This window comes from Arthrobacter sp. ov118 (genome assembly GCF_900116495.1).
Taxonomy (GTDB): Bacteria; Actinomycetota; Actinomycetes; order Actinomycetales; family Micrococcaceae; genus Arthrobacter.
Genome location: NZ_FPAY01000003.1, coordinates 1 through 57,671, shown reverse-complemented (window position 1 = coordinate 57,671; position 57,671 = coordinate 1). Strand labels below are relative to the sequence as shown.

General features: G+C 66.8%; 47 protein-coding genes, 3 tRNA genes and 1 rRNA gene (1 of these 51 running past the window's edge). 27 read left to right on the top strand and 24 right to left on the bottom strand.

Annotation, left to right across the window (positions count from 1 at the left end):
* The 3 genes from BM372_RS07790 to BM372_RS07780 form a co-directional block, all read right to left on the bottom strand.
* Positions 1-702, bottom strand: the 5' portion of a protein-coding gene (locus BM372_RS07790; RefSeq protein ID WP_090953883.1) for a phytoene desaturase family protein. 909 nt of this gene lie to the left of the window's left edge; only the first 702 of its 1,611 coding nucleotides appear in the window; its start codon is at positions 700-702; its stop codon lies beyond the left edge, outside the window.
* Between the two features lie 134 nt (positions 703-836).
* Positions 837-924: transfer RNA gene (locus BM372_RS07785), tRNA-Ser, on the bottom strand.
* 167 nt (positions 925-1,091) lie between these two features.
* Complete coding sequence (locus tag BM372_RS07780) at positions 1,092-3,398, bottom strand: prolyl oligopeptidase family serine peptidase (protein ID WP_090953881.1); 2,307 nt, start codon at positions 3,396-3,398, stop codon at positions 1,092-1,094.
* An 83-nt stretch (positions 3,399-3,481) separates the two neighbouring features.
* Between BM372_RS07780 and BM372_RS07775 the strand changes: the two genes are divergently transcribed.
* Entirely contained in the window at positions 3,482-5,521 is a 2,040-nt protein-coding gene (locus BM372_RS07775) for an FAD/NAD(P)-binding protein (RefSeq protein ID WP_090954525.1), read from the top strand.
* A gap of 550 nt (positions 5,522-6,071) precedes the next feature.
* On the opposite strand, the gene BM372_RS07770 is transcribed toward BM372_RS07775, so the two are convergent.
* The 4 genes from BM372_RS07770 to BM372_RS07755 form a co-directional block, all read right to left on the bottom strand.
* Complete coding sequence (locus BM372_RS07770) at positions 6,072-10,631, bottom strand: ExeM/NucH family extracellular endonuclease (RefSeq protein WP_090953879.1); 4,560 nt, start codon at positions 10,629-10,631, stop codon at positions 6,072-6,074.
* A 434-nt stretch (positions 10,632-11,065) separates the two neighbouring features.
* Complete coding sequence (locus BM372_RS07765) at positions 11,066-11,866, bottom strand: VOC family protein (protein WP_090953877.1); 801 nt, start codon at positions 11,864-11,866, stop codon at positions 11,066-11,068.
* Between the two features lie 172 nt (positions 11,867-12,038).
* Entirely contained in the window at positions 12,039-12,452 is a 414-nt protein-coding gene (locus tag BM372_RS07760; RefSeq protein ID WP_090953875.1) for an SRPBCC family protein, read from the bottom strand.
* Positions 12,449-12,763, bottom strand: coding sequence for an ArsR/SmtB family transcription factor (locus BM372_RS07755; RefSeq protein ID WP_218160856.1), 315 nt, complete (start codon positions 12,761-12,763; stop codon positions 12,449-12,451). Before BM372_RS07755 ends, BM372_RS07760 begins: the two co-directional genes overlap by 4 nt.
* A gap of 85 nt (positions 12,764-12,848) precedes the next feature.
* Between BM372_RS07755 and BM372_RS07750 the strand changes: the two genes are divergently transcribed.
* On the top strand, positions 12,849-14,312 hold the full coding sequence (locus BM372_RS07750) for a protein adenylyltransferase SelO (RefSeq protein ID WP_090953871.1): 1,464 nt from the start codon (positions 12,849-12,851) through the stop codon (positions 14,310-14,312).
* 37 nt (positions 14,313-14,349) lie between these two features.
* On the opposite strand, the gene BM372_RS07745 is transcribed toward BM372_RS07750, so the two are convergent.
* The 3 genes from BM372_RS07745 to BM372_RS07735 form a co-directional block, all read right to left on the bottom strand.
* Positions 14,350-15,549, bottom strand: coding sequence for an NAD(P)/FAD-dependent oxidoreductase (locus BM372_RS07745; protein WP_090953869.1), 1,200 nt, complete (start codon positions 15,547-15,549; stop codon positions 14,350-14,352).
* Positions 15,550-15,553: 4 nt separating this feature from the next.
* Positions 15,554-15,760: a hypervirulence associated TUDOR domain-containing protein gene (locus BM372_RS07740; RefSeq protein WP_090953867.1), complete on the bottom strand. Its 207-nt coding sequence runs from the start codon at positions 15,758-15,760 to the stop codon at positions 15,554-15,556.
* Positions 15,761-15,941: 181 nt separating this feature from the next.
* A tRNA-Ser gene (locus tag BM372_RS07735) sits at positions 15,942-16,029 on the bottom strand.
* A 155-nt stretch (positions 16,030-16,184) separates the two neighbouring features.
* On the opposite strand from BM372_RS07735, the gene BM372_RS07730 reads away from it, so the two are divergent.
* From BM372_RS07730 to BM372_RS07700, 7 genes are all read left to right on the top strand, one after another.
* Positions 16,185-17,168 (top strand): NAD(P)H-quinone oxidoreductase, encoded by a 984-nt coding sequence (locus tag BM372_RS07730; protein ID WP_090953865.1) that lies wholly within the window; start codon positions 16,185-16,187, stop codon positions 17,166-17,168.
* Between the two features lie 176 nt (positions 17,169-17,344).
* Complete coding sequence (locus BM372_RS07725) at positions 17,345-17,881, top strand: PadR family transcriptional regulator (RefSeq protein ID WP_090953863.1); 537 nt, start codon at positions 17,345-17,347, stop codon at positions 17,879-17,881.
* Positions 17,882-17,983: 102 nt separating this feature from the next.
* The gene (locus tag BM372_RS07720) at positions 17,984-20,311 is read left to right on the top strand and encodes a carbon starvation CstA family protein (protein WP_090953861.1); all 2,328 of its coding nucleotides are present in this window, start codon (positions 17,984-17,986) and stop codon (positions 20,309-20,311) included.
* A 13-nt stretch (positions 20,312-20,324) separates the two neighbouring features.
* On the top strand, positions 20,325-20,516 hold the full coding sequence (locus tag BM372_RS07715) for a YbdD/YjiX family protein (RefSeq protein WP_090953859.1): 192 nt from the start codon (positions 20,325-20,327) through the stop codon (positions 20,514-20,516).
* Positions 20,517-20,645: 129 nt separating this feature from the next.
* On the top strand, positions 20,646-21,323 hold the full coding sequence (locus BM372_RS07710; protein ID WP_090953857.1) for a bacterial proteasome activator family protein: 678 nt from the start codon (positions 20,646-20,648) through the stop codon (positions 21,321-21,323).
* Positions 21,324-21,330: 7 nt separating this feature from the next.
* A complete protein-coding gene (locus BM372_RS07705) occupies positions 21,331-21,798 on the top strand; it encodes a hypothetical protein (RefSeq protein WP_090953855.1) in 468 nt (155 codons plus the stop codon).
* A 138-nt stretch (positions 21,799-21,936) separates the two neighbouring features.
* Positions 21,937-22,782: an aldo/keto reductase gene (locus tag BM372_RS07700; RefSeq protein ID WP_090953853.1), complete on the top strand. Its 846-nt coding sequence runs from the start codon at positions 21,937-21,939 to the stop codon at positions 22,780-22,782.
* Between the two features lie 128 nt (positions 22,783-22,910).
* Here BM372_RS07700 and BM372_RS07695 read toward each other — a convergent pair whose 3' ends face one another.
* Genes BM372_RS07695 through BM372_RS07685 form a run of 3 tightly spaced genes read right to left on the bottom strand, consistent with a single transcriptional unit; the run spans position 22,911 to position 25,117 of the window.
* Complete coding sequence (locus tag BM372_RS07695) at positions 22,911-23,135, bottom strand: hypothetical protein (RefSeq protein WP_256214110.1); 225 nt, start codon at positions 23,133-23,135, stop codon at positions 22,911-22,913.
* A 36-nt stretch (positions 23,136-23,171) separates the two neighbouring features.
* Positions 23,172-24,194, bottom strand: coding sequence for a hypothetical protein (locus tag BM372_RS07690; RefSeq protein WP_090953851.1), 1,023 nt, complete (start codon positions 24,192-24,194; stop codon positions 23,172-23,174).
* 32 nt (positions 24,195-24,226) lie between these two features.
* The gene (locus tag BM372_RS07685) at positions 24,227-25,117 is read right to left on the bottom strand and encodes a biosynthetic peptidoglycan transglycosylase (protein WP_256214109.1); all 891 of its coding nucleotides are present in this window, start codon (positions 25,115-25,117) and stop codon (positions 24,227-24,229) included.
* A gap of 342 nt (positions 25,118-25,459) precedes the next feature.
* On the opposite strand from BM372_RS07685, the gene BM372_RS07680 reads away from it, so the two are divergent.
* The gene (locus BM372_RS07680) at positions 25,460-25,762 is read left to right on the top strand and encodes a DUF4193 domain-containing protein (RefSeq protein ID WP_090953847.1); all 303 of its coding nucleotides are present in this window, start codon (positions 25,460-25,462) and stop codon (positions 25,760-25,762) included.
* A gap of 93 nt (positions 25,763-25,855) precedes the next feature.
* On the opposite strand, the gene BM372_RS07675 is transcribed toward BM372_RS07680, so the two are convergent.
* The 6 genes from BM372_RS07675 to tmk all read right to left on the bottom strand — a co-directional run bounded on the left by BM372_RS07675 (position 25,856) and on the right by tmk (position 30,819).
* On the bottom strand, positions 25,856-26,263 hold the full coding sequence (locus tag BM372_RS07675; protein ID WP_143111446.1) for a hypothetical protein: 408 nt from the start codon (positions 26,261-26,263) through the stop codon (positions 25,856-25,858).
* Between the two features lie 96 nt (positions 26,264-26,359).
* Entirely contained in the window at positions 26,360-27,055 is a 696-nt protein-coding gene (locus BM372_RS07670) for a maleylpyruvate isomerase family mycothiol-dependent enzyme (protein WP_090953843.1), read from the bottom strand.
* Between the two features lie 89 nt (positions 27,056-27,144).
* Positions 27,145-27,217 (bottom strand) — tRNA-Thr (locus BM372_RS07665).
* Between the two features lie 113 nt (positions 27,218-27,330).
* Positions 27,331-28,911, bottom strand: coding sequence for an alpha/beta hydrolase (locus tag BM372_RS07660; RefSeq protein ID WP_177235932.1), 1,581 nt, complete (start codon positions 28,909-28,911; stop codon positions 27,331-27,333).
* Between the two features lie 58 nt (positions 28,912-28,969).
* The gene (locus tag BM372_RS07655; RefSeq protein ID WP_090953839.1) at positions 28,970-30,112 is read right to left on the bottom strand and encodes a DNA polymerase III subunit delta'; all 1,143 of its coding nucleotides are present in this window, start codon (positions 30,110-30,112) and stop codon (positions 28,970-28,972) included.
* Complete coding sequence (gene tmk / locus BM372_RS07650; protein ID WP_256214108.1) at positions 30,109-30,819, bottom strand: dTMP kinase; 711 nt, start codon at positions 30,817-30,819, stop codon at positions 30,109-30,111. Before tmk ends, BM372_RS07655 begins: the two co-directional genes overlap by 4 nt.
* A 99-nt stretch (positions 30,820-30,918) precedes the next feature.
* Here tmk and BM372_RS07645 point away from each other — a divergent pair, with 99 nt between their 5' ends.
* The gene (locus BM372_RS07645; protein WP_090953837.1) at positions 30,919-32,115 is read left to right on the top strand and encodes a trans-sulfuration enzyme family protein; all 1,197 of its coding nucleotides are present in this window, start codon (positions 30,919-30,921) and stop codon (positions 32,113-32,115) included.
* A gap of 9 nt (positions 32,116-32,124) precedes the next feature.
* Positions 32,125-32,478 carry a DUF2516 family protein gene (locus BM372_RS07640; RefSeq protein ID WP_090953835.1) on the top strand — a complete coding sequence of 118 codons (354 nt, stop codon included), beginning with the start codon at positions 32,125-32,127 and terminating at the stop codon, positions 32,476-32,478.
* A 37-nt stretch (positions 32,479-32,515) separates the two neighbouring features.
* Here the strand turns inward: BM372_RS07640 and BM372_RS07635 are convergent, their stop codons facing one another.
* A complete protein-coding gene (locus BM372_RS07635) occupies positions 32,516-33,352 on the bottom strand; it encodes a class I SAM-dependent methyltransferase (RefSeq protein WP_177235931.1) in 837 nt (278 codons plus the stop codon).
* Between the two features lie 91 nt (positions 33,353-33,443).
* Here BM372_RS07635 and BM372_RS07630 point away from each other — a divergent pair, with 91 nt between their 5' ends.
* Positions 33,444-34,190: a phosphoglyceromutase gene (locus BM372_RS07630; RefSeq protein ID WP_090953833.1), complete on the top strand. Its 747-nt coding sequence runs from the start codon at positions 33,444-33,446 to the stop codon at positions 34,188-34,190.
* Between the two features lie 111 nt (positions 34,191-34,301).
* Here BM372_RS07630 and phoU read toward each other — a convergent pair whose 3' ends face one another.
* Positions 34,302-34,964, bottom strand: a complete 663-nt coding sequence (gene phoU / locus BM372_RS07625) for a phosphate signaling complex protein PhoU (RefSeq protein ID WP_090953831.1) — start codon at positions 34,962-34,964, stop codon at positions 34,302-34,304.
* 207 nt (positions 34,965-35,171) lie between these two features.
* Between phoU and BM372_RS07620 the strand changes: the two genes are divergently transcribed.
* Positions 35,172-36,404, top strand: a complete 1,233-nt coding sequence (locus tag BM372_RS07620) for a sensor histidine kinase (protein WP_090953829.1) — start codon at positions 35,172-35,174, stop codon at positions 36,402-36,404.
* On the top strand, positions 36,401-37,081 hold the full coding sequence (locus BM372_RS07615) for a response regulator transcription factor (RefSeq protein WP_090953827.1): 681 nt from the start codon (positions 36,401-36,403) through the stop codon (positions 37,079-37,081). Before BM372_RS07620 ends, BM372_RS07615 begins: the two co-directional genes overlap by 4 nt.
* A 73-nt stretch (positions 37,082-37,154) precedes the next feature.
* Here the strand turns inward: BM372_RS07615 and BM372_RS07610 are convergent, their stop codons facing one another.
* Entirely contained in the window at positions 37,155-37,730 is a 576-nt protein-coding gene (locus BM372_RS07610; protein ID WP_090953825.1) for a hypothetical protein, read from the bottom strand.
* A 337-nt stretch (positions 37,731-38,067) separates the two neighbouring features.
* Between BM372_RS07610 and BM372_RS07605 the strand changes: the two genes are divergently transcribed.
* The 6 genes from BM372_RS07605 (at position 38,068) to rlmB (ending at position 43,170) form a co-directional block, all read left to right on the top strand.
* Positions 38,068-38,550 (top strand): CarD family transcriptional regulator, encoded by a 483-nt coding sequence (locus BM372_RS07605; RefSeq protein WP_026266570.1) that lies wholly within the window; start codon positions 38,068-38,070, stop codon positions 38,548-38,550.
* 211 nt (positions 38,551-38,761) lie between these two features.
* Complete coding sequence (gene ispD, locus BM372_RS07600) at positions 38,762-39,589, top strand: 2-C-methyl-D-erythritol 4-phosphate cytidylyltransferase (protein WP_090953823.1); 828 nt, start codon at positions 38,762-38,764, stop codon at positions 39,587-39,589.
* A gap of 2 nt (positions 39,590-39,591) precedes the next feature.
* Positions 39,592-40,092 carry a 2-C-methyl-D-erythritol 2,4-cyclodiphosphate synthase gene (gene ispF / locus BM372_RS07595; RefSeq protein ID WP_371261714.1) on the top strand — a complete coding sequence of 167 codons (501 nt, stop codon included), beginning with the start codon at positions 39,592-39,594 and terminating at the stop codon, positions 40,090-40,092.
* 76 nt (positions 40,093-40,168) lie between these two features.
* The gene (locus tag BM372_RS07590) at positions 40,169-40,519 is read left to right on the top strand and encodes a YajG family lipoprotein (protein ID WP_090953819.1); all 351 of its coding nucleotides are present in this window, start codon (positions 40,169-40,171) and stop codon (positions 40,517-40,519) included.
* A gap of 63 nt (positions 40,520-40,582) precedes the next feature.
* Positions 40,583-42,046: a cysteine--tRNA ligase gene (cysS, locus tag BM372_RS07585; RefSeq protein ID WP_090953817.1), complete on the top strand. Its 1,464-nt coding sequence runs from the start codon at positions 40,583-40,585 to the stop codon at positions 42,044-42,046.
* A 122-nt stretch (positions 42,047-42,168) separates the two neighbouring features.
* Positions 42,169-43,170 carry a 23S rRNA (guanosine(2251)-2'-O)-methyltransferase RlmB gene (gene rlmB, locus BM372_RS07580; protein WP_090954516.1) on the top strand — a complete coding sequence of 334 codons (1,002 nt, stop codon included), beginning with the start codon at positions 42,169-42,171 and terminating at the stop codon, positions 43,168-43,170.
* 154 nt (positions 43,171-43,324) lie between these two features.
* On the opposite strand, the gene BM372_RS07575 is transcribed toward rlmB, so the two are convergent.
* Positions 43,325-44,128: a carbon-nitrogen hydrolase family protein gene (locus BM372_RS07575; protein WP_090954514.1), complete on the bottom strand. Its 804-nt coding sequence runs from the start codon at positions 44,126-44,128 to the stop codon at positions 43,325-43,327.
* Positions 44,129-44,242: 114 nt separating this feature from the next.
* Here BM372_RS07575 and glgX point away from each other — a divergent pair, with 114 nt between their 5' ends.
* Together glgX and BM372_RS07565 are read left to right on the top strand one after the other, a co-directional pair.
* Positions 44,243-46,414, top strand: coding sequence for a glycogen debranching protein GlgX (gene glgX, locus BM372_RS07570; protein WP_090953815.1), 2,172 nt, complete (start codon positions 44,243-44,245; stop codon positions 46,412-46,414).
* Between the two features lie 7 nt (positions 46,415-46,421).
* Entirely contained in the window at positions 46,422-46,778 is a 357-nt protein-coding gene (locus tag BM372_RS07565) for a barstar family protein (protein ID WP_090953813.1), read from the top strand.
* Positions 46,779-46,801: 23 nt separating this feature from the next.
* On the opposite strand, the gene glgP is transcribed toward BM372_RS07565, so the two are convergent.
* Positions 46,802-49,420 carry an alpha-glucan family phosphorylase gene (gene glgP / locus BM372_RS07560; protein ID WP_218160855.1) on the bottom strand — a complete coding sequence of 873 codons (2,619 nt, stop codon included), beginning with the start codon at positions 49,418-49,420 and terminating at the stop codon, positions 46,802-46,804.
* 151 nt (positions 49,421-49,571) lie between these two features.
* Between glgP and BM372_RS07555 the strand changes: the two genes are divergently transcribed.
* From BM372_RS07555 to BM372_RS07540, 4 genes are all read left to right on the top strand, one after another.
* Positions 49,572-51,644, top strand: coding sequence for an alpha-1,4-glucan--maltose-1-phosphate maltosyltransferase (locus BM372_RS07555; protein WP_305728172.1), 2,073 nt, complete (start codon positions 49,572-49,574; stop codon positions 51,642-51,644).
* A 5-nt stretch (positions 51,645-51,649) separates the two neighbouring features.
* Positions 51,650-53,446: a maltose alpha-D-glucosyltransferase gene (gene treS / locus BM372_RS07550; RefSeq protein WP_090954512.1), complete on the top strand. Its 1,797-nt coding sequence runs from the start codon at positions 51,650-51,652 to the stop codon at positions 53,444-53,446.
* A gap of 1 nt (position 53,447) precedes the next feature.
* The gene (locus BM372_RS07545) at positions 53,448-57,134 is read left to right on the top strand and encodes a 1,4-alpha-glucan branching enzyme (RefSeq protein WP_090953807.1); all 3,687 of its coding nucleotides are present in this window, start codon (positions 53,448-53,450) and stop codon (positions 57,132-57,134) included.
* Positions 57,135-57,584: 450 nt separating this feature from the next.
* Positions 57,585-57,671 (top strand): 16S ribosomal RNA (locus BM372_RS07540); the annotation flags it as partial.

Genomic DNA, 57,671 nt, shown 5'->3' with positions numbered 1-57,671 from the left:
GCCGACCGGCACGTCCCAGTCCCCGGTCCCGCCGCCGAGCAGGTGGTAGAGGAAGCAGATGTTCTGCTGCAGGTCTTCATCGTCAGCCCGGGCGAAGGTCCCGATCAGCGCGTCCGTCAGGACCATGCCGCGGACCAGGTCGCTTTGCAGTTCCTTGCTGATGGTGTGCCCGATGGGGTGCTCGATCATGGCGTCCCACGCCTCGGCGGCGCCGGTCCGGGCGGCGAGGGAGCGTGCGGCGGACCTCGGCAGCAGCGGCGCGGTCAGCGTGGGCCAGAGGGTCTCCGTGAGTTGCCGGCAGGCGGCGTAGAACGCGGTGAAGGCGCGGAACTCGCCGTCGGGAGCGCCGACGGCGGCGAAGGACGCCGCGGTGGCGGCCTCGTCCCCGTTATCCACGAGCAGGGCGCGGCTGCCGTCCGTGGGGTCCGGGGTGTATGAGGAATAGCGCCGCCGGGCCAGGGTGATGCGCAGGCCGAGGTCGTCGATGATCTGCTGCGGCAGGAGGCTGACGAGGTACGAGTAGCGCGAGAGGCGGGCGTCGACGCCGTCGAACGCCTGCGCGGAGACCGCTGCCCCGCCGGGGTGCTCCAGTTTTTCCAGGACCAGAACGTCCCGCCCGGCCTTGGCCAGGTACGCTGCCGCAGCGAGGCCGTTGTGGCCGCCGCCGACGATGATCGCGTCAAAATCCGTGTTGCTCGCCATGGGCTTATCCTGCCATCCGCATCGGCGGGCGGGCGCGGGACGTCCGGCCACCGGACCTTATCGCCGCCGGACCAGGGAGATTCTGGTCGGGCCGGGAACGCAAAAGGCCCCGGTCCGAGGACCGGGGCCAAACGCGGAGACGGGGGGATTTGAACCCCCGGTGGAGTTGTGCCCCACACTTCATTAGCAGTGAAGCCCATTCGGCCGCTCTGGCACGTCTCCAATTGCTATTAACTAGCCAACCAAGGATACGCAGAAGGTGCCACGCAGTGCAAAACGGCCAGTCCAGAACAACGCGGGGTCACCTACGGTCCCTTGAGGGCCCTCGGATGGGCCGGAAGTGACCCCGCGTTGCTGTCGGGGTTTGGAGCCCGACGCCGGGACCCGGACTAAGCTTCCCGGCCGGCCAGGGCGCGCCACAGGAAATGCTGGCTGCGGCTTTGCAGGGCGGCGGCCTGCCGGTTGTCGGAGGCCCCCGCGTGTCCGCCCTCGAGCGCCTCGTGGAACCAGACGTTGGGAATGCCCATGGCCTGCATGCGGGCCGCCATCTTCCGGGCCTGCACCGGGCCGACGCGGTCATCCGACGTCGCGGTCCAGATGAACGTCTCCGGGTAGTCCACGCCGTCCTTGAGCAGGTGGTACGGGGAGAACGTCTTGATGGACTCCCACTGTTCGGGGTCGTCCGGGTCGCCGTATTCGCCAATCCAGGAGTAGCCGGCGGACAGTTTCGTGTACCGGCGCATGTCCAGGAGCGGGACGCCGCAGGAGACGGCGCCGAACAGTTCCGGGTACTGCGTGAGCATGTTGCCCACCAGCAGCCCGCCGTTGGAGCCTCCCACGCAGCCGAGCCGCTCGCGGGAGGTGACACCGCGGGAGATCAGGTCTTTGGCGACGGCGGCGAAGTCCTCATAGGCGCGGTGCCGGTTCCCCTGCAGCCCGGCGCGGTGCCAGGACGGCCCGTATTCACCCCCGCCGCGGATGTTCGCCACCACGTAGACGCCGCCGCGGCGGTGCGGGGCCGCCCCTTCGGCGCTGGTCGATTCCTCGGTGCGCCGCTCCAGCCACGCCCGGCCGATCGCGCCGCTGTAGGCCGGGGTCCGGGAGATCTCGAAGCCCCCGTAACCGGAGAGCTGCGTCGGGTTCTGCCCGTCCAGGACCAGGTCCTTGGCGCCGACCTGGAAGTACGGAATCCGGGTGCCGTCCTTGGACACGGCGAAGTGCTGCTGCACTTCGTAGGCCACCTCGTTGAAGAACGACGGCGAGGTCCGGATCATCTCGTGTGTGCTGGCGACGCTGGCGGGAGTCCCGGGGGTACGGTCTGAGGCGCTGTCGCGGGTGAGCGTTCCCCGGGTCAGGGTGGTGGGTGTCGTGAAACCCGTGGCGACGAGCCAGAAGTCGTTCCCGGCACCGGGCGCCGTGCCCTCGGAGACGGCGGCGGTGCCGCCCGTGCCGTCGTCGTCCGAGCCTTCGGCGTCATCTTCATCGTCCACCGCGAAGGCGTTGACGTCGTGCAGGGGCGGGCAGGCGTCCAGCACGGTGACGGCCCACGCCGAGTCCGTGCCCGGGCTGCGCGGATCCAGAACATGGATTTCCGAGGACACGTCACGGAGCAGATTCAGCAGCAGGAAGTCCCGCGTCCAGCTCCAGGACTGCAGTGAGGTGTGCGGGTCGGGCGTGAAGAGCACGGCCAGGTCCCGGCCGCCGGCCAGGAAGTCCTCGAACCCGGCCGCGAGGAGCGAACCCGCCGGGTGCGTGGTGCCGTTGACGGTCCAGTCGCGCTGCGGGCGGAACAGCAGCCAGTCACGGTGCGAGCTCAGGTTCACGTCGGCGGGCACATCAATCTGCACCCACTCGCCGTCCCGCAGCACGGAGGTGGTCTTCTCAAAGAAGCTGATCCAGTCGAGCGCGAACGTGCGTTCGAAGCCCGGCGTGGAGTCGTGGGCCACGATCGCCATCATGTGGTCCTCGGGGATGTCGAACAGCCTCTCCGCCTGCGTCAGGGATTCGCCGCGGCGCAGCCTCACCCCGGTCCGTGCGTAGGACGACGTGGTCTTAGGCAGGCCATCGGCGGTGGTGGCGACCAGCAGCGTGTCCCCGTCCAGCCAGGAGGCGTTGCCTTTACCGGTCGGCAGGTCAAAGCCGCCGTCGGCCGGGTCCACGAAGCCGCGGGCCTCGACGTCGAACTCGCGGTAGCGGTTTGCGTCCCCGCCGTCGGGGGAGAACGCCAGCAGGGCCCGCCGGTGCGGTTCGCCCGCGGCGGGGCGCAGGAAGTTGGCGCCGTGGAAGACCCAGTCCTGGCCCTCGGCGGCGGCAAGGGCATCGACGTCCAGGAGGACGTCCCACGCGGGGCTCCCGGCGCGGTAGCTGTCCCAGCTGGTCCGGCGCCACAGGCCCCTGGGGTTCTCCCGGTCCTTCCAGAAGTTGTAGTACCACTCGCCGTGCTTGCCCACCATGGGGATCCGGTCGGTGGAGTCGAGGACCTCCAGGATCCTGCCCTCCAGATCCGTGTACTCGGCGTCCTCGAGGAGTTCCTCGGTGCGGGCGTTCTGCTCACGGACCCAAGCCAACTGCTCCTGGCCGTAGATGTCCTCCAGCCAGATGTTCTCGTCGACGGGTTCCGGCGCAGCCCCCGCTGCCGGGATGGTACCGGCGGCTTGGTCGGGCGCGGGCGGGGGAACAGCTGCTGTGGTGGTCATTTTTCCATCCAAGGACATCGGTGCGGCAGTGGCAAGTCCGGCGGCGGTCAATCCGCGGCCGGGTTGCCGATACGCTGGATGCCGTGGTTACATCGCGAAGCATCCGCACGGCAGTAATAGGCGCCGGTCCCCGGGGCACGAGCGTGCTGGAGCGGCTTCTGGCCAACCGGGCGGCCGCCGGTCCGGCCGGAACCCTGCACATTGACGTGGTTGACCCTTACCCGGCGGGCCCCGGGCATGTCTGGCAGCCGGGACAGTCGCGGCTGTATCTGATGAACACACAGTCCTTCTACCCCACGATCGTCCCTGAGGATCCGGAGCTGGCCCCGCCGCTGGCCGGGGACACGTTTGACCGGTGGCGCGAACTCCAGCAACGCCAGCCGCATCCTTCCCTGACTGACGAGGAACGCGCCGAAATCTCCGGCCTCGGGCAGACGGACTTTCCCAGCCGGGCGCTGTATGGCCGGTACCTGCGGTGCACCCTGGAGGAGCTGCTGACCCGGCTGCCGGACGGCGTCACCGTGAGCTTCCACGCGGCGACGGCGACGTCCGTCCGCCACGCGCCCGCGGCGCCGGGTGATCCGGCAGACGCAGCCCCGGCCCGGTTCGACGTCGTCCTCGACGACGGCACGGCGCTCACCGTCGACTCCGTGGTGCTGGCCTTGGGCCATCTCGACGCGCGGTTGAACGCCGAGCAGAGGGAGTTGCTGTCAGCAGCGGAGGAACTGGGTCTGCTGTACGTGCCGCCGGCGGCGCCCGCCGACGTCGACTGGTCCCAGGTGCCGGCCGGCCGACCGGTCCTGGTGCGCGGCATGGGCCTGAACTTCTTCGACGTCATGGGACAGCTGACCGAGGGGCGCGGCGGCCGGTTCGTGGCAGCGGAGGATGACGGGGAACTGGCTTACCTGCCTTCGGGCCGCGAACCGCTCATCATCGCCGCGTCGCGCCGCGGAACCCCCTACCGGGCCAAGGCGACGCTGACCGGTTACTACCCCGGCGCGGTCCAGCTGCGGTACTGCACCGAGGGCGTGGCCGCCAGGTTTGCCGAGACCGGCATCCGGCCGTCCTTCGACCATGACCTCTGGCCGCTGCTGCACCGGGACGCGCTCTGGGCCTACTACTCGACCCTCGCGCGCTCGCAGCCTGGTGCCATCCTGACCCGCCCGGCCGAGTTCCTGCGCGCCCTTGACGAGTCCCTGCGCCCGCGCGCGCATTCAACCGGTAATTGGGAGAACGCCACGGAATCCGTGGTGGCAGTCCATGTCCGGGCCGCCCATCGTCTGTACCTGCTCGGCCTCGCCGCGCCCCTGGCCGGACGCTCGTTCGGCTCCCGGGCTGAACTGGACGCCGCCGTCGTCGACTATCTGCTCGACGACGCACGGCGCTCGGCGCTCGGCGAGGATGACCCCGTGAAAATGGCGATCGGTGCCCTGCACCACGGCCGGGCCGTGCTTAAGACCGTCGTGGCCGACAGCGGCATCACGGACGAATCCTGGGTTGCGGGCCTTCGCGGCTGGTTCGAATCGTTCGTGGAAGGCCTCGCCAGCGGCCCGCCGGCCCTGCGCTCTGCCCAGCTCGCGGCGCTGGCCCGGGCGGGCGTGGTCCGCTTCGTGGGCCCGGATCCCAAGTTTGGCGTGGACCGCCGGGCCCGGAGGTTCACGGCGACGTCGCCCTGGGTGAACGGCGGGCCCGATGACGGCGCCGACATCGAGGACGACGTCGACGGCGGGCCGGACCCTTTGGCCAGTGCCGCGGCCGCGGGTGTGTGCGCGACGGCCATGATCGAGGCCTTGGCGCCGGCGAACCGGGTAGCCGTCAACTCCTCGCCCCTGCTGGAGCAGCTGCTGTCCGAGGGGCTCGTGCGGCCGCGCCACATGATGAGCGTGGAGGGAACCCCGGTCCAGACCTCCGGGCTCGACGTCGTCCCGCACCCCTACCGGCCGCTAGGGGCCAACGGGTCCGTGACGGAGGGACTCTACGTGCTCGGGCTCCAGCTTTCCGCCGCGCAATGGGGCACCGCTATCGCCGCGGAGGCCCGGCCGGCGTCGGGACCCGTCTACCGCAGCGGCCAGCGCACCCTCCGCGACGCCGACGAGATCGCCCGAGCCGTCCTGACCCGCTAGCTGCGCCTGTCCTGTCCGCCCGTGAAGGATGGACAAGTGAAGGATGGACAAGCGAAGTATGGACATGTCCCGCGTCTTCCCCAGCGGAGCCGCGAAAAATGGACATGCCCTCCCTGACCGCCCGCGAAGGATGGACATGCCCTCCCCGTGGGCTGAGCAGTGGACACTTGGCGCATATGTCCATTGCTGCGGCCCGGGGGAGGACATGTCCCCTGACTCTTGACGCGAAGAATGGGCATGTCCCGTGGCTGGCGCGAAGAATGGGCATGTCCTGTGATGCGTGACGCGAAGGACATGTGCCCGCGCGTGAAGCACCCGAAAATGGACATGTGCCCGCGCATGAAGCCCGCGAAGGATGGACATGTCCCCGCGCGTGAAGTCCGCGAAAAATGGACATGCCCTCCCCGTGGGCCGGGCAATGGACACTTGGCGCATATGTCCATTGCTGCGGCCCGGGGGAGGGCATGCTCACTGGTTGGGGCTGGGCATTCCCGGGCCCAGGAACCTCGGGCCCAGGAACCTCGGGCCCGGGAAAGCCCAGGCTACGGAATCAGCCCTTCAGACACTTCCGGTAGGCCGCCATGGCTTGCCCGTAGTTCGCTTGGCCCACGACGTCCGCGGGCCGGTGCGGCTTGACCGGCGGGGTGCATTTCGGCGGGACAGGCGTGCTGGCCGCGACCAACACATCCGCTTTCACCACGGTGCCGGATTCGACGGCGGTGAGCACCAGGGTGCCCGTGCCGGCGGCGGCGCCGGCGGGAACCAACACGCTCACGGTGGCGGCGCCGGCGGAAACCGGGACCGTGCCGAGAGCCGTGACGGTGCCGTTGGCGTCAGTGAACTCGGCGCGCAGCGAGGCATTCACCGGGCTGCCCAGCGAAGTGAGGTCCAGCTTCGAAACCGCCATGGTGATGGAGTCCCCGCCCTTGACCTCGGCTGCCGTTGAGTTCACCACCGACACGGAGCGGCGCGCGAAGTCGGGCGAGACAGGGTTGTGGGCCTGCAGGTACGTGATCCACGCGTCGCGGTCCACCAGCCCGGTGTCCTTGGTGTTGGCGCCCGCCGTGAAGATGCGGAAGTTGTCGCCGCCGGTGGCCAGGAAGCTGAACGTTCCGATCCGGTAGGACTTCGCCGGGTCAATGAGGGCACCGTTGACCCGGATCGAAGTGATCCGGTCACCGGCCGCGCGTGCGGCGTCGTAGGTGTAGTTGACGTTCTTGGACAGCCCCAGCTGCAAGTAGGCGCGGCTGGGAACCGTGCCGTCCGCGTTGGTCTGCCACTGCTGCTCCAAAAGCGTCTTGAACTGCGCCCCGGTCAGGGACGTCGTCCACAGGTTGTTTACGAACGGCAGCACCGCGTTGGCCTCGGCATAGGTGATGGTGCCGTCCGGCGCGTAGTAGAGCTCGTTGCGAAGCCCGCCCGGGTTGACGACGCCGATTTCCGCGGCACCGAGTTCCGGCGCCTTCAGCACGTCGACGAGGGAGTCCGCCACCAGGTTGCCCAGGGTGGACTCGCTGGAACGGTCATCGCGCACGGCCGGGGATCCGGCGAACGCCGTCGTGATGTCGGCGGTGACCTTGCCGACCGGCTGGTTGCCGACCACAGCGGCGTCGGCCAGGGCCTTGGCCACGATGGTCTTGACGGCGGCGACCCGCGGGTACTTCGCCACAAGATCGGCTTCCGGCTGGGCAGCGCTCGTGGTGCGCTGGACGTTGCCGGCCTTGTAGCCGGTCACCGCCATGGTCTTGGTGTCGATGGTCAGCTGGATCTGGCCGATGAACTCGCCGTAGTTGCCGGTCTGGACGATCGGGCGGGTCCTGCCGGTGGGCTGGCCGGCCGAATCCAGGACGGGGGCGTCCCAGGAGTACTGCTTGTGGGTGTGGCCGTTGAAGATGGCGGCAACATCCGGGCTGACCTTCTGGACCATCTTGGCGAAGGGGCCGCCGGCGGCGATCTCCTGCTCCAAAGTGGCGCCCTCGGGCGCGCCCGATCCGGCGCCGTCGTGGTTCTCCACGATGATGACGTCGGCGAGCTTGCCCGACTTGATCTTCTCCGCGACCCGGTTGATGGCGTCGACGGGATCGCCGAACTCAAGGTCCGCGATGCCGGCCGGCGTGACGAGCGAGGGGACCTCCTGGGTCACGGTGCCGATTACGGCGACCTTGACGCCGTTCATGTCCAGGACCGTGTACCCCGGCAGGACAGGGGTGGTGGTGCCCTTGGCGTAGACATTGGCGCCCAGGTACGGGAATTTCGCGTTGGCCCCGCCGGCGGTGACCCGGTCCCGCAGGTCCGCCCAGCCGCCGTCGAACTCGTGGTTGCCCACCGCGGAGGTCCGCAAGTCCAAGGCGTTCAGGACATCGATGGTCGGCTGGTCCTTGGCGATAGCCGAGGCGAACAGCGATGCGCCGATGTTGTCGCCGGCCGAGATGAACGCCGTGGCGCCCGGGGCGGCAGCGGCGCGGAGCTTCTCGATGGTTCCGGCGAAGAACACCGTGTTGGAATCGATGCGGCCGTGGAAGTCGTTGATGCCCAGGAAGTTCAGCTCAACGCTTGCCGGTGTGGCGGGAAGATCCAGCCCCACAATCACCGGATCGTGGTCGCTCGCCCGGAACTGGTCCGCAACGTAGTAGTCGGTGACGTTGTTGTTGTAGCGGCTGTACTCCAGCGCCACGGATTCCACCGAGTTGATGTTCCAGATGTCGGCGCCGGTGACCGCGGCGTTCGCTGCAGGGGAGGCGAGGATGTGGTCCAGCGAGCCCACCAGGCCGCCGAAGAGGTAGGAGTGCTTGGCGGAACCGTCTGCGTTCTTGGCCTTTTCGTCCTGGTTGACGTATCCGGCGCCGGTGAGGACGTTGATGGGGTCCTCCTTGGCGTAGGAGTTGAAGTCACCGATCAGGAAAACCTTGTCGGTGCCCTTGGACTTCTGCAGCTCGTCGGAGAACGCCAGCAACGACTTGGCCTGGGCGGTGCGGGCGAGGTTTGAAGCGCCCTGGCCCTTGTCGGTGTCCTCCGGCGTGGCAGCGGAGCCCTTGGACTTGAAGTGGTTGGCGATGGCGATGAACTTTTTGTCATCGGCGGCGCCTACCGGCTTGAAGACCTGGGCCATCGGCTTGCGGGCGCTGGCGAACGCCACGGTGTCGTTGTGGATGATCGATTCGCCGATCGGCTCCGCCGTGGCCTTCTTGAAAATGAACGCGGTGCGGATCATGTCCTCGTCGGCCAGTGGGGGCGCGTTCGCAGGCGTGCGGACGTAGTCCCAGATCCCGGGCGTCGCGATGTTGAGGGCCTCCACCAGCTTGGCGAGGGCGTCGTCGCGGTTCTTGCCGAATTGGGCCGAGTTTTCGACCTCCATCAGGGTGACGACGTCGGCGCCGGACTTGGAGATGGCGGCGACGATCTTCTCCTGCTGCCGCTTAAAGTTCTCCGCGTTCGCCGCGCCGCGGACGTCGCAGCCGCCCTTGACGGTGATGGGGTTGCCGTCACGGTCCGGGTAGAACGTGCAGCCGGCGACCTGGTCACCGGTGGTGGGGAAATAGTTGAGCACGTTGAACGAGGCGAGTTTCAGGTTCCCGCCCACCGCCGCCGGGGCATTCACGCGGGTGGCGCCGAAGCCTGCCGGCTGGACACTGTCAGCGTTCGCGGGGGTCAGTTGGGTCAGCGGCTGGAACTTCCAGGCGCTGTTGGCGTAGCTGAGCACCACGTTGGTCTTGAACGTTACCGGGGAACCGACGCGGACCGGGTCCGACGTCGTGAGGTACGGGAGCGGCTGGGCCTTGGTGGCCTCGTCCTTGAGGAAGTTGGTGGTGGCGCCGTCGTCGAGCTTAATGCCGCGGGCGGCATTGGCGGCGACGGTCGCGGTGTACTCCGCAGAGCCGAACGGCGCGACGGCGGTGGGCTGGACCAGCGGGGTGGTGCCGCCGGCGAGGCCGATCTCGCCGTACTGGTTCAGCGAGAAGTTATCTGCCACGGTGACCGGGCCCTGCGGGGTGAGCAGCATGCCTTCGAGGGATTCACGGAAGGCCTCGTCCGCCGGGAGCGCGAAGCCGGTGGCCTTGACCTCCGGGGCGGCCTCGGTGAGCTTCTTCAGATCCGCCGCCGCGGCCACGGTCAGCTGGGTCATGCCGAAGAATTCGCTGACGGCGCCGGTGGCCTCGACGTAGTCGCCGATCTCGACCGTGCCGACCGTGGACGGCGAGTAGACGAACACGGCGTCCGACGCCGTGTGGTTGGCCGGCGTGAGATCGCCGCCTGTGCCGGGGGTCTGAATGTAGTAGCCGGCGAAACCGCCGGTGGGGAAGGTCGCCGTGACCAAGCCGTGCGTGGTGACCGAAGCTCCCGCCAGTGGGCTGGCGGCGCCGGTGCCCTGGATTTCGGCGATGGTCTTGGTGGCCGGGGGCGTGCCGGGACCCGGATCGACGGGAGGACCAACCGGGCCGGGGGCCGCACCGTTGGCAGTCTTTGGCGTGATGGTTGCGTTTAGCGTGACGTCCGCGGAGTTGTTGTTCGTGTCCGCGCCGCTGCTGCGGTTCAGGCTCTTGACGTCGGTGTTGCCCGACGGCGCAGCGGCCGCCTGGGTCTCAAAGGTGTTGGAGGTGCCGTACCCGAGCAGGTCCGCGACGTTGGCCGGTTCGATGACCGAGCCGGTGGGCAGCGGGCTGATCGCGCCAGCCTGCTTGGCCAGCACGATCGTGCCGCCGCTTCCGCCCGGGTTGAACCCGGTGGCGGTGGCGTCGGCGGCCGGGAGGTCGGCGCCGGTTGTGCCGTTACTGCCGCCTTGGAGAAGGTAGTAGCCCTTGGCGGGGATGCTGCCGCTCAGGGCCGCAACCGAACTCGGCGTTCCCGTGCCGGTGGCGGAGCGGTATTGGAGGGACCAGCCCTCCAGCGAGACCGCCGTCTCGGAGCTGTTGTAGAGCTCGATGAACTTGTGCTTGAAGGCCGCGCCGGAGCTGCCGCCGCTGAGGTATGCCTCGTTGATGACCACCGGCGAGGCGCCGTTTGCTGCCGGGGAGACCTCCACGGCATTGGCGGGCACGGCCGCCAGCGGAGCCGCTATGAGCGCCGCCGACAACGCTGTGCCCAGCACTGTTTTCCAGGGTGTTAGTTTCATTCGCGCTAACTCTCATTAGGGTGCCCCGGGTAAAGGGCAGGGTGCAGTGTGTGTCCGCCGGGTGCAGCGGACGGTGGCCGGCCCGAGCTCCTGGTCAAGTCGTGCCGGGCCCATCCAAACAGGGGTGAATGAACAACGTATGGACTAAACGTGCATTCGGCGGGACGCCCCCCAGCGAGACGCGCCGCAGCCGTCCCGGAGCGGCTCGAGAGCCCCGGGCGTTGGTGACTGGTGATGCAAGTGAGTGGTGTCCGCGGGTGCCTCCACCGGACGCTCCACAGCAGAATACCGGCCAGTAGCCCTTGAGGAAGGGTCTGGCCGGTATTTCTTACAACAAATTTTGTAATTATGCGGGAGGGGGCGTCGACGGCTCCCGGGCTCCGCGTTCGGGACTACCCGTCCTGGCCTAAGCGTCTGGGTCTACCCGTCTGGGCCTAAGCGTCCGCGGCGGCCTGCCCCTGTCCGGTGTCGGCCACGATCTTGAACGTCGCGCCCGTGGGGTCGGTCAGCGTGGCGATCCGGCCGAAAGGTGTGTCATCCGGCCCGTCGATCACCTGCGCGCCGAGGGAGACGGCCTGGGAGATGGTGGCATCGGTGTCCTTGACGGCGAAATAGACCTGCCAGTGGGAAGGCACCTCGGCCGGCAGGTAGCCGGACGCGTCCATGATGCCCGCCTTGGCGGCCCGTCCGGCGCCGAGCGTGGTGTACCGGAACTCCGGGGTGTCGCTCATGACGTCGGTGTCCCAGCCGAACACGTCCTGATAGAACTTGACGGCGGCGGCGTAGTCCTTGGTGTGGAGTTCGTGCCAGGCGGGGGCGCCCTCCTCGGCCGCGAGCTCAAAGCCCTTCATCTCCGCGGGCTGCCACACGCCCACGGCAGCGCCGCTGGCATCGGCGATCATGGCCATGCTGCCCTGCTCCGGCACCACCATGGGACCCATGTACACCTGCCCGCCGTGCTCGGTGGCAGCCTGGGCCGTTGCGGCGGCGTCCTCCGAGCGCAGGTAGGTGCTCCACACATCCGGCATCGCCGCCATGTCTGCCTGCTTCTGCATGATGCCGGCGACGGACTTTCCGTTCTTCCAGGCAGTGATGTAGCCGCCGTATTTTTCTTCATCACCGGTCTGGAAGGTCCAGCCGAAGACTGTGCCGTAGAACGATTTGGCCTTTTCGGTATCCGAGGTCATGAGGTCGATCCAGCATGGTGCGCCGTTGGAGTATTCGGGGGTAGGCATGAGGGCTCCTGCTCTTTGTGGCGGCCTAGGCATTGCTGCCCGGCGGCCGGTCTCGGGGGATGCTTGTGACTCGGGGATGAAGACACAGAGAGACTATGGCGGGGGACCGACAGTTTCAATGGGGTTGGGCTGTCCGGCTCCGCGGGTCACCGGAAGTACCGGGGGCGGCGGGTCAGGGACGGTCCGCGCCAGCGAGGACCCCGTCAATCCGGGACAGGACGCCCGGCCAGCCATTGCCCATGCCGTGGAACGCCTGCTCACCCATGGGAGTGTCGAGGCGGAAGCCGGCGTGCTCGAGGTGCAGGACCGTTCCGTCCTCAACGGCCTCGAGCGTCCACGTGATGGTGGTGTCGAGGGACCCCTCGGCGAAGAGAAAGCTGATCGAGGTTCCGGGCTCTACGGTAAGAACTTTGCATTGCTGCTGGCCCCAGGAGCCCATGTCCATCGTGAAGCGGTGCCCGGGGGTGGGGGCAATGTCGCCCGGGGCCCACCAGCGGGCGAGCAGCTCGGGAGTGGTAAGCGCGGCCCAGACGGCGTCGGCGCGGTGGGGGAAGTGGCGCTTCAGGCGGATGGTGTTGTCGGTCATGGCAGGTTCTCCTCGTCCAAAAGGTCAGCGAGCGCGTCGAGGCGCTGGGTCCAGTAATGCTCGTAGTGCTTCAACCAGCCGCTGACCTCGGCGAGGCCCGCGGCTTGGAGATGGTAGATGCGGTACCGCCCTTGCCGTTCCTCGCGGACGAGCCCGGCCTCGCGGAGCACCGCAAGGTGCTCTGAGGCGGCGCTGCGGCTCTGTTTTAGCAGCCGCGTGAGGTCCCCGGCTGTTCTGGGTCCGCCACGCAGTTCATCGAGAATGGTGCGCCGGGCGGGGTTTGCGAGGGCGGCAAACAGGTCGGGAAGCACCCCACGATGATATGCCGGATTTTTCCGACCTATCAAGCGGTGTGAAACACCCCCCCGTCGAAGCGATCCCATCTATTCTTGATAGATGAGTGACACCGCCCGTTCCACCGTCACATTCGAGGGCCGCTTCGCCCGGGAGTTCGCGGAGATGGCCATTCCCTGGCGGGCGGAGGAGGCTCCCGACCCGCAGCTGCTGGTGCTCAACGAACCCCTCGCCGTCGACCTCGGCCTCGATCCGGAGTTCCTCCGAAGCCCGGAGGGCTTGCTCTTGCTCATCGGCAACGCCGTTCCCGCCGACGCCACTCCGGTGGCGCAGGCGTATGCCGGGCATCAGTTCGGCTGGTACGCCCCCCGTCTGGGCGACGGCCGCGCCCTGTTGCTCGGGGAGATTGCGCACTCGGACGGGCAGCTGCGCGATATCCACCTCAAGGGTTCAGGGCGCACCCCGTTCGCTCGCAATGGCGACGGCCTGGCAGTGGTCGGTCCGATGCTGCGCGAGTACATCGTGAGTGAGGGCATGCACGCCCTGGGCATCCCCAGCACGCGGTCCCTCGCTGTCGTGGCGACGGGGCGCCCGGTCCAGCGCGAGACCGTCCAGCCCGGAGCCGTCCTTACCCGGGTCGCCAGCAGCCACGTGCGCGTGGGCAGCTTCCAGTACGCCCGGGCCACCGGCGACGTCGGCTTGTTGCGCAGGCTTGCCGATTACGCGATCAGCCGTCACCACCCGGCGGCGGCGGAGGCGGGCAACCGCTATCTCGCCCTGCTTGAGGCCGTGATAGCCGCCCAGGCCTCGCTGGTGGCGCAGTGGATGCTGGTGGGCTTCGTCCACGGTGTCATGAACACCGACAACATGACCATCTCGGGCGAGACCATTGACTACGGCCCGTGTGCATTCATGGATGCCTTCGACCCCGCCGCCTCCTACAGCTCGATCGATGAGGGCGGGCGCTATGCCTACCGCAACCAGCCGCTGGTGGCGGAGTGGAACCTTGCCCGGCTCGCCGAAACTCTCCTGCCGCTCCTTCACGGTGACCAGGACAAGGCCGTGGAACTGGCCGTGGAAGCCCTCGGTGAGTTCCGTCCGCAGTACAGCGCCGCCTGGTTCGCGGGCATGAAGGCCAAGCTGGGGCTTCGTGAAGAGACCGACGACGACGTCGCCTCGCCTCTCGTCGACGAGCTTCTGGCTCTCCTCCAGGCCGGACGGGTCGACTACACATCGTTCCTCCGGAATCTGGCCAAGGCCGCCCGGGGCCAGCGGGAACCTGCTCGCGGCATGGTTCCCGATATGGCGGCGTTCGATGCGTGGGCGGAGCGGTGGCGCGCGTTGGACCCGGACGCGGACGCCATGGACGGGCTGAACCCCATCTACATTCCCCGCAACCATCTGGTGGAGGAGGCCCTCGCCGCCGCTACCGCTGGCGACCTGACTCCGCTGGGCAGGCTTCTGGAAGCGGTGTCCAATCCCTTCGAGGAGCGGCCCGGCCTGGAGCGCTACGCCGCGGCGGGCCCGGAAGACTTCGCCGCCTACCGGACGTTCTGCGGGACCTGAGCGGCGCCCCAGCTCGAAGGCGGCGGACCCTGCAGGCCTAAGCGCGGCCCTTAAGGATCAGGTTCCAGTAAACCCGGGGAAAAATATCGCGGTCCACGACCCACGACGCGCGGCTCTCTTTCCACGTTGGCAACTTTGGGACAGAAGGCATGGGCCGGTAGTGGTCATCGAACTCGGCGAAGACAACCGTAGAGCGGGACACCGTGAAGGGACACACTGAATACCCGTCGTACTTTTCCGTCAGGGGCCTTCCCTCCCGGGCCGCAACCAGGTTCTTGGCCAAGACCTTCGTCTGCTTTCGCAGCGCCCCGCCTGACTTGGAGTTGGTGGTCGCCGCGGCATCACCCAAAGACCAGATGTTCGCAAAACGGACGTGCCGGAGGGTCTGCGGATCTACTTCCACAAATCCTCCGGAGTCATCCGGGGCGGGCAACTCCGTGGCCTTGAGCCAGTCCGGGGCCGACTGCGGCGGGACGGCGTTGAGAACGTCGTAGTGCAGCTCCTCGGTGGACCCGGTTGCATTGTCCCGAATCAGGACGTTCTGTGCCGCGGCCTCCACCGAAACCAGTTCGCTTTCAAGACGTAGTTCAACGCCATACTCGGCAATCTTGCGCTTCAGCTCGTCGTCCACTGCCGGCACCCCGAATACGGTGGCGGAGGGCTGCACCATCACTACTCGAATGTCATGGAGCACCCCCTGCTCCCGCCAGTAGTCGCAGGCCAAGTACATCGGCTTCTGGGAGGCGCCGCCGCACTTGATGGGGCCGGAGGGCATGGTGAAAACGGCGGTCCCGGCCTTAAGGCCACGGAGCAACGTCCAGGCCTTGGCTGCGAGGCTGAATTCATAGTGGGACGCACCGGACGGGGACTGGACGGCCCCCGCCAGACCCGGGATCTTGTCCCAGTCCAGCTGCAGGCCGGGGCAGACCACCAAGTGCCCATATCCCAGGTGGCCTCCCGAGGCCATAGACACCGTGTTGCTCGCCGGGTCGATGCCCACCGCGCCGTCCCGGATCCACTCCACGCCAGGCGGCATGACGGAGCGCTGGGGCCGGACGGCTTCTGAGGGTTTCGCCCTCCCGCCAGCGATGTGGGAGAAGAGCGGCTGGTAGAAGTGTTGGTCCCCGGGCTCCATTACGGCCACATCCTTCACCCCGTAGCGGTGAAGGCGCGCTGCTAGGGAAACGCCGGCGTTACCCCCGCCGATAACAAGGACATCGTAATGCTGCCCGGCCATGGCGTTACTCCTTCACAGTCAGGGCAGAGGCTTTATGCGCAGCCCGCGCACCGGTTTTGGCGGATTCCACCACATACAACGGCTCGTCTTGGCTGGCGCGGTGGGTATGTCCGTCCAGCTCGAAGTCACTGACTTTTTTCTGCACGATCTTGCCGTGGGTGGTGCCCTGGGGCGTATTCCATTCCACGGGGGTTCCCTTGCTCAGCGACATCGGCGCTCCTCGGGTGTGGCGGTTCCAGCAGTACACGGGTGACCAGCAACCAGCGCCTCAATAGTAAGGGTGGTGAGCTCGATTGGGTATCGTCCCGGGCTGCGGACGCGAAAGAGGCCGGCTGGGCCAATCTTTCGATTGGCCCAGCCGGCCTCTGAACCGCGCAAACTCTGCGCTCTCGCGGAAGGTAAGAGATTCGAACTCTTGGTACGGGGTTACCGCACACTGGTTTTCAAGACCAGCTCCATCGGCCGCTCGGACAACCTTCCCTAACGAGTAGTCTTTCATAGGCGGTCGGCTGCCACAAAAAACACGCTGCGCTTGCGGATGCGTGCGGCTCCCCGCCATATTCTGGGGAGAGATGTTGAACGGACCTGGCGATTGCTGCGTGAGCGCGACGCCAGTTAGGAATCGGGAGTGCTCCATGAAGGCTGTCTATATCTCAGAGCCCGGCGGACCCGAGGTCCTGGAAGTCCGTGAGGTGCAGGCCCCGGTGGCCGGAACCGGCGAGGTGCTGATCGACGTCGTCGCCGCGGGCCTGAACCGTGCGGACGTCCAGCAGCGCAAGGGCTTCTATCCGCCGCCCCCCGGTGCCTCCGAGATCCCCGGGCTCGAGGTCTCTGGCCGGATTGCGGGCTTCGGCCCGGGCGTCACCAAAGCATTCTCCATAGGGGATAAGGTGGTGGCGCTGCTTGCCGGCGGCGGCTACGCCCAGCGCGTGGCGGTGCCGGCCGGGCAGGTTCTGAGGATCCCCGACGGCGTTGATTTGGTCACCGCGGCATCGTTGCCGGAGGTCGCGGCGACGGTATATTCCAACCTGATCATGACGGCGCAGCTGCAGCCGGGCGAAACTGTCCTCATCCACGGAGCCACGGGTGGCATCGGCACCATGGCCATCCAGCTGGCGAAAGCCTTCGGCGCACGCGTGGCGACGACGGCCGGGAATGCGGAGAAGGTGGGCACCGCCAAAGCATTCCTGGGCGCGGACATTGCGATCAACTACGCGGAGGAGGACTTCCCCGCGAGTCTGCGCTCGCAGAACGGCGGCAAGGGCGCGGATGTGATTCTCGACGTCGTCGGGGCAAAATACCTCGGGCGGAACATTGATGCCCTCGCCGACTACGGACGGCTCGTGGTGATCGGGCTGCAGGGCGGAGTCAAGGCCGAACTGGACCTCGGGCAGCTGCTGCGGAAACGGGGCGCCATCATTGCCACGGCGCTTCGGCCCCGCCCGGTCGAGGAAAAGACCGTGATCATGAACGCCGTCCGGGATGCCGTTTGGCCGATGCTGACCGACGGCAGAATACGGCCCCTCGTGGCCAAGACCTTCCCGCTGGACCAAGCCGCCGCCGCGCACACATACTTCGATTCAGGCGATCACGTCGGCAAAGTCCTGCTGCTCATGTAGCGACGGTCCCGCGGTGCCGACGAAGCCTTAAACCGCAGGTCAGCCCCGACGTATGCCGGCGGGGGAATGCTCAATTTGCGGGAGCGGTGCGCAGAACGATAACGTAATTCCATACGCGGTATACACGCGTCTTGGGGCGCGTGTATGCTGTGTGGTTTCTTGATCCCGGGAGCGCCATGTCTATCCGTCACAGTCTCCTAGCCCTCTTGCAGGACAGGCCCCGTTACGGCTACCAGCTCAGGACCGAATTTGAGGACCGCACCGGCTCGTCCTGGCCGCTGAACATCGGGCAGGTGTACACCACCCTTGACCGGCTGGAACGCGACGGGCTGGTGCAAAAAGACGGCGGCGACGGCGACGGGCACGTCATGTACAGCATCACACCGGCCGGCCGCTCTGATGTCCGGCGCTGGTTCACCGCTCCTGTCTCCCGCACCAGTCCGCCCCGGAATGAGCTGGCCATCAAGCTCGCGCTCGGCCTCACGATGCCCGGGACCGACGTCGGCGCCATCATCCAGGCACAGCGCGCGGTGTCCATCCGCGCCCTGCAGGAGTACACCAAGTCACGCCGTGAGACCGCGAGCCTCCAGCGCGCGGCCGACACCGCCAGACTCTTGGTGCTGGACTCCCTAATTTTCCAGACCGAAGCCGAAGTGCGCTGGCTGGATCTTTGCGAGGCCCGCCTGATGCAGCTCAGCAACCTCCCCGCGTAGCGGGGCCCTCCGCGGCCAGGGTGTCCCGCCTCACTGGTAGGGTGCCGGAGGGCAGTTCTGAATCCGTGAACTGCCCAGCTGGGATTCTCGAGGAGGAGACAAATGGGCACAATGCCAGACGGCACACAACGCGACAGCACGCACGGGAGCTCACAAGGCACCGCACAGCTCGACGACGGGATCACTCCGGACCCGTCCCTTCCGCCAACGTCGGTGGATGAGTCCGTCCGCGACGCCGCGGACCGCAAGTGGACCCCCGCCAAGATCGCGCTGTGGGCAGCCATCGCCCTGCTGGGCGGGGTCGCCTGGATCATGCTCGCCATCATCCGCGGGGAGACCGTCAACGCCATCTGGTTTGTGTTCGCGTCGGTCTGCACGTACCTGATCGGCTACCGCTTCTACTCCAAGGTCATTGAGCGCTACCTGCTCAAGCCCAACGACCGCCGTGCCACCCCGGCCGAATACAAGGCCGACGGCAAGGATTACGTCCGCACGGACCGCAACGTCCTGTTCGGCCACCACTTCGCCGCCATCGCAGGCGCCGGACCCCTGGTCGGCCCGGTCATCGCGGCGCAGATGGGGTACCTGCCCGGCACCATTTGGATCATCATCGGCGTCGTCCTCGCAGGAGCCGTCCAGGACTACCTCGTCCTGTTCTTCTCCATGCGCCGCGGCGGCCGCTCCCTCGGACAAATGGCCCGGGAGGAACTCGGCCTGATCGGCGGCACCGCTGCCCTCGTCGCCACGCTGCTCATCATGGTGATCATCGTCGCCATCCTGGCCCTCGTCGTCGTCAATGCCCTGGGCGAAAGCCCCTGGGGTGTCTTCTCGGTGGGCATGACCATCCCGATCGCCCTCTTCATGGGCGTGTACCTTCGGTTCATCCGGCCGGGCAAGGTCATGGAGGTCTCCATCATCGGCTTCGTGCTGCTCATGGCCGCCATCATCGGCGGCGGAGCCGTGGCGGGTACCGAATGGGGCGCCGCGTTCTTCCACCTGGATAAGGTCACCATCGCCTGGGGCCTCATTGTCTACGGCTTCATCGCCGCGATCCTCCCCGTCTGGCTGCTCCTGGCCCCCCGCGACTACCTCTCCACTTTCATGAAGATCGGCGTGATCGTGATGCTGGCGCTGGCCATCATCGTGGTCCGGCCCGAGATCACCGTCCCGGCCTTCAGCGAGTTCGCCGGCCGCGACAACGGTCCGGTCTTCTCCGGCGCCCTGTTCCCGTTCCTGTTCGTCACGATCGCCTGCGGTGCCCTGTCCGGCTTCCACGCCCTGATCGCCTCCGGTACGACGCCGAAGCTGATCGAAAAGGAACGTCAGACGCGCCTCATCGGCTACGGCGGCATGCTCATGGAATCCTTCGTGGCCATCATGGCGCTCGTCGCCGCCATTTCCATTGACCGCGGCATCTACTTCGCCATGAACGCCCCCGTGGCGCTGACCGGCGGCACAGTTGAGACCGCGGCGCAGTGGGTCAACAGCTTGGGCCTGGCCGGTGTCAACATCTCCGCCGCCGATCTGGCGCAGACGGCCTCGGACGTGGGGGAGCAGAGCATTGTGTCCCGCTCGGGCGGCGCGCCGACGCTCGCCGTCGGCCTGGCCCACATCATGCAGCAGTTCATCGGCGGCACCGCGATGATGGCGTTCTGGTACCACTTCGCCATCATGTTTGAAGCCCTGTTCATCCTCACGGCGGTGGACGCCGGCACCCGCGTTGCGCGCTTCATGCTCCAGGACTCGATCGGCAACTTCATCCCCAAGTTCAAGGACAACTCCTGGCGTCCCGGCGCCTGGCTGTGCACCGCCGTCATGGTGGCGGCCTGGGGCGCCGTCCTGCTGATGGGCGTCACCGACCCGCTGGGCGGCATCAACACGCTGTTCCCGCTGTTTGGGATCGCCAACCAGCTGCTGGCGGCCATTGCCCTCTCGGTCTGCCTGGCCATTGCTGCCAAGCGCACCGCGCTGAAGTACCTGTGGATCGTGGCCGTGCCGTTGGCGTTCGCCGCCGTCGTGACCATCACGGCGAGCTTCCTCAAGATTTTCTCCCCCGTACCCGCGGTGGGCTACTTCGCCAACAACGCAGCCTTCGCCAAGGCGCTGGCGGACGGCAAGACCTCCTTCGGCACTGCCAAGACCCAGGCCGCCATGGAGGCCGTGGTCCGCAACACGATGATCCAGGGCTGGCTGTCGGTCATCTTCGTGGTGCTGAGCATCATCGTCATCATCACGGCCGTGATCGCCACCATCAACGCCCTGCGGAACACGGCCGCGGGACGTGCCAACGTCGAGCACGAGGACCCTGCCCAGGCGTCCCAGGTCTTCGCCCCGGCTGGGTTCATACCCACCGCGGCCGAGCGCGAACTCGTGACCACGTGGAACCAGCTCCCGGCCGGGGAGCGGCTCGAAAAGTCCGGACACCACTGATGCGGAGCCGGACATGAACCCCGTCGTCGCCGGGATCCGGGGGATCGCCGGGTACCTCGGGAAAGTCCTGGGCGCCGATGCCTACAAGAAGTACCTCGAGCATCATGCGGCAGCGGGCCACGCCGGGCCGCCCCTGACCGAGCGGGAGTTCTGGCGCGACCGGACCGACCGGCAGGACACCAACCCCCAGGGCCGGTGCTGCTGACCGTTGAGAACGGGCCGCCGGCACCACCGGCAGGGAAGGGCGCCGTCGGGAACAAGAGTTTCCGACGGCGCCCTTCCGCTTTCGGCGGACCCCCGGCCGCCGCCTCCCGGGCCGTGAGAGTATGAAGCCATGAGCGATCAGCACGACACTCAGTCCGGTGCCCAAACTGCCGAAGACGTACCCGTAGAAGGCACCCCCGTGGACGACGCCCTGCCCGGTACACCTCTGGCGCCACCGGCTTCAGCGCCAGCCGGCCCCGCCGGTGGACCCGGTTCCGGGCCCCGGCCGCCCCGGGGAAGCGAACTTCAGGACCTCGTGGACCAACCCGCGAAGGTCATGCGGATCGGCACGATGGTCAAGCAGTTGCTGGACGAGGTGAAGTCCGCGCCCCTGGACGACGCGGCCCGCGTCCGGCTGGCTGAAATCCACGACCGTTCCATCAAGGAACTCGAGGACGGCCTTGCCCCGGAGCTCGTTGAGGAGCTCGAACGGATCAACCTTCCCTTTCCGGCAGACGCCACCCCCTCTGACGCGGAACTGAGGATAGCCCAGGCCCAGCTGGTCGGCTGGCTTGAGGGACTTTTCCATGGCATCCAGACGGCCATCGCGGCGCAGCACGCCGCCCGGGAGCACACCTACGCCCAGATGCAGCTGCGCCAGCTGCCGCCGGGAACCGTGATCGCCCCCGGCGTCATCATCGGGGAAAACGGCGAACCGGTCCGCGCCGCCGGGCCCCGTCGCGGCGCGGACCCCTCTCAGCCCCCCGAGGCGGCTGACCCGGACCACGGCCCCGGCCAGTATCTTTAGCGCGACCTTGGGTTTCTTCAGCACAGCGCGGCAAGGCCGCAGGGACGACGCCGAACTCGGCAAAGGCCTCTGGCGGCGCGCCCATGACCGGTTCAACCGGGGACTTGACCGCTACCACCAGGTCCTCGAAGGCGTCGAGGACGAGGCACTGTATGCCGAGCTCGTCGACGTCGCGGATCAGCTTTCGGCGCTCGGTCCCAGGGTCCGGAAGATCTGCATGGAGGCGCAGCGGCGGTTTCCCAGCAACGGACTGGATATCCCCGGGCCTCTGGCCGGGGTCCATCGGGCGCTGTCCACGGCAGGCAATTCACTGGCCATGACGGCTGAGGCGGCCGCGATGCTCCGCCTCGCAGTGGGGCCCGTCCCGGTAGGCGCGGCCTCCGTGCGGCGACGTGCCGAAGCCGTGCTGGATCAGGTCCACGACGCCGAACGGCGGCTTGCGGAGGAAACCGGCAGCACTCCGACGCCGGGCTGAGCTCAATTCGGCGCGGCAGAGGGCCGGGGCCGGACTTCGGCGGGCTTGTCTTTATTCCCGCAGTATGCCGGTTTAAGCGCCTAGCTTAGCTCCGCGGATACGCTGGCCGGAGCGGGCCCAAGTTGGCAGGATAAAAGAATGACTTTTTCTCCTGAACTGACTTTCAATGACGGCAACACCATCCCCCAGCTCGGCTACGGCGTATGGCAGGTTGAAGACGACGTGGCCGAAAAGGTAGTGGTCCAGGCGTTCGAAGCCGGGTTCCGCCACATCGACACCGCAAAGATCTACGGCAACGAGGCTGGGGTGGGGCGGGCCATCGAGCGCTCGGGCCTGAAGCCGGAAGAAATCTTCATCACCACCAAGCTGTGGAACGCAGACCAGGGCTACGAGTCCACCCTCAAGGCCTTCGAGGAGTCTCTGGAACGGCTTGGCCTCGAGACACTGGACCTGTACCTGATTCACTGGATGCAGCCCAAACAGGATAAGTACGTCGACACGTGGAAGGCCCTCATCGAGCTCCAGAAGCAGGGCCGGGTCAAGACAATCGGTGTCTCCAACTTCACCAAGGAGGGCCTGCAGCGCCTGATCCACGAGACCGGCGTGGTTCCGGCGATCAACCAGATCGAACTGCACCCGTTCTTCAACCAGGCCGACCTGCGCGAATTCAACGCGTCCAAGGGTATCCTCACCCAGGCTTGGTCGCCGCTGGGCCAGGGCGGCGAGCTCCTTGAGAGCCCGGTCATTTCCCAGATTGCCACAAAGCACGGTGCCACCCCGGCCCAGGTTGTCATCGCCTGGCACTTGGCAATCGGCAACGTGGTCATCCCGAAGTCGGTGACCGAGTCACGGATCCGCGAGAACTACGCGGCCCTGGACGTTACCCTCGACGAGACGGATATTCAGGCCATCAACGGACTGGACCGCTCCGCCGAAGGCGCCGGCCGGATCGGCCCGGACCCCGCAGTCTCCGACTTCGCCTAAGCGGCTGGCGTCAGCAGAGGGCCTTCACCCCCAGGGGTGGAGGCCTTTTCTGCTGCAGCCCCTTCTCTGCCACCACCCTGTTCTGCGCACGCCACTGCGGACCGCCTGGAGAAGCGTCCCGGAGGGAGTCAGGCGGCGGCGCGGCGTACCTTGGCCGGGATTGCATCGACGACGGCCCAGCCATCTTCGCCCCTGACGCACCGGCTGGCGAAACGGTCCGCCGCGGCAGCGTCGTCGAAGCGCTCGGTGCGGATCCGGCCGCAGTCGCTGTCCAGATAGGTGACTTCGAAGTACAGGTCATCGGCATCCAGTGCTTCGCTGAATTTCTGCTGGAAATCCTGGTTCTTATTCATGCTTCCAGTCTGCAACCGACCTCCGACAGTAAGACTTCACTCCTCCGGCGTGTTGCCGAGCCGCAGCACCCGTTCCCGGGCCAGAACTGCCTTGCGGCGTTGCCGGTCCGCGGCCCGTGCGCTCTGCCGCGCCAGGGCCGCTGCCAGCTCATGCCGCTTCCGTGCTCCCTTGAGCTCGGCTTCTGCCTGATCCAGACGCAGCCGGAGTTCGCGAGTCTCGTCGGCCAGCCGGGTGGTGTCGGTCTTCGCCTCCGCCAGGTCCGACGCTGCCCGGCCTGCCTCCTCATCGGCGGCCGCGGCAGATTCTTCTGCCTCTCTCAAAGCCGCCCGTGCCCGTTCCACCGCGGACGGGGTCGGCGTCGTCCGTGCTTTCCCAACAGCTCGGAGCCGGGGCTGTTCCGCTGGCGGTTTTCGGCCCGCGGCTTCAGAACGTGCGGCCCGGTCCGACCGTTCCGCCCGGGGGACGTCCACTGGGCCGGCGTCGGTAGCTCCTTCTACGGTTCCAGCGCGTGTTCCGCTGACCGGTTGGCTGCCGGGAACGGCCACAGCGCCGGCGAGATCGACGACGTCGACGCCGTCCGCGGAAAGCGTCCGAAGCAGGCAGCCGCTTTGAACGGCGGCCGCGGCCCCGGGGTCGGCAGTCGCGGCACGAAGGGTCTCTTCGACTTCTGTTGCCACCGCCTCACTGATCGCCCGGCCCTGCTGGGCCGCCAGGGCCTTTGCCGTTTTGACCGCTCCGGACAACAGCTGGCGCCGGTCCTGGGCCAGGTTACGGAGGGCCGCTGCGTCCAATGCCGACTGTGCAGCGCGCATCGCGGTTCCGAGCTCGGCGACCTCCTGGAGGGTCGCGGGACTGTGGGCCGCGAGCATGTTCACCGCCCATGCCGCCACTGAGGGCTTCGGCAGCGAGCGAACTTCCGCGGCCAGGGCGCGGGCATCTCCGCCGGCTGATCCACCGGCGCCGACCTCTTTGGCAGCGGCCGTTCTCGCTCCCACGAACTCGGCGTACGGCAGGGCATAGAGCGGCCCGGCGATGCCCGCGAGCTCGTGCGTTTCCATGCAAGCATTATCACCGGGCATTCCGGCCCGGCCTAGCCGGCTTCGCTCTGGATACGGTCCTTCACGCTTTGAGGCATGGTCGAGCACGCGTCGCTGTCACCGCGCCGGTCCGCATGGCTGTCGGCCGTGTCCGTGATGCCGACAGTCGCGACTGCCGCCTGCCATCCGCCCAGGCCGGCGATCTGCCGGGGGACCCAGACGTTCGCGGCCCCGTTCACCAGATCCCACACCGCCGGGTGAACGGCCTCTCCCAGGTAGATGCCGCCGTCGGGGTCTCTCCTGACCAGATCTGGCAGAGGTAGCACGCCCATCAGCTGGGCAGACTGGTAATCCGACATGTTCCACGGCGGCGTTCCGAAGTAGTACCAGCTGGCCGCGCAGACGCCATATAGCCGGGGTCCGAACTGGGCGTAGTTCAGATAAAGCTCCAAGGTCCGCGGCGCGCTAACCGTGTAGCTGAACTGAGTCGCGAGGACAGCCTCGATCCCTTTGCGGACGGCGCTCTGGTCGTCCCAGAGGAAGATGTTCTTGACCAGCTGCTGGGGAATAGTGGAACCGCTCGGGTCCGGCTGTCCACGGAAGTACGCCTGAGCCCGGGCTTGAAATTCTCCAAGGTCGAAGGCGCCAGAGCGCGTGCCGAGTTGCTCGTCTTCATGGGCGATTGTCGCAGCCAGCAGGCGGCGGTTGATGTGGTTGATGGAGACGAACTGGTAGATGACGGGCTCGCCGGCCTCGAGCATGTAGGCGGTGCGCGGCAGCGTGATGCCCAGGCTAAACATGAACGCAATGAGTTGGGCCAGAATTAGCGGGGCGACCAGAGCCAGCGGGAGCTTGCGGCGCCACTTGCGCTTGGGACGCCTGCCCGGCTGACCGCCCGGAGGGACCGGCCATTGCGCCTGATCGGGCTCGGTCCGGGGCTCCATCCAGGGCGTAGTCTCCCAAGGTGTCACGGGGTCCGGTACCGGGTACCTCGTGACTTTGGCCGGCGCTGCCTCCGGGCGGTCCTCTGTTGGAAAGCTGTCTGGCGGCGACGACCGCGGCGGGGGCGCTGGTGCTGGAACATCCATCGGTCTGCCTTCGCTTCTCGCCCGGTGGCTCCGGAAAGGGGTGGAGGATGGATGAGATTTTACCGGGTCCGGCTGAATGTGCCCCCTGAGCCAGGTGCGCCAGCACGGCGGGCACAAAACGTGGCCCACGAGCGTTGTACTGTGCGCCTGACGCGTCACGCCCTGATGCGACCCCCAAAAAGAAAGAGCATTAACACTGTGGCAACCGATTATGACGAAGTACGCCCCGACGTCGCGGAATCCCGCAACGCCTCCCTCGAAGCCCTGAAGTCCGCGAACAGCCCGGACGCGCGAAGCGTCGTACTCGAGCTCGACGAAGCCGACACCGTGGACGGGGTGGAACTGCCCGGCGCTGACCTCTCCGGCGAGGAACTGATCATCCAAGTGATCCCGCAGGCAGCGGACGAGTTCACCTGCTATTCCTGTTTCCTCGTCCGGCACCGCTCACAGCTCGCCCGGGAAAAGGACGGACACGCCTACTGCATCGAGTGCGAAGGCTAAACAGCACCCTGCAGTCGGGCCCTTGCGCGCCCCGGGGAGTACACCCCGGGAGAGCGTGGACCCCGGGCTGGCCGGGGCGTGTCCGTTCCCTGACTACTTGCTGGGTTGGTCGTCCGGGCCGGGAGTTTTTTCCGTCCCGGTAGCGGCCTTGCGTGTCGGGCCGACTTTTCCGTCGCGCCCGTAGTCGCCTTTTGTGTAACGGCCTATCTCCGATTCCGCAGTTCGCCCGCCGGCGGTCCCGGCCCTGTCGTAGTCGCCTTTCACGAACCGCCCGGCTTCCTGGGCTTTGCCCCCGAGCGGTTCGGGCAGGCCTCCCTCTGTGCCGGCCTCACCAAAGTCTCCCTGGGTGTACTGGCCTTCTTCATCTTCGGCGTGGCGGCCGCGTTCCGTGCCCGCGGCTCCGTAATCGCCCTTGACGTACCTGCCACGGAGTTCGGGTTCGGGTTGTTCCTTACCGGCTGTCTCGTCTTTGGGATCTTCAAATTCGCTGCTGTCCGCCATGATCTTGCCTTTCACTGACGAATCGCCGCGCCCGCCAGAGGCGCACTTAAAGTCTATCGAGGGCCCGGCAAGTTGAGCACGCCATCTGGACGTGGATCACGGCGTGAGCGGACCCCGAATGACACTTTTAGCGAGGTCGACGTCGCCGTCTAGCACCGCGACGTCGCTAAGGCTGGAGCGTCCCCAGAGGCCCACATACATCTCGTGCAGCGGCGCGGTGACTGACGCCGCGATGCTACCGCTGCCGACAGTCCAGGTAGAGCCGTCCGGAAGGCCGAAGGATACGGCCATTCCGGGGTCGGCCATTCGGTGCAAGCGAAGCTGCCGTGGAGTGAACATGCCCAGGGCCTCGTCGATGCCGTCCAGCAGGAAATCCCCGGCGAACACCGGGTCCTCCAGACCGGATGCCTGGTGGGCGTCGACAAGGTGGATGGCGTGTTCGTGAGCCTGGCGACGAAGCCAGAAACCGGCCCTTTGCGGGGGAGGGCCGAAGTCCCAGCACGGTGCTGCGGGGTCCAGGACGTTCATCGTGGCCAGGAAGTCTGCGGCTCCTTCGAGGAACCATGCCGCTGCGCCCTCCGCAGGTGCGGCGGGTTCCTCAACGAACTTACCCGCCCGAACTACCGCGGCAGCCCATCGTTCTATCGAACCGAGATGCCCGAAAAGGGTGTCGAGAGTCCATCCGGGACAGGCCGGGACTGCGCGGTTCAGCACGTTCTCCGGCTGGCGCGCCAGAGTGATGAGCGCCTCGAGGCTGTGGGTAAGTTCGGCAAGGTGGCGATCCGGCAGCATGAGTCGAGCCTAATAGCCAGGATTCAAACATTGAGGTGAGAGCCGAAAAGACCCCCCCAAAAACCGTAGTTTCCAGGGGGTCCAGCTCGAGCTTCCTGCCAGAATCGAACTGGCGACCTTCTCATTACGAGTGAGACGCTCTACCAACTGAGCTAAGGAAGCAACCACATGAAAGCCGGCGAACCGGGCGCCTCATGCAAGAGACAACTGTAATAGAGTCCCGCCGTCTGGGTCAAAATGAGCGGCAGACGCCGCCTTCCGACGACACCGCGGAGCTAGCAGACGGTGTTGTCGGCCGGCGCCTTGCCGTCCACCAGATAGTCATCGACGGCGTTGCCGATGCAGCTGTTGGAGCGGCCGTAGGCTGTGTGGCCCTCGCCCTTCCACGTCAGCAGCGAGGCATTGCCGAGCTGCTTGCGCAGGGCGCTGGCCCACTCCACGGGCGTAGCCGGGTCGCCGGTGGTCCCCACAACGAGAATCGGGGCGGAACCTTTGTACGATGCCGGGGCAGGGGTCCGGACGTGCTTGTACGGCCAGTCCTTGCAGTTGGTTCCGCCATAGGCGAAGTAATAGCCCAGCGTGGGCGATTCCTGGCGCAGCTTCTGGTCCTCAGCCCGCATGGAGGCGGTGTCGGACACCATGGGATAGTCCAGGCAGTTGATGGCGTTGAAGGCGAAGGTGCTGTTGGACGTGTAGGTCCCGCTGGGGTCCCGGTCGGCGCCGAAATCGGCCAGCTGTAGCATTCCGGTACCATCGCCGGACAGCGCTTGCCCGAGCGCGCGGGTGAGGATGGGCCAGTTGTCATTGTTGTAGAGCGGAATGATGAGGCCGCTGACGAACGTCGACCCCGAGACCGTCCGGCCGTCCTTCGCCGGCAGCGGGTTGGCCTCCGCGGCGCTGATGGCGTTGCGGATCTGCTGGACGCCGTGCTCTGTGCTTCCGGTCAGTGGGCATCCGCTGGTTTGCTGGCATTTGGCGACGTAAGCGTGGAGCGCTTTGTCGAAGGCCTTGGCCTGGCCGCTGGTCAGTTCCTCGTTGCTCAGTGAGGGGTCAATGGCACCGTCGAGGACCAGCCGGCCGACGTTGTCCGGAAAGAGCGAGGCGTAGGTGGAGCCCAAGAGGGTCCCGTAGGAGTAGCCGAGGTAGTTCAGCTTCGCGTCATTGACTACCCCACGCAAAATGTCCAGGTCCTTGGCGGCGCTGGCAGTGTCGATGTGGGCCAGGACCGGACCTGTCTTCTCTACGCATTTGGCCGCGATGACCTTGTTGTCGGCCAAGGCCGCGTTCAGGCCGGCATCGGTATCCAGTGCGTAGGACTTGGCGCGGGAGGCGTCCCGTTCCTTGTCCGTGAGGCAGGTGACCGGGGCGGAGCGCTTCACGCCGCGGGGGTCGAAGCCCACAATGTCGTAGGCGGACCGGACCTTGTCCGAGATGTTGGTGTTGGCGGCGTCCCTGACGAAGTCATAGCCCGAGCCGCCCGGACCGCCGGGGTTCACCAGCAGGGTGCCCTTCTTATCGCCTTTGGTGGCGAGTTTGATGGCGGCAAGTTCGATGCGGTCGCCGTCGGGCTTGCTGTAGTCGAGCGGGACTTTGACCTTGGCGCACTGGAAACCGCCCTCTTCGCACGGCTTCCAGTCAACTTGCTGGGAGTAGTAGCTGCGCAGCTCCGCCGGCGCGGCAGCCACGATCGAGGGATCAGCCTGTCCGTTTGCTGCGCCCGACGTTGCCGCACCCGAACCGCCGCCCCCGAAAAGACTGCACGAGGCAAGTGTCAGTGCCACGGCCACAGCGCCGACAGCCCGCATGCCGATCGTCAGCGATCGGAATGGTGGGGGCTTGGGTCGAGCAGACTTCATGCGGTTCTCCTTGGAGGATAGGAACGGAGGGAAGATGTCGCTGGCGTGGCCGGGACGGTCAAATCAGGCTGGAGGCCATGGACTCGACCGCCAGCAGCGGAGCCACGTTGGTCGTCGTGATCCGCTGACGGGCCTTGTTGATGGCGTCCATGCGGGCGAGCGTCACTTCGGCGGTGGATCGGGAAGCGAAGCCTTCGAGTTCGCTTCTGAGCTCAAGATTGACCAGTTCCACGGCATTACCCATCTGGATGATCAGGACATCCCGGTAAAAGGACAACAGGTCCGTCAGCGTGCGGTCAAGGGAATCGGTGACGGAGCGTTTGGCGCGGCGTTTCTGGTCGTCTTCGAGTTGCTTGACCTGGGCTCGCATCGCTGGCGGCAGCGTCCCGCTTTCGGGGGCGCCGAGGGTGGCCAGCAGCGCGGCTTTTTCGGCGGCGTCGCGCTCGTCGTTGGAGCTGGTGGCTTCGTCGGTGGCGATCTTGACCAGTTTCTCGGCCATCATGACCGCCGCCGTAATGCCGCGGAGGGACAGCGGAACGCGCACGGTCTCCAAGCGGCGCTCCCGGGCCTCGGGGTCGCGGGCCAGGCGGCGGGCGATTCCCACGTGGCTCTGCGCCGCCCGGGCGGCGCGTTCGGCCATCGCCGGGTCCACGCCGTCGCGCTTGACCAGCAGGGCCGCGACGTCGGCGGCAGGCGGAAGCCGCAGCGCCACGGGACGGCAGCGGGAACGGATTGTCACGAGGACGTCGGCGGGGGAGGGCGCGCAGAGCATCCAGACGGTGCGGGGTGTGGGCTCCTCGATGGCCTTGAGCAGGACGTTCGTGGTCCGCTCGGCCATCCGGTCCGCATCCTCCACCACGATGATCCGCCAGCGGCCCGACGACGGCCGGTTGCCGGCGGTGGACACGAGCTCGCGCGCCTCATCGATGGTGATGGTGACCTTTTCCGTGCGCACGAACGCGACGTCGGAATGGGTTTCGCCGAGGATGGTAAGGCAGGCCGGGCATTCCCCGCAGCCGCGCAGACTGACGTCTTCCTGGTCGCAGTTCAGGGCCGCGGCGAAGGCTTTCGCGGCGTTGGAGCGGCCGGAACCGGGCGGGCCGGTGAAAAGCCACGCATGCGTGAGTCCTTCGCCCTGGGCCGCCTGGCGCAGTTGGGCCACCACGGCGTCCTGGCCCTGGAGGTCGTCCCAGACGGTCATGCGGTGCTGCTTTGCGTGACGGGGCTGCTTTGGGTGACGGCCAGCAGGGATTCGACGCGTTCGACGATCCGTGCGGCGAGTTCGGCAACCGGCAGGCGGGCGGGCAACACCAGATAGGCCCCGGGCCGGGCCTCGGCCATGTCCAGGAAGGCCGCCCGGATCGTGGCGTGGAATTCGTCCGCCTCGGATTCGAGGCGGTCCTCGGCGGCGTCGCCTGCGGTGCGCCGTTGCCGGCCGACTGTGGGCTCGACGTCGAGCAGCACCGTGAGGTCCGGCTGCAGGCCCGACGTCGCCCAAGCGTTGATGTCCCGGACTGCCGCCGTCCCGAGGCCGCGGCCGGCGCCTTGGTACGCGACCGAGGAGTCAATGTACCGGTCAGTCAGGACGATCTCGCCGCGCTCCAGCGCGGGCCGGATCACCTGAGTGGCGTGCGCGGCCCGGGAGGCCGCGAAAATCAGGGCCTCCGTGTGGGCATCAATGTGGCCGTGGCCGTGGTCCAGCACGAGCGAACGCAGCTTCTCGCCGATCGGAGTGCCGCCCGGTTCCCGGGTCCGCAGCACCGTGAGGCCGCGCGATTCCAAGGCCTTCGCGAGTTCCGCCGCCTGGGTGGACTTGCCAGCACCGTCTCCGCCCTCGAAGGCAATGAAAAGTCCGGGCAGCAGTCTGGGTAACAGTCGAGGGGACGCTCCGGGGCTCTGGGTAGTCACCGTTCTAGACTACCGACTATCACCGACACCGCGGTCTGCAAATAGTCTGCGGCGTAACGGCTTGGGTGCCCTGCAGGGCGCCCGCGTACCCTGTTCCCCATGAGTCTTTCTGCAGAACACGCCGCCACGCTGTCACCGGAGTCCCTGGTTGTGGCGGCAGGGCGCCCGCCGCGCGCCCGCGACGAACCGGTCAACCCGCCGCTGGTGCTGTCCTCCACCTACTTCGGCACAGGACCGCTGGGCGACGGCGACCGCGGCTACGGCCGGTACTCCAACCCCACGTGGGATCCGTTCGAGGAGGCGCTGGGCCAGCTGGAAGGTGCGGACCTGCCGGGCCTGCTGTACGCCTCGGGACTCGCCGCCGTCAGCTCCGCACTGTCGCTGGTGCCGGCTAACGGAGTACTGGTGATGCCCTCGCACAGCTACGCGGGTTCGGTCACCATGGCCAGCGAAATGGCGGCCAAGGGGTTCCTCGAATTGAGGACGGTGGACATCGCTGACACCAACGCCGTCTTGGCCGCCATCGCCCCGGCCGGTGGCCGCGCCGCCAGCATGTTGTGGCTGGAGAGCCCCACCAACCCCATGCTGGGCATTGCGGACATGCGGGCCCTGGCCGACGCGGCCCATGAGGCCGGCGCGATCGTCGTCACGGACAACACCTTCTCCACGCCGCTGGTGCAGCAGCCCCTTAGCCTGGGTTCCGACGTCGTCCTGCATTCGGTGACCAAATACCTGTCCGGGCACTCCGACGTCGTGCTCGGAGCGCTGGTGACCTCGGACGCTGATCTTCGGGCCGCACTGCTGCACCACCGCACTATCCACGGCGGAATCGCCGGGCCGTTCGAGGCGTGGCTGGCGCTGCGCGGGCTCCGCACCTTGGCGCTGCGGATCGAGCGTTCGCAGGCGTCGGCGCAGACACTTGCCGAACGGCTGAGCGGCCACCCGCGGGTTGCCGGCATCCGCTTCCCCGGGCTGGCTCCGGATCCCGGCCATGAGCGCGCCAAGGCCCAGATGAAGGGCTTTGGCTCCGTCTTGTGCATCGAGGTGGCACCCGTCGACGGCGGCACTGGCCGCCTCAGCGGCGCGGAGGCGGCGGACCGTTTGGTCCGCGCCCTTCATCTCTGGCTTCCCGCCACGTCCCTGGGCGGGGTGGAATCCCTGATCGAACGTCGACGCCGGCATGCGGCTGAGCCGGACAGCGTGCCGGAGAATCTGGTGCGGCTGAGCGTCGGCATTGAGAATGTGGAAGACCTTTGGTCCGATTTGAAACAGGCATTGGACACTCTGGACGGCTAGGCTAAGGGAGTGGACGGACGCATGCTTATTTTCTTTGTCGAATCCGGGATCTACCTGGTCCTGGCGGTCGTGGCCTTTGCCCTGGAGGCCTGGGCGTTTTTCGACTGCCTCCGGCACAAGGCCAACGCGTTCGAGGCCGTGTCGAAGCGGACCAAGACGTTCTGGCTGGCCCTAACCGGCGGTGCGTTCGCGGTGGGCCTGTTCTCCCTGCTCTCGCAACTGGGCAGTGGAGGGGGCGCGAGCTCGCTCGGCATTTTCGGGCTGGCGGCGGTGACGGCGGCGTCCGTGTACCTCGCCGACGTGCGCCCCGCCGTCAAGGACGCCGGCCGTGGCCGCAACATGGGGCCATACGGCCCCTGGTGACTGCCCCCGGTAACTGGCCCCCGATGACAGCAACGGCCTAACTCCCCGGCGCCACGGCTTCCCAGCCGACCGTCACTTCGCCCAGCCGCCAGCGCGACGGCCCGTCCTGGACCGGCCAGCCGGCGTCGAGCAGGGTCCGGCACATTGCTGACCAGCGCTGACGGTTTCCGAACGACGCCAGTGGCGCCGCCTCCAGCCAGGCCTGGTCCATCGCCTGGAGGAAGGCGTGGACCTTCTCCCCGGGAACGTTGCGGTGGATCAGCGCCTTCGGCAGCCGTTCGGCGGCGTCCGAGGGCAGCGTGAATGAACCGAACCGCATGGAGATGCTCAGGCTCAGCGGCCGCTTGGCATCCAGCGCCACCCAGGCGGCGCGGCGCCCGATCTCATCGCAGGTGCCGTCGATGAACAGCCCGCCCGGCGCGAGACGGTCCTGCACCAGCCGCCAGATGCCCGGCACGTCGGCTTCCTCATACTGCCGCAGCACGTTGAAGGCGCGGACCAGCATGGGATCTCCGGCCACGGGCAGCTCAAAGCCGCCCAGCTGGAAACTCAGGCCGGGCTGTTCCAGCGGCTTGGCCTGCCGGACCCGCTCCGGTTCGATTTCGATCCCCACCATTCGCGTGTCCGGGCGGACAGTGGTGAGGCGTTCGAAGAGTTCGACGGCGGTGGCCGGCGAGGCACCGTAGCCAAGGTCGACGGCGAGGGGATGGGCCGCGCCGCGCCACCGCCGGACCTGCGCTCCGGTCAGCCAGCGGTCCACGCGGCGCATCCGGTTGGGGTTGGTGGTTCCGCGGGTCACGTTGCCGACGGGTCTGCCGCCTCTGGCTCCGCCCTGTTTCCGGGGGGCCAGTACCCGTTCAGCCTTCTGCACCACCGGACAAGCCTACCTGCCCCTGCGAAGGGGACGCGGGGCGTGTGATGTAACGCTCAGCGCCGCGCTCGGGGGCTCGGCTAGGATGAAAACCATGACCTACAAGCTGATTCTGCTGCGCCACGGCCACAGCGAATGGAACGCCAAGAACCTGTTCACCGGCTGGGTGGACGTTGACCTGAACGATCAGGGCCGCAAGGAGGCGGTTCGCGGCGGCGAGCTGCTCGTGGAGCACGATATCCTCCCCGACATCCTCTACACCTCGCGGCTGAAGCGGGCCATCAACACGGCAAACCTGGCCCTCGAAACGGCGGACCGCGGCTGGATCGACGTCAAGCGTGACTGGCGCCTCAACGAGCGCCACTACGGCGCGCTGCAGGGCAAGGACAAGGCCCAGACGCTCGCCGAGTTCGGCGAGGAGCAGTTCATGCTGTGGCGCCGTTCCTACGACACCCCGCCGCCGTCGCTGGCCGACGATTCCGAGTTCTCCCAGTTCGGCGACCCGCGGTACGCGGACCTGGGCGACACCATTCCCCGCACCGAGTGCCTCAAGGATGTCCTCATCCGCCTGATGCCGTACTGGGAATCGGAGATCAAGGATGACCTCAAGGCCGGCAAGACCGTGCTGATCACCGCCCACGGCAACTCGCTCCGGGCACTGGTGAAGCACCTGGACGGGATCAGCGACGAGGACATCGCCAGCCTGAACATCCCCACCGGCATCCCGTTGGTCTACGAACTGGACGAGGACTTCAAGCCGCTGAACCCGGGCGGCACGTACCTGGACCCCGAAGCCGCTGCCGAGTCCATCAAGGCAGTCGCCAACCAGGGCAAGAAGTAAGCGGTTCCCGCCCCGCAACACGCGAAGCGCAGGATGCTCTAGAACGTACGACGGCGTCCGGTCACCCCAAGGTGACCGGACGCCGTCGTTGTATCTGCGCCGACGCCGGTGTCAGCTGTGTTCGATGCCGTTCGGCTGCCACGCGCCGGTGACCAGATAGGTGACCTTCTGGGCGACCGAGACGCCGTGGTCGGCGAAGCGCTCAAAGTAGCGGCTGGCAAGGGCAACGTCCACCGTGGTGGCCGGCGACTCCTGCCAGTCGCTGCGCGCGATCGCCTGGAACACGCTCAGATGCAGGTCGTTGACGGCGGAATTGGCTTTCAGGATGTCCCGGGCAACGCCGAGGTCGCGGGTGGCGAGCAGCTCCGTGAGCTTCTGGGCGATCAGCAGGTCCAGCTCCGCGAAGTTTTTGAAGGTCTCCTGCAGCTGATCCGGGACGACGGACGCGGGATAGCGCAACCGCGCCAGCTGGGCCAGGTGGCGGGCGAGGTCGCCCATGCGTTCCAGCGAAGCGCTCATCCGCAGCGAACCGACGAGCGTGCGCAGGTCACTCGCCACCGGTCCTTGCAGGGCCAGGATGTCGATGGCACGCTCGTCGAGGCTGTTTTGCAGGAAATCGATCCGGGCATCGGCGGCAATCACGTCCTCGGCCAGGTCGATATCGGCGCCCGCGAAAGCCGTCGTGGCCTTGTCGATGGCCTCGGTGACCAGCGTTGAGATCTCGACGAGCTGCTCCCTTACCTGGGCGAGCTCCTCCTGAAAAACCTTACGCACGTGTGCGTCCTTTCCTCGGAAATATTGCCTGCAATTGAAGTGGCAGGCGTATTTCGGCGCACCTCCCGGCGCTCCAGCTGTCAACTCTTTCAGTGTCCGGTGAACTGTTGCACCCCTCTAGGTGAACGTTAGCTGAACCGGTACCGGAATCACACGGAGTTTCGGTTCCGGCGATGCCGCAGAGCATAAGCTGGAGCCGTGGATCCAATGCTCATCGGCGTCATCGCCGGCCTGATCGGCCTCTCGGTTGGCATGTTCGGCGTACTCGCATTTCGGGTCAGTGAGCAGCAGCGCCAGATTGTCGACGTCGACGTCGAGGACCCCTCGCTGCCCGACGGCGCCGCGGAGGTCCTCGCCGTCCTCGGCCGTGCGTTCGTGGTGGTGGACGCGATCGACGGCGTGGTCCGCGCCAGCCCTGCCGCCTACGCCTATGGCCTGGTCCGCGGCCACACCGTGGTGCACCAGCAGCTGCTGGAATTGACCGCCAAGGTGCGGCGGGACGGAGTGATCCTCGAAAAGCAGCTGGACCTGCCGCGGGGCCCCCTCGGCCAGGGGACGATCATCGTGCAGGTCCGGGCAGCCGTGATCACCGAGGAATATATCCTCCTGCTCGCCGACGACCGCACCGAATTCACCCGCACTGAGGAAGTCCGCAACGACTTTGTCGCGAACGTCTCCCACGAACTGAAGACACCGGTCGGGGCGATCTCGCTCCTGGCCGAGGCGCTCGAATCGTCCGCTGAGGACCCCGACGCTGTCAAGCGGTTTGCCAAGCGGATGCACAAGGAGTCGACGCGGCTTGCGGCCCTGGTCCAGGACATCATTGAACTCTCGCGGCTTCAGGGCGCCAACGTCGCCCAGCAGGGCCGCCCTGTGGACATCAACACCGTGGTCAGCGAGGCCGTGGACCGCTCCCAGTTGCCCGCCGAGAACAAGAACATCCGGCTCGTGGTCGGGGGGAAAGCGGACTCCGTGGTCTACGGCGACCAGGACCTGCTCGTCACCGCGCTGCGCAACCTGATCGACAACGCCATCCGCTATTCGCCCGAGAACTCCAAGGTGGGCGTCGGCATCCGGGCCAAAGACGGCCTCGTGGCCGTCTCGGTGACGGACCAGGGCGAAGGGCTCAGCGCTGAGGACCAGGAGCGTGTCTTCGAGCGCTTCTACCGTGTCGATGCCGCCCGGTCGCGGCAGACCGGCGGCACGGGCCTGGGCCTGAGCATCGTCAAACACGTCATTTCCAACCATGGCGGCGAGGTGACCGTGTGGTCCCAGCCCGGCCAGGGTTCCACGTTCACCATCCGACTTCCCGAGATGGAAGGCCAGGACGACGGTGACGTCCCCGAGGCGGGCAAAGCCGCTGCCCACCCTTCCGGCCGGGACCACAGACCGCAACGACGTGACGCCGCCGGCGTCCATGAGCAAGGAGCTAGCGCTTGAGCCGGATTCTGATTGTCGAGGACGAGGAGTCCTTCAGCGACCCCCTGTCCTATCTGCTGGGCAAGGAAGGGTTTGAAGTGGAGGTGGTGGACAACGGACTGGACGCCATCACGGAATTCGACCGCAACGGTGCCGACCTGGTGCTCTTGGACCTGCAGCTGCCGGGCCAGTCGGGCACCGAGGTCTGCCGCCAGCTCAGGCAACGCTCGGGCGTGCCCGTGATCATGCTGACGGCGAAGGACTCGGAAATCGACAAGGTGGTGGGCCTGGAACTGGGCGCCGACGACTACGTCACCAAGCCCTACTCCTCCCGGGAGCTTGTCGCCCGGGTCCGTGCCGTGCTGCGCCGCCAGAGCGAACCGGAGGAGCTCGTCTCCAGCACGGTGCAGGCCGGTCCGGTCCGGATGGACATCGAACGCCATGTGGTCAGCGTCGGAGGCGAGCAGGTCGCCTTGCCGCTCAAAGAGTTCGAGCTGCTGGAAATGCTGTTGCGCAACTCGGGCCGGGTTCTGACCCGCGGCCAGCTCATTGACAGGGTTTGGGGCTCCGACTACGTGGGGGACACCAAGACCCTCGACGTCCACGTCAAGCGGCTCCGCAGCAAGATTGAGCCGGATGCCTCTGCGCCGCGGTACCTGATCACCGTCCGGGGGCTGGGCTACAAGTTCGAGCCCTAAGGGCTAGCCGCAGGCAAAAAGGAGGGGCACCCGCGGGTGCCCCTCCTTTTTGCAATGCGTCCAGCGGTGGAGGTTAGTGCCCCGCGGTGCTGCTCGGCGTCGGCGTGGCCGTGGCCGACTCGGTGGAGGTTGCCGTCTCTGTCGACGTGGCGGTGCTGCTGGCCGTGGGCTCCGGCGTCGGCAGGTACGACTTGTAGTCGACGATCGTGCCGTCCAGAACGGGAACCGCGAACTTGGCGTCCTGGCTGCTGGCGTCATCGGAGATGGTGACCTCGGCGAGGCCGCCCGGCTTGGCGCCGGCGGGGATCAGAATCTTTGCCTCGGTGGTGTCGTTGAGCATCGTGTACGAGTGCTGCTTGACCGGGACCTCGGCCTGTGAGCCCTGTGCGCCCTTGATGGTCAGCACCGCGTCCTGGGAGGAGGGGTTGTACACGGCGCCGATCACGCGGCCCGGCTTGTCTTCGCCGTCGGAAATAATGATGAAGTTGCGCAACTGCAGCGGTCCGAGGTCGGTGCGTGTTCCGTCCGATGCCGAGTACTGCTCCGCCGTCTGCTGGGGATTGATGTAGCCGCAGCCGGTCACGGACAGCAGGCCGATGCCAAGTGCAGCCGTTGCCATTGCCAGCTTGCCGCGCTGGCCCCGGTTCATCGCAGTGAAACGCACGTCACGCACTCCTTGAGAATCTTGAAACATTATTCAGCCATAGCCTAGCCGCAAACGGCCTCAAACAAGGATTCGGCCCCTACACATAAGTGCGCCCATGAGCGCGCAGCCGAGTGCGTCCCGGGCAGCATGGCGGCTCGGGGCTGGGCCCGAAACCTCTTGGCAGTTGGCGCCGAAGGCACTATTATCCGCATTCGTCAAGGGGTTTGCGGGGGTGGATTAGGGTCATTTTCCGCGGATTCATGCGGTTCCGGACCCCTTTGGAGGCCAGTTGTATGCCTTAATCGTGATAAACTGGTCTGCGGGAAAGGGGAATGTCCACATGGTTTTTGAGGTCGGCGAGACAGTAGTTTACCCTCACCACGGTGCAGCGAAAATTGAAGAAATCAAGATGCGCACCGTCAAGGGCGAAGAGAAGATGTATCTCAAGCTCAAGGTGGCTCAGGGTGATCTGACCATTGAAGTTCCAGCAGAAAACGTTGACCTGGTTGGGGTTCGGGACGTGGTGGGCAAGGAAGGCTTGGAGCACGTGTTCGACGTGCTGCGCGCCGAGTTCACTGAAGAACCCACCAACTGGTCACGTCGTTACAAGGCAAACCTGGAAAAGCTAGCTTCCGGCGACGTCATCAAGGTAGCAGAGGTCGTCCGTGACCTTTGGCGCCGCGATCACGACCGGGGTCTCTCCGCAGGAGAGAAGCGCATGCTGGCCAAGGCCCGCCAGATCCTCATTTCGGAACTGGCACTGGCTGAAAAGACGGATGAAGAGAAGGCCGCAAGCGTTCTCGACGAGGTCTTGGCTTCCTGACGCAGGATGATTACCAGGGCCGGCCCCAGCAGGAGCCGGCACAGAAAAAGAATCGAACCCCGGTGGCACCAGGCCGCCGGGGTTTCTTCTTGTCCTCTTGCAGCCGCCGCCCTCCTCGGTTGAGCTATCACTTATGGTCCTTATGAGCGCCCCATAGCAGCCGCCACAACCGATAGCGCAACGGGGTAGTCAGGGACGTAGGCTTGGGCGCATGGACACTGCACCGACGAACACGTCACCGGCCGGCGCCGCTACCGCGGTCATTGTTGTCGCTGCCGGCTCCGGGCAGCGCCTGGGCTATGGCATGCCGAAGGCCAAGGTACCCCTTGGCGGGGACACCATCCTCACCCACGCCCTGCGGGGTGTGGCGGCCGCCGGCGTCGCGGGGCAGATCTGCATTGCCATCCCCCCGGGAGATCCGGAGCTGCAGGCGCTATGCGAGGCATTCGCGCAGGAGTTGGCTTCCGGCCGCGCTGCGGTGCCCGGCCACGGCGTCCAGGTTCCGGTGGTGACGGTCGTCGACGGCGGAGCGAGCCGCGCCGATTCTGTGCGTGCCGCGATGGCCGCGCTCCTGCCCGGCGTTGAATCCGTTCTGGTCCACGATGCCGCCCGCGCCTTGGCGCCGGAGGCCGTCTTCCACCGCGTCGCCGCCGCGCTCGGCGCCGGTGCCTCGGCCGTCATTCCGGTGATACCGGTGGTGGACACCGTCAAGACCGTCGAACCGACCACCGGCGACGGCGCGGCGGTGGCCCCTGAGCTGGTCACCGGCACGGCACCCCGGGAATCGCTCCGGGCGGTCCAGACGCCGCAGGGGTTTGACCTCGGCACCCTCAGAAGCGCCCACGAGGCTGCGGCCGGGTTCGACGCCGCCCAGGCGGCCCTTGTCACTGACGATGCGATGCTCGTCGAACTCCTCGGTATTCCCGTCCACGCGGTGCGCGGCGCAAGCCAGTCCCTCAAAATCACCACACCCCTGGACCTGATCCTGGCCGAGGGGCTCCTTGAGGGACCCCTCGGCGTGCGGTGGGTGGAGGGATGAGCATGTCCGCCAACCCGCCGCTCATCCCCAGGACCGGGATCGGGATCGACGTGCACGCCTTTGCTGCCGTGGACGAGCCGCAGCCGCTGTGGCTCGGTGGTCTCTTGTGGGAAGGCGAGCGGGGGCTGTCCGGCCATTCCGACGGCGACCCCGTGGCGCACGCCGCCGCCGACGCGCTCTTCTCTGCCTGCGGGATCGGGGATCTCGGCACACACTTCGGTACGGACAGGCCCGAATACGCGGGGGCATCCGGAGTGACCCTGCTGGCCGAGGCCGCCCGCATTGTGCGGACCCACGGCTTCGAAATCGGCAACATCGCCGTGCAGTTCGTGGCCAACCGGCCCAAATTCGGCCCCCGGCGGGAGGAGTCCCAGCGGGTCCTCAGCGACGCCGCCGCAGCGCCGGTCAGCGTCACGGCCACGACAAGCGACGGGCTGGGGTTCACCGGCCGCGGCGAGGGGATCTCGGCCGTGGCGACGGCGCTGGTCTATCCGGTCCGCTAAGCAAGTCCGGCCTCCGTCACCTACGCTTGAGGGGAAGGCCAGTGCTATCCCGTTCCAAACCGCCAGGAGACCTGCCGTGAAGAAGCTGCTATCCGCCGTCGCCCTCGTGGCAGGAACGCTGCTGGCCGGGTGCGCCGGCACCCCGGCGGCGCCTGCCACCACGCCGAAGTTGAGCGTCGAGGAAAGCTGCAAGTTCCTCAACAACGATACCTTCGCGCCCTCCGGGACCGCGAAAGAGCAGGCCGCGCAGATCGGCCAGCACTACCAGGAAGTTTCGGACAAGGTGGCGCCGGAGGTGGGCGAGCCCATCCATCAGATGGCCGAGATCATGAAGCAGGTTGCCGCGAGCCCCACGGGGACCAAGACGGACGCGCAGACGGCCCAGCTCACCGAGCAGATCAACAAGATCGGCCAGTACTGCAAGTAGGCAGCCATGCCGGCCCCAAGCCCGCCGGTGAGGCCGCGGACCGCCATCGGCTAATCTGGAGCGGTGACCCTGCGCTTTTACGACACCGCATCCGCCGAAGTCCGCGACTTCGTCCCCCTCGTACCGGGCCAAGTAAGCCTGTACTACTGCGGAGCCACCGTGCAAGGCATGCCACACGTCGGCCACATCCGCTCAGCCATCGCGTTCGACCAGCTGACCCGCTGGCTCCAGTACCGGGGTTTCCGCGTGACGGTGGTCCGCAACGTCACGGACATCGATGACAAGATCCTCGCCAAGTCCGCCGCCTCCTTCGGTCCGGACTTTGAGGACGAGCCCGGAGCCCTCCGCAACGAGGAATGGTGGGCCCTGGCGTACCGCTACGAGCAGGAATTCCTCAAGGCCTACGACACCCTGGGCGTCTCCCGCCCCACTTATGAGCCTCGCGCCACCGGCCACATCCCGGAAATGCACGCCCTCATCCAGCTGCTGATCGACCGCGGCCACGCCTACCCGGCCCTGGACGACTCCGGCGACGTCTACTTCGACGTGCGCTCGTGGAACAAGTACGGCACGCTGACGCGCCAGAAAATCGACGACATGCAGGGCGCCCCGGACGCCGACCCGCGCGGCAAGAAAGACCCCCGCGACTTTGCGCTGTGGAAGGGCTACAAGGACGGGGAGCCGACGACGGCGAGCTGGTCCTCCCCGTGGGGCGCCGGCCGCCCGGGCTGGCACCTGGAATGCTCCGCGATGGTCACCAAGTACCTCGGCACCGAGTTCGACATTCACGGCGGCGGTCTGGACCTGCGCTTCCCGCACCACGAAAATGAGATGGCGCAGTCCCAGGCGGCGGGCCACGGCTTCGCCAACTTCTGGATGCACAACGGCATGGTCACCTACGCCGGGGAGAAGATGTCCAAGTCCATCGGCAACACCGTCAGCCCGACCGAAATGCTCGAACTCGCCCCGCCGCGCGTTGTCCGCTACTACCTCGGCCAGGCGCAGTACCGCTCGGTCCTGGACTACCAGCCGACGTCCCTGCAGGAAGCCGCAGCCGCCGTCGAACGCATTGACGGCTTCCTCAGTCGCGCCGCCCGTGTCCTTCCCGACACGCCAGCGGCGGGTTCGCCCGCTGATGCGCCCGCTGCCTGCGTCCCGGACGCCTTCGCAGCCGCCATGGACGACGACCTCAACGTCCCGCAAGCCCTCGCCGCCTTGCACGACGCCGTCCGGGCGGGGAATACGGCCCTCACGGCGGGGGACCTCGACGCCGCCGGGCAGGCAGTCGCGGCCGTCACGGCCATGGTAGAAGTGCTGGGCCTGAACGCCACGGCGCAGCCTGCAGCGGACGAAGAAGCCAACACCGCCCTTGGGGTCCTCATCGAGGCGCAACTGGAAGCCAGGGCCCGGGCCAGGGCGTCCAAGGACTGGGCCGCTTCCGACGCCATCCGGGACACGCTGGCCGCCGCCGGCGTCGTCGTCGAGGACGGCCCCGACGGCGCGAGCTGGAGTCTCAAGCGGGGCTGAACCCCTCGGACGACGGCGGATGAGGCGGCCGCCGGCGTCCGAAGCGGTGCGAGGATTTAACTCGAGTCAGTAGACTGGAGTTCAGGATTATCAACGAATCGCGTATTTAAAGGGTGAAACTCATGGCCAACAACGGTCGCCGCTCGGTCAAAATGAAGAAGGGCCCCACCGTCGGAACCGGCGGTCACGGCCGCAAGGCACTCGAGGGCAAGGGCCCCACGCCGAAGGCGGAAGACCGCCCCTACCACAAGGCGTTCAAGAACAAGCAGCTCGCAGAGCGCTCCGAGGCCAAGCGCGCCAGCGGAAGCCGAACCACGAGTGCCGCCGCCCGCACCGGCCGCTCCGGTCCTAAGGGCCGCGCCACGGAAGAGGTCGTCACCGGCCGCAACTCGGTGGTCGAAGCCCTCCGCGCCGGTGTCCCGGCCAAGGCCCTGCACGTCGCCGTCCGCATCGAAATGGACGACCGCGTCAAGGAATCCCTGAAGCTCGCCGCCGAACGCGGCATCCCGCTGATGGAAACCGGCAAGCCCGAGCTCGACCGCATGACCGACGACGCCATTCACCAAGGACTCGTGCTGCAGATCCCGCCGTACGAATACCAGGACGCGTACGAGCTCGCCGAAGCGACCATCGAGGCCTGGAAGAAGGGCCACGTCGCCAACGCCCCGCTCTTCGTTGCGCTCGACGGCATTACCGATCCCCGCAACCTCGGCGCGATCATCCGCTCCGTTTCGGCCTTCAGCGGCCACGGCGTCGTCGTCCCGGAGCGCCGCTCCGTAGGCGTCACCGCCTCGGCCTGGAAGACCAGCGCCGGCGCGGCCGTCCGCGTACCCGTCGCACGCGCGGCCAACCTGAACAACACGCTCAAGGCGTTCAAGAACATGGGCATCTACGTCCTGGGGCTCGACGGCGACGGCGACGTCTCGCTGCCCGACCTCGCCCTGGCCACGGAGCCGGTATGCCTCGTTGTCGGTTCCGAGGGCAAGGGCCTGAGCCGCCTGGTCCGCGAAAACTGCGACCAGATCGTTTCCATCCCGATCGACTCAGCCATGGAATCGCTCAACGCCTCCATGGCAGTAGGCATCTCCCTCTACGAAATCTCCCGCCAGCGCTCTGCCAAGTAGTCCTTCGGTTTGGGCAACGCGGGGTCAGATCGCGCCCATCCGAGGCCTCAGAATGGGCGCGATCTGACCCCGCGTTGCTTGTGCCGGTGACCGCGGGTGGTGCCCAGAACTGAGGTGACCACAGCCGGAAGCCTTGGTCTAAAGCACAGGTGACTTAGAACTTATGCCGGTTGGCCAGGACTGGGAGCTTGGTGCGCGCTTCCTTGACTGTGGTGGTGTCCAGATCGGCGAACAGCAGACCGGGGGCGCCGTCGAGCTCTTCCAGAACGTCGCCCATCGGGGAGACGACGACGGAGTGCCCGACGCCGGTCGGTGCCGCGCCCCTGGTTTCGGTGCCTTGGCCGGCGGGGTCGGCTTGGCCGCAGGCGAGGACTACGGTGGTGGAGTCCAGGGCGCGGGCGCGGGCCAGGAGCTTCCATTGGTCGGCCTTGCCGGGGCCCGAGCCCCAGGAGGCGCAGACAATGTTTACATCCGCGCCGCGATCCGCGTTTTCCGTGAAGAGGTCCGGGAAACGGATGTCGTAGCACGTGGCGAGGCCGAACGTCACGCCGTCGAGCTCGAAGGTGACGGGGTCCGTGCCGGCGTCAACCGTGTCCGACTCCGCGAAGCCAAAAGCGTCGAAGAGGTGGATCTTGTCGTAGCTGGCCTCGATGCCGCGGCCGGAGACCAGCAGCGTGTTGCGCACCTTGGTGCCGTCCCCGGCGGTGCCCGGAGTGAACATCCCGGCGACGATCACGATGTCGAGTTCCGCCGCGAGGGCGCGCACGCGTGATGCCCACGGGCCCTCCAGCGGCTCGGCAATATCCACGAGCGAATTACCGAAGGCCCGCATGGTGGCTTCCGGAAACACCACCAGGTCCGCACCTCCCGACACTGCCTGCCGGGCATAGGCGTCCACGAGGGCCAGATTCGCGGCCAGATCGCGGCCGGTGATGATTTGGGCTAGCGCTATGCGCACAATTTCCTCCATCTCGGCGCTTCATTCCAGTTTGCGGTGTGGGTTCCGTACACTGCAAAACGTCATGAATACAAAAACAGGGGCCCTTTGTCCAGCCCCGCTAACCTTTAAGCAATGGTTATGCCTTTTATAGACACAGCTTCCACCGTAGACGCTTCACGCGCGTTTCCCCTCGGAATCAGCGTTCCACATACCGGGTCGCCGGCAGTGGATGACCCCCGGGGTGCGTTCGCCAACGTGGCCGTCTACGCGCCCGGCGTGACCACTCTTGAAATTGCCTACCAGGCGCCCGGGGGAGCCTGGCAGGTTAAGACCCTGCCCAACATTACCGACGGCGTCCACCACGGCATTGTGGAGGGCATTCCCGCCGGTTCGCGCTACGGCTTCCGTGCCTCTCCGGAGCATGAGGCCCTCCCGTTGTCCATGCCTGGCACGGATTTTGACGCCGTCGGCGAGCAGCCGCTGCTGATGGACCCCTACGGCCGGGCCGTCGACGAACGCGTTGGGCTGATCACCAACGTCCGCGTCGGCAACGACTTTGACTGGGGTCCGGACCGCAGTCCCCGTGTGCCGTGGCGCAACACGATCGTGTACGAGGCCCACGTCCGGGGCCAGACCCGGCTGCACCCGGATATTCCTGAGGAGCTGCAGGGGACCTACGCCGGCATGGCCCACCCGGCCATGATCGAGTACCTCATTTCACTGGGCATCACGGCCATCCAGCTCCTGCCCGTCCATTTCCACGTGGACGAGCCGCACCTGCAGCAGCTCGGGCTGACGAACTACTGGGGCTACAACACGGCCGCATTTTTCGCCCCCCACCCCGGATATGCCACCGGCGCCGCCCAGGCCGCCGGGGCGCAAGCCGTCCTGGACGAGTTCAAGGGCATGGTCAAGCAGCTGCACGCCGCCGGGCTGGAAGTCATCCTGGACGTCGTCTACAACCACACGGCGGAGGGCGGCCCGGACGGTCCCGCCCTCAGCTTCCGCGGACTGGGCGAGATGCAGTATTACCGCAACGACGGCCACGGAAGGTATGTGGACACCACCGGCTGCGGGAACAGCCTGAACTTCGGCGAACCCCGCGTGGTGCAGCTGGTGCTGGACTCCCTGCGCTACTGGGTCACCGAATTCCATATTGACGGGTTCCGCTTCGATCTTGCCGTCACGCTGTGCCGCAACGGCGCCAACGACTTCGATCCCGGGCACCCCTTCCTCGTCGCGGTGGGTGCCGATCCCGTCCTGTCCGGCGTCAAGCTGATCTCCGAACCGTGGGACGTGGGCTACGGCGGCTGGCAGACGGGCCGGTTTCCGGCCGGATGGGTGGACTGGAACGATCACTTCCGCGACGCCGTCCGCAGCTTCTGGCTTGCCGACCGGGCCGCGATCGACGCCGGCGGGATGGGCGGCCCGGCGGCCCGCCTCGCGGACGCCCTCTCGGGTTCTGCCACGCTGTTTGAGCCCTCGGGCCGGTCGCGGCTTGCCTCGCTGAACTTCATCACTGCCCACGACGGCTTCACACTGGCCGATCTGACAAGCTACGACCGCAAACACAATGAGGCCAACGGAGAGCAGAACCGCGACGGCCACGGCGACAACCGCAGCTACAACCACGGTTTCGAGGGCCCCACCGAAGACGGGGACATCCTTGCCCGGCGCGCCCAAAGCCGGCAGAACCTGATGGCCTGCCTGATGATCTCCCAGGGCGTCCCCATGATTACGGCGGGGGACGAGATCGGCCGGACCCAGCAGGGCAACAACAATGCCTACTGCCAGGACAACCCGATCACCTGGATTGACTGGACCAGCACCCCGGAATCCCATGCCATGCTGCGCACCACCAAGCGCGTCATCCGGCTGCGCAAGGAGTTCCTGGCCGGCCAGCCGCATGACTACCCCGTGCGCGACAAGCAGTCCTACTTCCACTGGTTCGGTCCGGACGGAAACCCCATGACGGCCGAGGCGTGGAACGACCCCCGCCACCGGGTGATCCAAGTCCTGCTCGGGTCCGAGGACGGCCACGTGGACGGTCTGGTGGTGGTCAACGGCGGCGCCGACGACGTCAAGGTCACCCTGCCTCGGTTCAACAACGGAGACGGCCCCGGGCACCGGCTGTACGAGCTTCGCCTGACCACGTCCGAACTCCATGAACGTCGTCAGGGAACCGTGGTCGGCTCCGGGGAACGGGACGTGGTGCAGGCCAACTCGATCAACATCTACCGCACCGAGAGATCCGCGGTCCCCCCGTTACCGGCACCCCCCGTCATCCGCGACCCGCGAAATTAAGGACCCCATGAAGATTTACTCAGCAGACACCTGGACCATCGAAGAGCTCACCGCGCAGATCGACGACGCCGGCCGCCGCGCCCTGGTGATCCCCGCCGCCGGGACCAGGCAGGCAGTCCTGGACGCCTTCAATGAGCTCCTGGACTTCCCCGAGGACTACGGCGTGGACCTGGACGCCCTGCACGATTCGCTCCACGACGTTGCGGATGCGGTAACGGACGACGGCGAGGCCCCTGTCACGTTCATCTGGCAGGTCCCGGCCGGTCTCCGGGCTGACCGCTCCTTCGGCGTCATCTGTGAGACCCTGCAGGACGCCGAGAGCTACGCCGGCACGGGCCTGGCCGTCATCGCGGTCTGCCTTTAGGGGCTCGCGCTACGCGTTGACGATCAGGCGTTGACGATCAGGCCAAGTTCAGCCTTGGACGCCAGCGCCTCATGCTTGGGGAGCACGCGCACGGTGTACCCGAAGGATCCGGAACGGTCGATCACCAGGGTGCCGCTGAAGAGGTGCCGGCCCTTGCCGAGGTCCTCGGCGGCTTTCAGTTCGGCCACCGTGATGTCCGCCAGCTCGTCGGTCTCCTCTGCCCGGCCGTAGGCCACCTCGACGTAGACATCCTCCGGCGAGAGCTCACGCAGGGCCACGTACGCATTGACCTGAAGCAGGTCGCCGATCTGCGGGTCCTCGGAGACCCCGACAGAATCGACGTGTTCCACCTGGAGGTAAGGCCATGCGGTGCGGACGCGTGCGGTCCACGCCGCCAGTGCCTTGGCCTGGGCGTAGTCGTCCGCCCCGGCATGGCGTCCGGCGATCGCGGCAGGCCGGTACAGCACGTTGACGTAGTCCTTGAGCATCCGTTCCGCGGAGACCGCCGGCCCAAGGTGGGACATCGTGTGTTTGATCATCGAGACCCAATGCGTGGGAACCGCCTGCGGGCCGGACTTCGACGGCCCGGCGGCGCCGGCCCTGTCGGAAACGGTCAGCCCGTAGAACCGCGGCGCCACCTGGGTTTCGAGCAATTCGTAGAGTGCCGCCGCCTCGATGTCGTCACGTTCTGCCGGTGAGGCGTCGTTGTTGGCGGTCGGGATCGCCCAGCCGTTCTCGCCGTCGTACATCTCGTCCCACCAGCCGTCCAGGACCGAGAGATTCAGCGAACCGTTCAGGGCCGCCTTCATTCCGGACGTTCCGCAGGCCTCGAGCGGGCGCAGCGGGTTGTTCAGCCACACGTCGCAGCCGGGGAAAAGGGTCCGGGCCATGGCGATGTCGTAGTTGGGCAGGAACGCGATCCGGTGCCGCACGGCGGGGTCGTCTGTAAACCGGACCAGGTCCTGGATCATCTTCTTGCCCGCGTCGTCGGCGGGGTGCGATTTCCCGGCGATCACCAGCTGGATGGGGTGGGTCTTGTGCAGCAGCAGGGCCTTAAGCCGTTCGGGGTCCCGCAGCATCAACGTCAGGCGCTTGTAGGTCGGCACGCGACGGGCGAAGCCGATGGTCAGGATGTCCGGGTCCAGCACCGAATCCGTCCAGGCCAGCTCGGCGTCGGCCGCGCCACGTTTCTTCCAGGCGGCCCGGAGCCGGCGCCGGACGTCCTCCACCAGCGACACCCGCATCTCGCGGCGCAGCGCCCAGAGGTCTTCGTCGGTGACGTTGTAGGCCAGGTCCCACCGGCCCTGCGCCTGCGCCTCCGCGCCGAACTCGTCCCGGGCAAGGGCGGCGATGCGGGGGTCCACCCAGGTGGGGACATGCACGCCGTTGGTCACTGAAGTGATGGGGACCTCAGAGTGATCGAAGCCCGGCCAGAGGGCGGAGAACATGCCGCGGGAAACGACGCCGTGCAGTTTGGCCACACCGTTGGCCCGCTGGGCAAGCCGCAGGCCCATGACGGCCATGTTGAACACGAAGGGGTTGCCGTCGGCGAAGTCCTCACGGCCCAGGTCCAGGATCTTGGCCACCGGGACGTCCGGCGCCAGGCCGGCTTCGAAGAAGTGCTGGATCTGGGAGATCTCGAAGCGGTCGATCCCCGCCGGAACCGGCGTGTGGGTGGTGAAGACGGTGGACGCCCGCCCCGCGGCCAGCGCTTCGTCCCAGCTCAGGGGCTTCGCGCCGGACATCAATTCCTGGATCCGCTCAACACCCAGGAACCCGGCGTGGCCCTCGTTGGTGTGGAAGACCTCCGGGGCGGGGAGGCCCGTGAGCCGCTGGAACTCACGCAGGGCCTTGAGCCCGCCCATGCCCAGCAGGAGCTCCTGCTGCAGCCGGTGGTCACCGCCGCCGCCGTACAGCCGGTCGGTGATGCCGCGGGCGGCTTCATCGTTGCCCGGAACGTTGGAGTCCAGCAGCAGCAGCGGAACGCGTCCGACGTCGGCCCGCCACACATGCGCCAGAAGGCGCCGGCCGTTGGGGAGGGGGAGGGAGATCTGGATGGGCTTGCCGTTGCCATCGGGGGAAGCTTCGCGCAGGAGCGTCAGGGGCAGGCCGTCCGGGTCGAGGACCGGGTACGTTTCCTGCTGCCAGGCGTCGCGGGAGAGCGACTGCTTGAAGTACCCGGCCTGGTAGAGGAGACCGACGCCGATCAGCGGCACGCCAAGGTCCGACGCCGCCTTGAGGTGATCGCCGGCCAGGATGCCAAGGCCGCCGGAGTACTGGGGCAGGACCTCGGTGATGCCGAACTCGGGCGAGAAGTACGCAATGCAGGACGGGGCGTCCTCGCCCAGGCCCTGGTACCAGCGCGGCTGTTCCAAATAGCGGTCGAGGTCGTCGGCGGCGGCATGGACACGCCGCACCACGTCCTGGTCCGCGGCCAGGCGCTGGAGTTCTTCCCGGCTGACCAGACCAAGGAACGTCACCGGATCGTCGCCGCTCTCCGCCCAGATCACGGGATTGAGGCCCTCAAAAAGCTCCCGGGTGGGCCGGTGCCAGGACCACCGGAGGTTGGTGGCGAGACGCGCCAGCGGCCGGATGGACTCCGGAAGAACGGTTCGGACGGTAAATCTGCGGATTGCCTTCACGAGCGAAACACTAACCGACATGTCGTTGCCCGGGAACCGCTTTAGGATTCTTTCCTGTAAATGACGGATACGGGGAGGACCAGAACCGAAATCCTCTGGAAATCATGAGTGGTCTTAGCATTCTGGCCGTTTTGTAGATAACGTCGAGCCTGTGACGAATAACTCGCGAACCAGTGCCGTGTCCAAGCAAAAGTCCAAGGCCCTGATCACGGATGGCCTCCGGTTTGGCCGTTTTCCGATCACCGGCGTGCAGCCATCGGTGGAGGGCGGAAAGTTTCCCGCCAAGGCTGTCGCAGGCGAAACGATTGTGGTGAGGGCCACCGCGTTCCGGGAGGGACATGACCAGCTCGGCGTCAGCGCCGTCCTGCTCGATCCCCGCGGCAAAGAGCGGCAGCGGGTGCGCCTCGCCCCGCCGCGCGGTCCGCGCGGCATGGGCACAGACCGCTGGGAGGGCCTTCTGACCCTGCCCGCCGTCGGCAACTGGTCCTTCGTCATCGAGGCCTGGCACGACCGCTACGGCACCTGGCACCACAACGCGGAGGTCAAGGTGGAGGCCGGCATCGACGTCGAACTCATGCTGGCCGAAGGCGCGGCCTTGCTGTCCGAAGCGTCCGAGGACGCCTCCCGCCCGTCCGCGGACCGCAGGACGCTCCGGATGGCGGTCGTGGGCCTCTCCGACACCTCCCTGACACCCGAGGCGCGCCTGGCCGCCGGGTTCAGCGCCGAGGTGGCAGCCGTCGTCGAACGCCAGCCCATCCGCGAACTCGAGACCGTCTCGGAGCCGTACCCCCTGCTCGTGGAGCGTCCGCTCGCGGGCCGCGGCTCCTGGTACGAGTTTTTTCCGCGCTCCGAAGGTGCCGTGCGCAATCCCGAAACCGGGGAGTGGACCTCCGGCAACTTCGGAACTGCCGCAAAGCGCCTTGACGCCGTCGCCGACATGGGCTTTGACATCATTTACATGCCGCCGATTCACCCGATCGGTGTCCAGCACCGCAAGGGGCCGAACAACACGCTGATCGCCGGCCCGCACGATCCCGGCTCGCCGTGGGCCATCGGGTCCAAGGAAGGCGGTCACGACGCCATCCACCCGGACCTGGGAACGTTCGAGGACTTCGACGCTTTCGTGGCGCGGGCGGGGGAGCTGGGGCTCGAAGTCGCCCTGGACCTGGCGCTACAGGCCGCACCGGACCACCCCTGGGTGGAAAGCCACCCGGAATGGTTCACCACCCGGGTGGACGGCAGCATCGCCTACGCCGAGAATCCGCCGAAGAAATACCAGGACATTTACCCGCTGAATTTCGACAACGACCCCGCCGGGCTGTCCAAGGAAATTCTGCGAATCGTGCTGCTGTGGGTCAGCCACGGTGTCAAAGTCTTCCGGGTGGACAATCCGCACACCAAACCCTTGTGGTTCTGGGAATGGCTGATCGGCAAGGTCAATAAGAAACACCCCGACGTCGTATTCCTTGCCGAGGCTTTCACACGCCCGGCCATGATGCACGCCCTCGGCCGGGCCGGCTTCCAGCAGTCCTACACGTACTTCACGTGGCGGAACACCAAGGAGGAACTCCAGGAGTACTTCCAGGAGGTCAGCCACGAGTCGCCGGCCTACTTCCGGCCGAACTTCTTCGTCAACACCCCGGACATCCTCACGGAGTACCTGCAGTTCGGCGGCCCGGCAGCGTTCAAGATCCGTGCCGCGCTGGCCGCCACGGCCAGCCCGCTCTGGGGTGTCTACGCCGGCTTTGAACTCTTTGAACATGTGGCCCGGCCCGGTGCCGAGGAGTACATCGACAACGAGAAGTTTGAGTACAAGTCACGGGACTGGGACGCGGCGGCCCAATCCGGGCGCACCCTGGCCCCGTACCTGACCAGGCTCAACGAGATCCGCCGCGCGCACCCGGCCCTGGGCGACCTGCAGAACCTGACGCTGCACGAGAGCACCGACAGCTCCACCGTGGTGTTCTCCAAGCACAAGACCCTCCCGGACGGGACCAAGGACACCTTGATCATCGTCGTCAACGTGGACCCGCACGGTGCGCGGGAGAGCACCGTGTCCCTGGATCTGGCGGCGCTTGAACTCGACCCGGACGGCTTCACGCACAACGGCCGCTTCATGGTGGATGACCTGCTGACCGGCGAGAGCTGGGAATGGGGGGAGTACAACTACGTCCGTCTGGACCCGCATGTCGAGCCCGCCCACATTCTCAGCATCCGGAGGTAATGCCAGTGAGTTTCAGCCCGCAGAGCCCCAGCCAGCACTTCAGTCCAAGGGCAAGTTTTGAGCTCAACGCTCCGGGTCTCCAGCACGATCCCCTCTGGTACCGCAAAGCGGTGTTTTACGAGGTTCTGGTCCGGGGCTTTGCCGACGGGAACGGGGACGGCTCGGGCGACTTCCACGGCCTGATCGAGAAACTGGACTATCTGCAGTGGCTCGGCGTGGACTGCCTCTGGCTCCCGCCGTTCTTCCAGTCGCCGTTGCGCGACGGCGGCTACGACATCTCGGACTACAACTCCGTGCTGGATGAGTTTGGCACCATCAGCGACTTCAAGCGGCTGGTGGCGGAGGCCCACGCGCGCGGCGTCCGGGTCATCATCGACCTCCCGCTGAACCACACGTCGGACCAGCACCCGTGGTTCCAGGAATCCCGCAAGGACCCGGACGGGCCGTTCGGCGACTTCTACGTCTGGAGCGACACGGACGAGAAGTACGAAGAGGCCCGCATCATCTTCGTGGACACCGAGGAATCCAACTGGACCTTCGACCCCATCCGCCGGCAGTTCTTCTGGCACCGGTTCTTCAGCCACCAGCCCGATCTGAACTTCGAGAACCCCAAAGTCATTGACGCGCTCTTCGACGTCGTCAGGTTCTGGCTGGACCAGGGTATCGACGGCTTCCGCGCCGACGCCATCCCGTACCTCTTCGAGGAGGAAGGCACCAACTGCGAGAACCTGCCGGCCACCCATGAGTTCTTGCGCAAGCTGCGCCGGATGGTGGATGAAAGCTACCCCGGCCGCGTGATCATCGCCGAGGCCAACCAACCGCCGGCCGAAGTGGTGGAGTACTTCGGCACCGAAGAGGAACCGGAATGCCACATGGCCTTCCACTTCCCGATCATGCCGCGCCTGTACTACGCGCTCCGCGACCAGAAGGCGTTCCCCATCATCGAGACGATGAAGGACACCCCCGACATTCCCGAAGGCGCGCAGTGGGGCACCTTCCTGCGCAACCACGATGAACTGACGCTGGAAATGGTCACCGCCGACGAACGCGCCGCGATGCTCGGCTGGTACGCGCCGGACCCGCGCATGCGCGCCAACATCGGCATACGCCGCCGGCTCGCGCCCCTGCTGGACAATTCGCGCTCCGAGATCGAGCTGATCAACGCCATGCTGCTGTCCCTACCCGGCAGCCCGTTCCTGTACTACGGGGACGAGATCGGCATGGGGGACAACATCTGGCTCGAGGACCGCGACGCCGTCCGCACGCCGATGCAGTGGAACCCGGACCGCAACGCCGGGTTCTCCGCCGCCGATCCCGGAAAGCTCTACCTCCCGGTGATCCAGTCGCTGGTCTACAACTACAGCATGGCGAACGTTGAAGCCGAGGCCGCCCATTCCGGCTCGCTGCTGCGCTGGACCCGCCAAATCCTGAGCGTCCGCAAGAACCACCCGGCGTTCGGGCTGGGCAGCTTCAAGCACGTCGAGGCTGACCACGACGTCGTCCTGGCGTACCTGCGCGAGCTGCCGGAAGGGAACGCGGCGGGCGCGGATCCGGAAACCATCCTCTGCGCGTTCAACCTCTCGCAGCACCCGGTGGCCACTACGCTGCGGGTGCCGAACTTCTCGGGGCGCGGCCTCCGCGACGTCTTCGGAGGCCAGGCGTTCCCCGCCATTAGCGACGACGGCACGCTGACCCTGACGCTGGGCAGCCATGATTTCTTTTGGCTGCGGATCCGCTCCGCGGCGTCCAATCCAACCTCGCCGTTCACGCAGGCGATGCCTATCCTGTCGATCGAAGGCTGACATGAACCGGCCCATCCTTTCCCCAGCCCTGAGTTCACTGCTCGGCGCCTGGCTTCCGAACCAGCGATGGTTCCCGGTCAAGAGCGCGGAGTTCACCTTCGAACCGGCGGGGGGTCTGCGCCTCGCAACCAGCGGTGAGGAAAATGCCCCCGCGACGGCGACGTTTGAGGTGATGCTCATCGCGGTGTCCTACCCCACGCCCGACGGCGGCAGCCGGACCGACATCGTTCAAGTGCCGCTCAGTTTCCGCCCTGAGCCCTTGCCGGGGGCGGAGCGCGGGCTGATCGGCGAACTTCCCGGAACCCGTGCCGATGCTGCACACCGGTGGGTCTACGACGGAGTCCATGACGCCTCGTTCGTCGCCGCCTGGCTGGAGCTCATCCGCCAGGGCGGGAGTACGCCGTCGGGAAACGCCACGGGCCACCGCGTGGAGTCCGGCTATCGGCTGCCGTTTGCCACGGGCACCGTGAAGGTGCTTTCGGGCGAGCAGTCAAACAGTTCTGTGATAGTCGACGACGACGACGGCGGAACAGGCGCCATCGTGAAGTTCTTCCGGGTGCTCTCGGAGGGCGAGAACCCCGAGGTCGAAATCGGTGCGGCGCTGACCGCAGGGCGCACCGCCGAGGTCCCGGCAACCCTTGGCTGGGTGACCGGCGAATGGTTGGCGCCCGCAGCCTCACGTCCCGCCCGCGGCGAGCTCGCCGTCGCACACGAATTCCTCGCCGGCGGACTCGACGCCTGGCGGCTCGCCGTGGACGCGGCCAGCCGTGGGGTCGGGTTCACCGCCGAAGCTCACGCTCTTGGCGCGGCGACGGCCACCGTGCACCGGCGGCTGGCCGAGGCTTTGGGGACCGCCACCGAATCCGCGCCGGGGCAGGACATCGCCCCCGGCGTGGCACAGCGTGTGCGCCAGTCCTGGGCCCAGGCGTCGGACGTCGTCGGCCCGTACGAGGGGCAGCTGAACGAACTCCTCCGCCGGCTTGACGGCACCAGCGCCGGACCGCTCCAGCGCATCCACGGCGACCTCCACCTCGGACAGATCCTGAAGGTCCCCGGTGCCTCCGGGACGGCAGCCCGCTGGGCCATCCTCGACTTCGAGGGTGAGCCGTTGCGCCCCATTTCCGAACGCAACTTCCCGGACGTCCCGCTCCGCGACGTCGTGGGCGTGCTGCGTTCCTTCGACTACGCCGCCGGCGCGGCAGTGCGCGAGAATCCCGGTGTCGTCGTCCCGGAGTCATGGGCGGACGAGTGCGCCGAGGCCTTCCTGGCGGGCTACGCCGAGGTGATCCCCGGCAGCATCGACCGCGACTCGCCGCTCTTTGTGGCGCTGTGGCTCGACAAAGCCCTTTACGAAGTCATCTACGAACTAAGGAACAGGCCGGAGTGGCTCTCCATTCCGGTAAATGCATCGCGTCGACTCCTTGGCAGTACAGGCTCCGGCGTCGCCGCCGAAGCCGCAGCGGAAGGTATAAAAATGACAGGATCAGCACGCATCGACCGGCCCGGCGCACCACTGCCCGTGGACGGTGACACCCTAGCCAGGGTCTCGACGGGCGAACACCATGCGCCCCACTCGGTCCTGGGCGCCCACCTGGATGACCACGGCCACGTTACGATCCGGACCGTCAAGCACCTGGCCGAATCCGTCAGTGTCGTGACGAGCGCGGGCACGGTGCCCATGACGCACGAAGCGGGCGGCGTGTGGGTGGCCGTGATGGAGCCGCTCGAGCGCGGCCACGTGCCGGATTACCGCCTCGAAGTAACCTACGAGGACCACGAGCCGCAGATCATGGACGAGCCCTACCGCTACCTGCCGACGGTTGGCGAGGTGGATCTGCACCTGATCGGTGAGGGCCGGCACGAGCGCCTTTGGGATGTCCTGGGCGCGCATGTCCAGCACTACAAGTCCTCGCTCGGCGACATCGACGGCGTGTCCTTCGCCGTCTGGGCGCCGAACGCCCAGGCGGTGCGCGTCAAGGGCGACTTCAACGGCTGGGACGGCCGTGAGTACTCCATGCGCTCCCTGGGTTCGAGCGGTGTGTGGGAGCTCTTCATCCCGGGCGTTGTAGCAGGGGCATGCTACAAGTTCGAGCTCCGGACCCGGCACGGTTACTGGGTGGAGAAGGCGGACCCGCTGGCCTTCGGGACCGAGATCCCGCCGCTGACGGCATCCCGGGTGGTGGAGCCCTCCTATGTCTTCAAGGACGCCGACTGGATGCAGAACCGCGCCAGTCGTGATCCGCACAACTCGCCGATGAGCGTGTACGAGGTCCACCTCGGCTCGTGGCGGGTGGGGCTGGACTACCGCGAGTTGGCCAAGGAACTGGTGGAGTACGTCAAATGGCTCGGCTTCACCCACGTGGAGTTCATGCCCGTGGCCGAGCACCCGTTCGGGGGCTCATGGGGTTACCAGGTCACTTCCTACTTCGCGCCGACCTCGCGCTTCGGGCACCCGGATGAGTTCCGTCACCTCGTCGACGAACTCCACCAGGCCGGCATTGGCGTCCTGCTGGACTGGGTCCCGGCGCACTTCCCCAAGGACGAGTGGGCACTGGCAAGGTTCGACGGCGAGGCCCTCTACGAGCACGCCGACCCGAACCTTGGCGAGCACCCGGACTGGGGAACGCTGATCTTCGACTTCGGTCGCCGTGAAGTTCGCAACTTCCTTGTGGCCAACGCCCTGTACTGGCTCGACGAATTCCACATCGACGGCCTCCGGGTCGATGCGGTGGCCTCTATGCTCTACCTCGACTACTCACGCGAACATGGGCAGTGGCAGCCAAACCGCTTCGGCGGGCGTGAAAACCTTGAAGCGATCTCCTTCCTGCAGGAAGTGAACGCGACGGTCTACAAGACCCACCCGGGCGCGATCATGATCGCCGAGGAATCCACGGCGTTCCCAGGCGTCACGGCGCCCACCAGCAAGGGCGGTCTGGGCTTCGGGCTCAAGTGGAACATGGGCTGGATGCATGACTCGCTCAAGTACATGGCCGAGGATCCGTACAACCGCAGATGGCACCACGGCACCATCACGTTCTCGATGGTCTACGCCTTTACCGAAAACTTCCTGCTGCCGATCAGCCACGACGAGGTCGTGCACGGCAAGGGATCGATGCTGCGCAAGATGCCGGGGGACCGGTGGCAGCAGCTGGCGAACCTGCGCGCCTTCCTGGGATATCAGTGGGCGCACCCGGGAAAGCAGCTGATCTTCATGGGTACTGAGTTCGGCCAGGAGGCGGAGTGGTCGGAGCAGCACGGGCTCGACTGGTGGCTCGCCGACATCCCGGCGCACCAGGGCGTGCAGCTCCTGGCCAAGGACCTCAACGAGATCTACCGTTCCACGCCCGCCTTCTACGAGCGCGACAACCAGCCCGAGGGGTTCCAGTGGATCAATGGGGGCGACAATGACCGCAACGTCCTCACCTTCATCCGCCGCGACGCGGAAGGCAACCCGGTGGTGTGCGCCATCAACTTCTCCGGCGGCCCTCACAAGGATTATCTCCTGGGAGTGCCGACCGCCGGCAAGTGGCAGGAAGTGCTGAACACCGACGCCGCCCGCTACGGCGGGTCAGGCGTGGGGAACGCTGGCCCGCTCACAGCGGCCGAAGACGGTCTGGATGGACAGCCGGCCTCCCTCACGGTCACGCTGCCTCCGCTCGGCGCCGCCTACTTCAAGCCGCTGGCGTAGGCCTACACCCAGGAGAGCCTGATGAAAGGCCCGGAATCCGCGTGATTCCGGGCTTTTCGGCGCCGACTTTGGGGCGGCTTTGCCAGCTGGCCCCAGTGGTGGTAGAGTTTATTTCCGCGCTGCTCCCCGGAGTTGAACGGCAAGGAAGGCATGGAAGCCTCACGGCGGACTGAGTCTGGACGGCCGATTTGACAAGGGTGAAGCGGCCCGGTAAGTTTGAAAAGTTGCTCCGGAGCGATCCGCGACCGTTTGGTGGTTGTGGTGGTGCCGGGTGTGTCTGTTGTTTGAGAACTCAATAGTGTGCCAAGTTTGTTGATACCAATTTATTATGGATTGGTTGTTTTGCCGGGCCCGTCACCCCGTGTCGGGTCTGGTTTTTCAGCTGGTTTCAAATTTTGTGCAGTGCGTTGTTCCCGTTTTCCCGGGGGTGCGTGCTGTGTCTGTTTTTCTTCAACGGAGAGTTTGATCCTGGCTCAGGATGAACGCTGGCGGCGTGCTTAACACATGCAAGTCGAACGATGATCCGGTGCTTGCACC

Coding starts and splice junctions, on each gene's coding strand:
- BM372_RS07745 (WP_090953869.1), bottom strand. CDS start 15,549: ATGGCCGGGCAGCATTACGATGTCCTTGTTATCGGCGGGGGTAACGCC.
- BM372_RS07655 (WP_090953839.1), bottom strand. CDS start 30,112: ATGACCGTCTGGGACGACCTCCAGGGCCAGGACGCCGTGGTGGCCCAA.
- BM372_RS07645 (WP_090953837.1), top strand. CDS start 30,919: ATGAGTCTTTCTGCAGAACACGCCGCCACGCTGTCACCGGAGTCCCTG.
- BM372_RS07740 (WP_090953867.1), bottom strand. CDS start 15,760: ATGTCGCTGAGCAAGGGAACCCCCGTGGAATGGAATACGCCCCAGGGC.
- BM372_RS07770 (WP_090953879.1), bottom strand. CDS start 10,631: ATGAAACTAACACCCTGGAAAACAGTGCTGGGCACAGCGTTGTCGGCG.
- BM372_RS07720 (WP_090953861.1), top strand. CDS start 17,984: ATGGGCACAATGCCAGACGGCACACAACGCGACAGCACGCACGGGAGC.
- BM372_RS07685 (WP_256214109.1), bottom strand. CDS start 25,117: ATGGAGCCCCGGACCGAGCCCGATCAGGCGCAATGGCCGGTCCCTCCG.
- BM372_RS07660 (WP_177235932.1), bottom strand. CDS start 28,911: ATGAAGTCTGCTCGACCCAAGCCCCCACCATTCCGATCGCTGACGATC.
- BM372_RS07690 (WP_090953851.1), bottom strand. CDS start 24,194: ATGGAAACGCACGAGCTCGCGGGCATCGCCGGGCCGCTCTATGCCCTG.
- BM372_RS07675 (WP_143111446.1), bottom strand. CDS start 26,263: ATGGCGGACAGCAGCGAATTTGAAGATCCCAAAGACGAGACAGCCGGT.
- BM372_RS07710 (WP_090953857.1), top strand. CDS start 20,646: ATGAGCGATCAGCACGACACTCAGTCCGGTGCCCAAACTGCCGAAGAC.
- BM372_RS07630 (WP_090953833.1), top strand. CDS start 33,444: ATGACCTACAAGCTGATTCTGCTGCGCCACGGCCACAGCGAATGGAAC.
- BM372_RS07780 (WP_090953881.1), bottom strand. CDS start 3,398: ATGACCACCACAGCAGCTGTTCCCCCGCCCGCGCCCGACCAAGCCGCC.
- BM372_RS07765 (WP_090953877.1), bottom strand. CDS start 11,866: ATGCCTACCCCCGAATACTCCAACGGCGCACCATGCTGGATCGACCTC.
- BM372_RS07725 (WP_090953863.1), top strand. CDS start 17,345: ATGTCTATCCGTCACAGTCTCCTAGCCCTCTTGCAGGACAGGCCCCGT.
- BM372_RS07700 (WP_090953853.1), top strand. CDS start 21,937: ATGACTTTTTCTCCTGAACTGACTTTCAATGACGGCAACACCATCCCC.
- BM372_RS07715 (WP_090953859.1), top strand. CDS start 20,325: ATGAACCCCGTCGTCGCCGGGATCCGGGGGATCGCCGGGTACCTCGGG.
- BM372_RS07545 (WP_090953807.1), top strand. CDS start 53,448: ATGAACCGGCCCATCCTTTCCCCAGCCCTGAGTTCACTGCTCGGCGCC.
- BM372_RS07760 (WP_090953875.1), bottom strand. CDS start 12,452: ATGACCGACAACACCATCCGCCTGAAGCGCCACTTCCCCCACCGCGCC.
- rlmB (WP_090954516.1), top strand. CDS start 42,169: ATGGCCAACAACGGTCGCCGCTCGGTCAAAATGAAGAAGGGCCCCACC.
- BM372_RS07620 (WP_090953829.1), top strand. CDS start 35,172: ATGCTCATCGGCGTCATCGCCGGCCTGATCGGCCTCTCGGTTGGCATG.
- BM372_RS07730 (WP_090953865.1), top strand. CDS start 16,185: ATGAAGGCTGTCTATATCTCAGAGCCCGGCGGACCCGAGGTCCTGGAA.
- BM372_RS07670 (WP_090953843.1), bottom strand. CDS start 27,055: ATGCTGCCGGATCGCCACCTTGCCGAACTTACCCACAGCCTCGAGGCG.
- ispD (WP_090953823.1), top strand. CDS start 38,762: ATGGACACTGCACCGACGAACACGTCACCGGCCGGCGCCGCTACCGCG.
- BM372_RS07605 (WP_026266570.1), top strand. CDS start 38,068: ATGGTTTTTGAGGTCGGCGAGACAGTAGTTTACCCTCACCACGGTGCA.
- glgX (WP_090953815.1), top strand. CDS start 44,243: ATGGTTATGCCTTTTATAGACACAGCTTCCACCGTAGACGCTTCACGC.
- ispF (WP_371261714.1), top strand. CDS start 39,592: ATGTCCGCCAACCCGCCGCTCATCCCCAGGACCGGGATCGGGATCGAC.
- BM372_RS07750 (WP_090953871.1), top strand. CDS start 12,849: ATGAGTGACACCGCCCGTTCCACCGTCACATTCGAGGGCCGCTTCGCC.
- BM372_RS07695 (WP_256214110.1), bottom strand. CDS start 23,135: ATGAATAAGAACCAGGATTTCCAGCAGAAATTCAGCGAAGCACTGGAT.
- BM372_RS07610 (WP_090953825.1), bottom strand. CDS start 37,730: ATGAACCGGGGCCAGCGCGGCAAGCTGGCAATGGCAACGGCTGCACTT.
- BM372_RS07565 (WP_090953813.1), top strand. CDS start 46,422: ATGAAGATTTACTCAGCAGACACCTGGACCATCGAAGAGCTCACCGCG.